Source organism: Streptomyces sp. MI02-7b (genome assembly GCF_033793585.1).
In the GTDB taxonomy this organism is placed as follows: domain Bacteria; phylum Actinomycetota; class Actinomycetes; order Streptomycetales; family Streptomycetaceae; genus Actinacidiphila.
Window position 1 is genome coordinate 1 of sequence record NZ_JARAWX010000002.1, and the last position, 55472, is coordinate 55472.

General features: G+C 73.3%; 57 protein-coding genes and 5 tRNA genes (1 of these 62 running past the window's edge). 38 read left to right on the forward strand and 24 right to left on the reverse strand.

Annotated features, from left to right (window positions below; all coding sequences use genetic code 11):
* Positions 1-211 (reverse strand): hypothetical protein (locus PV364_RS02220; protein ID WP_415924519.1); only part of this gene is annotated, 211 nt, incomplete at its 3' end.
* Between the two features lie 415 nt (positions 212-626).
* On the opposite strand from PV364_RS02220, the gene lpdA reads away from it, so the two are divergent.
* Positions 627-2030, forward strand: coding sequence for a dihydrolipoyl dehydrogenase (lpdA, locus tag PV364_RS02225; protein WP_319657858.1), 1404 nt, complete (start codon positions 627-629; stop codon positions 2028-2030).
* Positions 2031-2040: 10 nt separating this feature from the next.
* Here lpdA and PV364_RS02230 read toward each other — a convergent pair whose 3' ends face one another.
* Positions 2041-3165 carry an XdhC/CoxI family protein gene (locus tag PV364_RS02230; protein WP_319657859.1) on the reverse strand — a complete coding sequence of 375 codons (1125 nt, stop codon included), beginning with the start codon at positions 3163-3165 and terminating at the stop codon, positions 2041-2043.
* A gap of 136 nt (positions 3166-3301) precedes the next feature.
* On the opposite strand from PV364_RS02230, the gene PV364_RS02235 reads away from it, so the two are divergent.
* The 3 genes from PV364_RS02235 (at position 3302) to PV364_RS02245 (ending at position 5782) form a co-directional block, all read left to right on the forward strand.
* On the forward strand, positions 3302-3823 hold the full coding sequence (locus PV364_RS02235; RefSeq protein ID WP_319657860.1) for a hypothetical protein: 522 nt from the start codon (positions 3302-3304) through the stop codon (positions 3821-3823).
* 703 nt (positions 3824-4526) lie between these two features.
* Positions 4527-5273 (forward strand): hypothetical protein, encoded by a 747-nt coding sequence (locus PV364_RS02240; RefSeq protein ID WP_319657861.1) that lies wholly within the window; start codon positions 4527-4529, stop codon positions 5271-5273.
* Positions 5270-5782 carry a histidine phosphatase family protein gene (locus tag PV364_RS02245; RefSeq protein ID WP_319657862.1) on the forward strand — a complete coding sequence of 171 codons (513 nt, stop codon included), beginning with the start codon at positions 5270-5272 and terminating at the stop codon, positions 5780-5782. Before PV364_RS02240 ends, PV364_RS02245 begins: the two co-directional genes overlap by 4 nt.
* 82 nt (positions 5783-5864) lie before the next feature.
* Here PV364_RS02245 and PV364_RS02250 read toward each other — a convergent pair whose 3' ends face one another.
* Positions 5865-6479 carry a TetR/AcrR family transcriptional regulator gene (locus tag PV364_RS02250; protein ID WP_319657863.1) on the reverse strand — a complete coding sequence of 205 codons (615 nt, stop codon included), beginning with the start codon at positions 6477-6479 and terminating at the stop codon, positions 5865-5867.
* Between the two features lie 214 nt (positions 6480-6693).
* Between PV364_RS02250 and PV364_RS02255 the strand changes: the two genes are divergently transcribed.
* The 4 genes from PV364_RS02255 (at position 6694) to PV364_RS02270 (ending at position 10124) form a co-directional block, all read left to right on the forward strand.
* On the forward strand, positions 6694-7560 hold the full coding sequence (locus tag PV364_RS02255) for an ABC transporter permease (protein ID WP_319658339.1): 867 nt from the start codon (positions 6694-6696) through the stop codon (positions 7558-7560).
* Complete coding sequence (locus PV364_RS02260; RefSeq protein ID WP_319657864.1) at positions 7553-8323, forward strand: ABC transporter ATP-binding protein; 771 nt, start codon at positions 7553-7555, stop codon at positions 8321-8323. Before PV364_RS02255 ends, PV364_RS02260 begins: the two co-directional genes overlap by 8 nt.
* Positions 8324-8418: 95 nt before the next feature.
* Positions 8419-9219, forward strand: a complete 801-nt coding sequence (locus tag PV364_RS02265) for a VOC family protein (protein WP_319657865.1) — start codon at positions 8419-8421, stop codon at positions 9217-9219.
* Between the two features lie 110 nt (positions 9220-9329).
* A complete protein-coding gene (locus PV364_RS02270) occupies positions 9330-10124 on the forward strand; it encodes a VOC family protein (protein WP_319657866.1) in 795 nt (264 codons plus the stop codon).
* A gap of 13 nt (positions 10125-10137) precedes the next feature.
* On the opposite strand, the gene PV364_RS02275 is transcribed toward PV364_RS02270, so the two are convergent.
* Entirely contained in the window at positions 10138-11052 is a 915-nt protein-coding gene (locus PV364_RS02275; protein ID WP_319657867.1) for a YceI family protein, read from the reverse strand.
* A gap of 65 nt (positions 11053-11117) precedes the next feature.
* Positions 11118-11774, reverse strand: coding sequence for a TetR family transcriptional regulator (locus PV364_RS02280; RefSeq protein WP_319657868.1), 657 nt, complete (start codon positions 11772-11774; stop codon positions 11118-11120).
* Positions 11775-11959: 185 nt separating this feature from the next.
* On the opposite strand from PV364_RS02280, the gene PV364_RS02285 reads away from it, so the two are divergent.
* Both PV364_RS02285 and PV364_RS02290 read left to right on the forward strand, forming a co-directional pair.
* Positions 11960-12115, forward strand: a complete 156-nt coding sequence (locus PV364_RS02285; protein ID WP_319657869.1) for a hypothetical protein — start codon at positions 11960-11962, stop codon at positions 12113-12115.
* Positions 12116-12144: 29 nt separating this feature from the next.
* Positions 12145-12432, forward strand: coding sequence for a DUF4190 domain-containing protein (locus PV364_RS02290; RefSeq protein WP_319657870.1), 288 nt, complete (start codon positions 12145-12147; stop codon positions 12430-12432).
* Between the two features lie 114 nt (positions 12433-12546).
* Here PV364_RS02290 and PV364_RS02295 read toward each other — a convergent pair whose 3' ends face one another.
* Positions 12547-13884, reverse strand: coding sequence for a helix-turn-helix transcriptional regulator (locus PV364_RS02295; protein WP_319657871.1), 1338 nt, complete (start codon positions 13882-13884; stop codon positions 12547-12549).
* Positions 13885-14104: 220 nt separating this feature from the next.
* On the opposite strand from PV364_RS02295, the gene PV364_RS02300 reads away from it, so the two are divergent.
* The 4 genes from PV364_RS02300 to PV364_RS02315 all read left to right on the forward strand — a co-directional run bounded on the left by PV364_RS02300 (position 14105) and on the right by PV364_RS02315 (position 16953).
* Entirely contained in the window at positions 14105-14725 is a 621-nt protein-coding gene (locus PV364_RS02300) for a hypothetical protein (RefSeq protein WP_319657872.1), read from the forward strand.
* Between the two features lie 309 nt (positions 14726-15034).
* Positions 15035-16399, forward strand: coding sequence for an FtsK/SpoIIIE domain-containing protein (locus PV364_RS02305; protein ID WP_319657873.1), 1365 nt, complete (start codon positions 15035-15037; stop codon positions 16397-16399).
* 55 nt (positions 16400-16454) lie between these two features.
* Positions 16455-16808 (forward strand): VOC family protein, encoded by a 354-nt coding sequence (locus tag PV364_RS02310; RefSeq protein WP_319657874.1) that lies wholly within the window; start codon positions 16455-16457, stop codon positions 16806-16808.
* A 71-nt stretch (positions 16809-16879) separates the two neighbouring features.
* Positions 16880-16953, forward strand: a tRNA-Met gene (locus tag PV364_RS02315).
* Positions 16954-17032: 79 nt separating this feature from the next.
* Here PV364_RS02315 and PV364_RS02320 read toward each other — a convergent pair.
* Positions 17033-17302 (reverse strand): DUF6343 family protein, encoded by a 270-nt coding sequence (locus PV364_RS02320; RefSeq protein ID WP_319657875.1) that lies wholly within the window; start codon positions 17300-17302, stop codon positions 17033-17035.
* A gap of 146 nt (positions 17303-17448) precedes the next feature.
* Between PV364_RS02320 and PV364_RS02325 the strand changes: the two genes are divergently transcribed.
* The 7 genes from PV364_RS02325 (at position 17449) to PV364_RS02355 (ending at position 22513) form a co-directional block, all read left to right on the forward strand.
* On the forward strand, positions 17449-18540 hold the full coding sequence (locus PV364_RS02325) for an MFS transporter (protein WP_319657876.1): 1092 nt from the start codon (positions 17449-17451) through the stop codon (positions 18538-18540).
* A 43-nt stretch (positions 18541-18583) separates the two neighbouring features.
* The gene (locus PV364_RS02330; RefSeq protein WP_319657877.1) at positions 18584-19105 is read left to right on the forward strand and encodes a SigE family RNA polymerase sigma factor; all 522 of its coding nucleotides are present in this window, start codon (positions 18584-18586) and stop codon (positions 19103-19105) included.
* A 55-nt stretch (positions 19106-19160) separates the two neighbouring features.
* Positions 19161-19976, forward strand: a complete 816-nt coding sequence (locus PV364_RS02335; RefSeq protein ID WP_319657878.1) for a hypothetical protein — start codon at positions 19161-19163, stop codon at positions 19974-19976.
* A gap of 654 nt (positions 19977-20630) precedes the next feature.
* Complete coding sequence (locus PV364_RS02340; RefSeq protein WP_319657879.1) at positions 20631-21107, forward strand: SRPBCC family protein; 477 nt, start codon at positions 20631-20633, stop codon at positions 21105-21107.
* A complete protein-coding gene (locus PV364_RS02345; RefSeq protein WP_319657880.1) occupies positions 21104-21484 on the forward strand; it encodes a metalloregulator ArsR/SmtB family transcription factor in 381 nt (126 codons plus the stop codon). Before PV364_RS02340 ends, PV364_RS02345 begins: the two co-directional genes overlap by 4 nt.
* Before the next feature lies 1 nt (position 21485).
* On the forward strand, positions 21486-21671 hold the full coding sequence (locus tag PV364_RS02350; RefSeq protein WP_319657881.1) for a hypothetical protein: 186 nt from the start codon (positions 21486-21488) through the stop codon (positions 21669-21671).
* A gap of 197 nt (positions 21672-21868) precedes the next feature.
* On the forward strand, positions 21869-22513 hold the full coding sequence (locus PV364_RS02355) for a DUF4291 domain-containing protein (protein WP_319657882.1): 645 nt from the start codon (positions 21869-21871) through the stop codon (positions 22511-22513).
* Here the strand turns inward: PV364_RS02355 and PV364_RS02360 are convergent.
* Positions 22488-22865 carry an MmcQ/YjbR family DNA-binding protein gene (locus PV364_RS02360; RefSeq protein WP_319657883.1) on the reverse strand — a complete coding sequence of 126 codons (378 nt, stop codon included), beginning with the start codon at positions 22863-22865 and terminating at the stop codon, positions 22488-22490. The genes PV364_RS02355 and PV364_RS02360 overlap by 26 nt on opposite strands.
* 88 nt (positions 22866-22953) lie before the next feature.
* On the opposite strand from PV364_RS02360, the gene PV364_RS02365 reads away from it, so the two are divergent.
* The 6 genes from PV364_RS02365 to PV364_RS02390 all read left to right on the forward strand — a co-directional run bounded on the left by PV364_RS02365 (position 22954) and on the right by PV364_RS02390 (position 25884).
* Positions 22954-23026: transfer RNA gene (locus tag PV364_RS02365), tRNA-Trp, on the forward strand.
* A 14-nt stretch (positions 23027-23040) separates the two neighbouring features.
* Positions 23041-23111 (forward strand) — tRNA-Val (locus PV364_RS02370).
* 22 nt (positions 23112-23133) lie between these two features.
* Positions 23134-23206: transfer RNA gene (locus PV364_RS02375), tRNA-Ser, on the forward strand.
* Positions 23207-23220: 14 nt separating this feature from the next.
* Positions 23221-23292, forward strand: a tRNA-Glu gene (locus tag PV364_RS02380).
* 29 nt (positions 23293-23321) lie between these two features.
* Positions 23322-24704, forward strand: coding sequence for an SDR family NAD(P)-dependent oxidoreductase (locus tag PV364_RS02385; RefSeq protein WP_319657884.1), 1383 nt, complete (start codon positions 23322-23324; stop codon positions 24702-24704).
* A 1-nt stretch (position 24705) separates the two neighbouring features.
* Positions 24706-25884 carry a ribonuclease inhibitor gene (locus PV364_RS02390; protein ID WP_319657885.1) on the forward strand — a complete coding sequence of 393 codons (1179 nt, stop codon included), beginning with the start codon at positions 24706-24708 and terminating at the stop codon, positions 25882-25884.
* Positions 25885-25899: 15 nt separating this feature from the next.
* Here the strand turns inward: PV364_RS02390 and PV364_RS02395 are convergent, their stop codons facing one another.
* The 12 genes from PV364_RS02395 to ddaH all read right to left on the reverse strand — a co-directional run bounded on the left by PV364_RS02395 (position 25900) and on the right by ddaH (position 40604).
* The gene (locus tag PV364_RS02395) at positions 25900-27756 is read right to left on the reverse strand and encodes an ATP-binding protein (protein WP_319657886.1); all 1857 of its coding nucleotides are present in this window, start codon (positions 27754-27756) and stop codon (positions 25900-25902) included.
* Positions 27753-29162, reverse strand: a complete 1410-nt coding sequence (locus tag PV364_RS02400) for a DUF2201 family putative metallopeptidase (RefSeq protein ID WP_319657887.1) — start codon at positions 29160-29162, stop codon at positions 27753-27755. Before PV364_RS02400 ends, PV364_RS02395 begins: the two co-directional genes overlap by 4 nt.
* Positions 29045-30106 carry a hypothetical protein gene (locus PV364_RS02405; protein WP_319657888.1) on the reverse strand — a complete coding sequence of 354 codons (1062 nt, stop codon included), beginning with the start codon at positions 30104-30106 and terminating at the stop codon, positions 29045-29047. The genes PV364_RS02400 and PV364_RS02405 overlap by 118 nt, the downstream gene beginning before the upstream one ends.
* Before the next feature lie 37 nt (positions 30107-30143).
* Positions 30144-30758 carry a TetR/AcrR family transcriptional regulator gene (locus PV364_RS02410; protein ID WP_319657889.1) on the reverse strand — a complete coding sequence of 205 codons (615 nt, stop codon included), beginning with the start codon at positions 30756-30758 and terminating at the stop codon, positions 30144-30146.
* On the reverse strand, positions 30746-31495 hold the full coding sequence (locus PV364_RS02415; protein ID WP_319657890.1) for an enoyl-CoA hydratase family protein: 750 nt from the start codon (positions 31493-31495) through the stop codon (positions 30746-30748). Before PV364_RS02415 ends, PV364_RS02410 begins: the two co-directional genes overlap by 13 nt.
* Complete coding sequence (locus tag PV364_RS02420; RefSeq protein WP_319657891.1) at positions 31492-33078, reverse strand: 4-coumarate--CoA ligase family protein; 1587 nt, start codon at positions 33076-33078, stop codon at positions 31492-31494. Before PV364_RS02420 ends, PV364_RS02415 begins: the two co-directional genes overlap by 4 nt.
* 30 nt (positions 33079-33108) lie before the next feature.
* Positions 33109-34311: an acyl-CoA dehydrogenase family protein gene (locus tag PV364_RS02425; protein ID WP_319657892.1), complete on the reverse strand. Its 1203-nt coding sequence runs from the start codon at positions 34309-34311 to the stop codon at positions 33109-33111.
* Positions 34308-36200: an acetyl/propionyl/methylcrotonyl-CoA carboxylase subunit alpha gene (locus PV364_RS02430; protein ID WP_319657893.1), complete on the reverse strand. Its 1893-nt coding sequence runs from the start codon at positions 36198-36200 to the stop codon at positions 34308-34310. The genes PV364_RS02425 and PV364_RS02430 overlap by 4 nt, the downstream gene beginning before the upstream one ends.
* A gap of 14 nt (positions 36201-36214) precedes the next feature.
* On the reverse strand, positions 36215-37777 hold the full coding sequence (locus tag PV364_RS02435) for an acyl-CoA carboxylase subunit beta (protein ID WP_319657894.1): 1563 nt from the start codon (positions 37775-37777) through the stop codon (positions 36215-36217).
* Positions 37774-38607: a TIGR03084 family metal-binding protein gene (locus tag PV364_RS02440; protein WP_319657895.1), complete on the reverse strand. Its 834-nt coding sequence runs from the start codon at positions 38605-38607 to the stop codon at positions 37774-37776. Before PV364_RS02440 ends, PV364_RS02435 begins: the two co-directional genes overlap by 4 nt.
* A gap of 166 nt (positions 38608-38773) precedes the next feature.
* The gene (locus tag PV364_RS02445) at positions 38774-39739 is read right to left on the reverse strand and encodes an acyl-ACP desaturase (RefSeq protein ID WP_319657897.1); all 966 of its coding nucleotides are present in this window, start codon (positions 39737-39739) and stop codon (positions 38774-38776) included.
* 88 nt (positions 39740-39827) lie between these two features.
* The gene (gene ddaH / locus PV364_RS02450; protein WP_319657898.1) at positions 39828-40604 is read right to left on the reverse strand and encodes a dimethylargininase; all 777 of its coding nucleotides are present in this window, start codon (positions 40602-40604) and stop codon (positions 39828-39830) included.
* Between the two features lie 160 nt (positions 40605-40764).
* On the opposite strand from ddaH, the gene PV364_RS02455 reads away from it, so the two are divergent.
* The 7 genes from PV364_RS02455 to PV364_RS02485 all read left to right on the forward strand — a co-directional run bounded on the left by PV364_RS02455 (position 40765) and on the right by PV364_RS02485 (position 48815).
* Positions 40765-42402, forward strand: a complete 1638-nt coding sequence (locus PV364_RS02455; protein WP_319657899.1) for an ABC-F family ATP-binding cassette domain-containing protein — start codon at positions 40765-40767, stop codon at positions 42400-42402.
* Between the two features lie 114 nt (positions 42403-42516).
* Positions 42517-43005, forward strand: coding sequence for a glutathione peroxidase (locus PV364_RS02460; RefSeq protein ID WP_319657900.1), 489 nt, complete (start codon positions 42517-42519; stop codon positions 43003-43005).
* Positions 43002-43760, forward strand: coding sequence for a L,D-transpeptidase family protein (locus PV364_RS02465; RefSeq protein WP_319657901.1), 759 nt, complete (start codon positions 43002-43004; stop codon positions 43758-43760). Before PV364_RS02460 ends, PV364_RS02465 begins: the two co-directional genes overlap by 4 nt.
* 101 nt (positions 43761-43861) lie before the next feature.
* Positions 43862-44434: a TetR-like C-terminal domain-containing protein gene (locus tag PV364_RS02470; protein WP_319657902.1), complete on the forward strand. Its 573-nt coding sequence runs from the start codon at positions 43862-43864 to the stop codon at positions 44432-44434.
* Between the two features lie 71 nt (positions 44435-44505).
* Positions 44506-45705, forward strand: coding sequence for a GDSL-type esterase/lipase family protein (locus PV364_RS02475; protein WP_319657903.1), 1200 nt, complete (start codon positions 44506-44508; stop codon positions 45703-45705).
* A 109-nt stretch (positions 45706-45814) separates the two neighbouring features.
* Positions 45815-47806: an FUSC family protein gene (locus PV364_RS02480; protein ID WP_415924520.1), complete on the forward strand. Its 1992-nt coding sequence runs from the start codon at positions 45815-45817 to the stop codon at positions 47804-47806.
* Between the two features lie 94 nt (positions 47807-47900).
* Positions 47901-48815 (forward strand): DMT family transporter, encoded by a 915-nt coding sequence (locus PV364_RS02485; RefSeq protein ID WP_319657905.1) that lies wholly within the window; start codon positions 47901-47903, stop codon positions 48813-48815.
* Positions 48816-48824: 9 nt separating this feature from the next.
* Here the strand turns inward: PV364_RS02485 and PV364_RS02490 are convergent, their stop codons facing one another.
* A complete protein-coding gene (locus PV364_RS02490; protein WP_319657906.1) occupies positions 48825-49745 on the reverse strand; it encodes a LysR family transcriptional regulator in 921 nt (306 codons plus the stop codon).
* Between the two features lie 72 nt (positions 49746-49817).
* Between PV364_RS02490 and PV364_RS02495 the strand changes: the two genes are divergently transcribed.
* Positions 49818-50783 (forward strand): EamA family transporter, encoded by a 966-nt coding sequence (locus PV364_RS02495; RefSeq protein WP_319657907.1) that lies wholly within the window; start codon positions 49818-49820, stop codon positions 50781-50783.
* Positions 50784-51288: 505 nt separating this feature from the next.
* Here the strand turns inward: PV364_RS02495 and PV364_RS02500 are convergent.
* The gene (locus PV364_RS02500; protein ID WP_319657908.1) at positions 51289-52158 is read right to left on the reverse strand and encodes an SCO6745 family protein; all 870 of its coding nucleotides are present in this window, start codon (positions 52156-52158) and stop codon (positions 51289-51291) included.
* A gap of 173 nt (positions 52159-52331) precedes the next feature.
* Here PV364_RS02500 and PV364_RS02505 point away from each other — a divergent pair, with 173 nt between their 5' ends.
* Positions 52332-52991 (forward strand): pyridoxamine 5'-phosphate oxidase family protein, encoded by a 660-nt coding sequence (locus PV364_RS02505; protein ID WP_319657909.1) that lies wholly within the window; start codon positions 52332-52334, stop codon positions 52989-52991.
* Positions 52992-52997: 6 nt separating this feature from the next.
* Here PV364_RS02505 and PV364_RS02510 read toward each other — a convergent pair whose 3' ends face one another.
* Complete coding sequence (locus PV364_RS02510; protein WP_319657910.1) at positions 52998-53774, reverse strand: enoyl-CoA hydratase/isomerase family protein; 777 nt, start codon at positions 53772-53774, stop codon at positions 52998-53000.
* A 136-nt stretch (positions 53775-53910) separates the two neighbouring features.
* On the opposite strand from PV364_RS02510, the gene PV364_RS02515 reads away from it, so the two are divergent.
* The gene (locus tag PV364_RS02515) at positions 53911-54516 is read left to right on the forward strand and encodes an HdeD family acid-resistance protein (protein ID WP_319657911.1); all 606 of its coding nucleotides are present in this window, start codon (positions 53911-53913) and stop codon (positions 54514-54516) included.
* 216 nt (positions 54517-54732) lie between these two features.
* On the forward strand, positions 54733-55224 hold the full coding sequence (locus PV364_RS02520; RefSeq protein WP_319657912.1) for an ATP-binding protein: 492 nt from the start codon (positions 54733-54735) through the stop codon (positions 55222-55224).
* 10 nt (positions 55225-55234) lie between these two features.
* Here the strand turns inward: PV364_RS02520 and idi are convergent, their stop codons facing one another.
* Positions 55235-55472, reverse strand: the 3' end of a protein-coding gene (idi, locus tag PV364_RS02525) for an isopentenyl-diphosphate Delta-isomerase (protein ID WP_319657913.1). The gene runs 374 nt beyond the window's last position; only the last 238 of its 612 coding nucleotides appear in the window; the start codon falls outside the window, past its right edge; the stop codon is at positions 55235-55237.

Here is a 55472-nt window from a genome sequence, read left to right on the forward strand (position 1 = left end):
GCGCCGTGCTGGCCGGGGTGCGCGCCGGCGAGGGCGCGGCGGGGGCGTGCGGGGCCGCCGGGGAGGTGGCTGCCGCGGTGGGCGCGGCCGTGCTGGGCGCGGCAGCCGCCGTCTGGGACATGTGCTGGGTGCCGCAGGCCATCACCGAGGCTCCGGCGATCGTCACCGCCAGGACGCCGAGCGTCCGGTTCGCGCGAGTCGTCAGTGCCACGGGGGTACCTCCTGGTGCCGTTCGGACGCATGCGCCGCATGCGTGGATCAGCACTCCACCGTAGGGGGCGCATCCCTCGCTGACCTCGGACTTTGGTCCGTCCTGAGGTCCTTTCCGGGCGGGACGTAGGTCCCCTTGGCATGGGCGTGGCGAGCCGCGAAAGCTTCCCGTCCAAAGCGATCCGGGGCGCGCACGATCGGTCACCCTTGCGCGCGCGGCATCACTGCGTGGACGACCTGCACCCTTGGCCATGGGTGGGGTCGGGCGTAGCGGCCCATCTCCCGTACCGGGCGGCCGATGTGACGGGCCGGACACCGCGCACGTGTTGCGCGGGCGGACCGGGCAGGTGATCGTTGCAGGCGGGGAAGTCCGGCCTGCACGAGCGTCCGTCAGTGGTCCAGACAGGGGTAACCGCATGACCAGTACACACTTCGACGTCGTCGTCCTGGGCGCGGGCCCCGGCGGGTACGTCGCGGCCATCAGGGCCGCCCAGCTGGGCCTGCGGACCGCGGTCGTCGAGGAGCGCTACTGGGGCGGCGTGTGCCTCAACGTCGGCTGCATCCCGTCCAAGGCGCTGCTGCGCAACGCCGAACTGGCCCACATCTTCACCAAGGAGGCCAAGACCTTCGGCATCCGGGTGAACGGCGAGGTCAGCTTCGACTACGGCGAGGCCTTCGCGCGCAGCCGCAAGGTGGCGGACGGCCGGGTCAAGGGCGTCCACTACCTGATGAAGAAGAACGACATCACCAAGTTCGACGGGCGCGGCACCTTCACCGACGACCACACCCTCCAGGTGGCCCTCAACGAGGGCGGCTCGCAGACCGTCACCTTCGACCACTGCATCATCGCCGCCGGGGCCACCACCCGGCTGCTGCCCGGTACGTCGCTCAGCGAGCGGGTCGTGACGTACGAGGAGCAGATCATGTCGGACACGCTCCCGCGGAGCGTCCTGATCGCGGGCGCGGGGGCCATCGGCGTCGAATTCGCCTACGTCCTGCACAACTTCGGGGTCAAGGTCACCCTCGTGGAGTTCCTCGACCGCGTGGTGCCGCTGGAGGACGAGGAGGTCTCGGCCGAACTGGCCCGCCGCTACAAGCGGATGGGCATCGACGTGCTGACCTCCACGCGGGTGGAGGCGATCAACGACTCCGGCGACCAGGTCAAGGTCATGGTCACCACGGGCGGCCAGCGGCAGACCCTCCAGGCCGACAAGGTGCTCCAGGCCATCGGCTTCCAGCCGCGCGTCTCGGGCTACGGCCTGGAGCAGACCGGGGTCCGGCTGACCGAGCGCGGCGCCATCGACATCGACGACCACTGCCGCACGAACGTGCCGCACATCTTCGCCATCGGCGACGTCACCGCCAAGCTGATGCTCGCCCACGCCGCCGAGGCCATGGGCATCGTCGCCGCCGAGACCATCGGCGACGCGGAGACCATGCCGCTGGACTACGTGATGATCCCGCGAGTCACCTTCTGCCAGCCGCAGATCGCCAGCTTCGGATGGACCGAGGCCCAGGCCCGCGAACGCGGCTTCGACGTCCGCGTCGCCAAGTTCCCCTTCTCCGCCAACGCCAAGGCCCACGGGCTCGGCGACTCCGGCGGCTTCGTCAAGCTCATCGCAGACGCCACCCACGGCGAACTCCTGGGCGGCCACCTCGTCGGCCCCGAAGTCACCGAGCTACTGCCGGAACTGACGCTCGCGCAGAAGTGGGACCTGACCGCCTACGAACTCGCCCGCAACGTCCACGGCCACCCCACCCTCGGCGAGGCGGTCCAGGAGGCGCTGCACGGCCTCGCGGGTCACATGATCAACATGTGACCCCGCGGCGTCAGCCGGACGCGGTCACGCGGCTGAGCACCGGCGGGTGGATGGCCCCCGCGGTGACGGAGAGCGGCATGCCGGTGCCGCCCCAGCGGAGGGCGACGATCTCGGCCGCGATGGACACCGCGACCTCCTCGGGCGTGCGCGCGCCGAGGTCGAGTCCGATGGGGGAGCGCAGGCGGGCCAGCGCCGCGGGGGAGACCGAGGTGTCGCGCAGGCGCTTGAGGCGGTCCTCGTGGGTGCGGCGGCTGCCCATGACCCCGATGTACGCGGCGGGGCGCGTCAGCGCCTCCTCCAGCAGCGGCACGTCGAACTTGGGGTCGTGGGTCAGGACGCAGACGACCGTGCGGTCGTCGGTGTCGGTGCCGCCCAGGTAACGGTGCGGCCAGTCGACCACGACCTCCACGCCCTCCGGGAACCGCCGGGGTGTCGCGAAGACCTTCCGCGCGTCGCACACCGTCACGCGGTAGCCGAGGAACAGCCCCATCCGCGCCACCGCGGCGGCGAAGTCGATCGCCCCGAAGACCAGCATGCGCGGCGGCGGGGCGAAGGCCTGCAGGAAGACGCTGACGGCGTCCTCGCGTCGCTCGCCGCGCGGGCCGTAGTGGCGCAGCCCGGTCACACCCTGGGCCAGTCCGCCGCGGGCGTCGTCGGTGACCGCCGCGTCCAGGCCCTCGGTGCCGAGGGTGCCGGCGACCGCGTCGGGCCACACGGCGAGCGCCGCGCCGCGCCGGGCGGGGCCGTCGAGCACGGTCGCGGTCACCACCGGCCGGTGGGCCGCCACGGAGGCGGCGACCGCGCCGAAGGCCGGATCGGTCGCGGGGGAGACCGGCCGGACGAGCAGGGTGAGCTCGCCGCCGCAGGTCAGCCCGACCTCGAAGGCGTCCGCGTCGCTGTAGCCGAAGGTCTGCACCCGGGCCTCGCCCGACTCCACGACCTCTTTGGCCAGTTCGAAGACCGCGCCCTCCACGCATCCGCCGGACACGCTGCCCACGACCTCGTCCCCCGGCCCGACCGCCATCGCCGCGCCCGGACCTCGCGGCGCGCTGCGGCTGACGTCGACGACCGTCGCCAGCCCGAAGGGGGTCCCCGTGGCGTACCAGCGCCCCAGCGCCGGGAGGATCTCGCGCACCGACGGCTCCTCTCACCCCATGTGTTCGCAATGTCTGATACGCGCAACTGTAGGTCGCCCCATGGGCGGGTGCACGGCGTCGGAATCATCGCGCGGGCCTCTTGCTCCGTGCCGGTTGTGGAGTAATGCTGATTACATGATTACGAGTGGGCAGATGGAGGCGCTGCGCGGCTGGCTCGCCGGACGGCTGCCCGAGGGACTGTTCGCCGAGCTCCTGGACGTGACCGTGGACCGCGAGGAGATCACGGTCGTCGGCCGCATCCCGGAGCCCGAGCTCGACGCGGAGGCGTCACAGGTGGAGCGCGAGGCGGCCCTGGACGGGCGCGTCGCGGAGTTCCGGGAGCGCACGCGCGACGACCGCGTCGGCGTCGCCCGCGAGGCCGAGCGGCGCTTCGGCCGCAAGGTCTCCTGGGGCGTGGAGTGCGGCGGCCGCCGCACGATGTACACCACGGTCTCCGCCCCCGTCATGACCCGGCTCCGCCAGCCGGAGCGGCAGGTGCTCGACACGCTCGTCGCGGCGGGCGTCGCGCGCAGCCGCAGCGATGCGCTGGCGTGGTGCGTGCGGCTGGTCGAGCGCAACGCGGACGCGTGGCTGGGGGAGTTGCGGGAGTCCCTGGAGCATGTGCGGCGCGTGCGGGCGCAAGGTCCTGACCAGTAGTTCGTCCGCGGCGCCGCTGTGGTTGCGGTGGGTTTTTTCCCCGCCCTCCCTCCCCCAGCCTTCGGCCGGGGGTGCCCCCAGCCCGGCGCGGTAAGTGCGGGCCCGCGCTCGGTTCGTGTGGGGGTCGGTGCCGCGCCGGGGTGCGCCCCCACCTCGGCGCTCGCGGGTTAGCCCCGCATCGTCCGGCATCGGACCCCGCGGTCTCCGCTCGTCGCTCCCCCAGCTACCGCTGGGGGAGGACCCCCCACACCCCCTCCCGGGTGGGTTGCGCGTCCTGACGGCCGGTGGGGGTGCTGTGGGCGGTGACGGCTGCGCCCCACGCCCCTGGATTGCGTTGTGCCAGCGGGCGGCCCCGGGCACGGTGCCGTCTCTACCCCCCTCCGGGGATCAGGCGCGAACACAGCGGAGGGGGCGGGGTCGTAGGGGTGGGTGTTCTGGACTGTGGAGCATATTTGGGTGCATGACCCGGGGTGATCAACAGATCGTGCCCGAGGCACCTAAATGTGCTGTCCAGAATGGCCGGCCCCGGAGGCCCCGCACCCGGCACCCCACGAAACGCGCGCCGGGGCGCCCAGACCTCGCCGGGCACACGGGCGGGAGGGCGGGGAAGAAACTGCGGCAACGGCCGTGCCACCCGCACGGACCGCTCCGCACACCACCGGCCGCAGCCCGCCCCGCCCCCGCGTCGCGTAGATTCGAAGGCGTGTTGCGCATCGAGGACGGCCGGACCGGCGGGACCGTGGAGCTGGAACCGGGCCGCCGGGCACCGCTGAGAGTCGTGGCCTGCCTGCCCCCCGGGGGCGGCCCGCAGGCCGCGCGGGTGATCGTGACGGCCGACGTGCTCGCGCGCACGGTCGAGTTCACAGGAGGCCAGGTGATGCTCGCCGTGGTCGAACCCTCCGGCGCGAACGGCGCCTCCGGCGCCAACGGAGCCACCGCCCTCGGTGCCGCCCCCGCGGCGATCCGCGCGGCGAGCGTCGCCGAGGCCCAGGAGGGCCTGGCCGGCCGGATCGCGGTGCGCGTCGTCGCCGTGGGCGACACGCTGGACCCCGGCGACGAGGGGGAAGGCGTGCGCATGGACGTCGGCCCGGTGACCGGGCAGCCGTCCCCAGGGCTGGACCTCCGGCTGGCGCTGCTCGGCCGGGGCCGCCGCGAGCCCCTGGAACTCGCGCCGCCGGAGCTCGACGCGGCCGCCGCGCGGCTGACCCGCTGGCGTCAGGCCGTCGCCCTGTGGGCGGAGGAGCCCTCGAAACCGATGTGCGCGCCGCACGTCGAGCGGATACGGACGGCGCTGTCGTCCGATCTCGACACCCCGGCCGTGCTCGACGTCCTCGAGGTCGTCGCGGCTCAGGCGGAACTGCCCCCCGGCTCACGGTTCGAGACCTTCGCGCACGTGGACCGGGTCCTGGGCCTGGAACTCACCCGCGAGGTCGGCGGGGTGCGGCCGTGAGCGGACGCCTCATCCTGCTGCGCCACGCCAAGTCCGCCTGGCCGCCGGACGTCCCCGACCACGACCGTCCGCTCGGCGCCCGCGGCCGCCGTGACGCACCGGCCGCCGGGCGCTGGCTGCGCGAGAACAAGCACATACCGGACCTCGTCGTCTGCTCCACCGCCGTGCGCACCCGGGAGACCTGGGAACTGGCCGCCGAGGCCCTCGCCCCCCGCGCGCAGTTCCCGGTCGCGTACGACGAACGGCTCTACGCCGCCACCGCCCGCGCCATGCTCGACGTGCTCCGCGAGACGCCCGACAGCGTCCGTACCGTCCTGCTCGTGGGCCACAACCCCGGCATTCAGGACCTCACCCTCCGCCTCGCGGGGGGCGCCGGCTCGGACGCCCTGCTCCGGGCCGCCGACAAGTTCCCGACCTCCGCGCTCGCGGTCCTCACCTCTGCCGCGCCCTGGTCCGCCCTCACTTCCGACGAGGCCCACCTCGACGACTTCGCCATCCCGCGCGGCTGAGAGGACCCACCCCGAAAGGATGTGCGCATGATCACATCGCGCGAGTGACGCGGCCCGGTGTGGGGCATCTCACACGGCGGTGTCAGGCGGCCGTCGCCGCCAGGGCCGCCGCGGTGGCGGCGGAGAGGCGGTCGAGATAGCGGGGGGAGAGGGGGGCGCGCAGGACGGCGAGGCGCCAGTAGAGGGGACCCGCGATGAGGTCCAGGGCGAGGTCGGCGTCGGTGCCCTGCGGAAGGTCGCCGCGGGCGACCGCGCTGTCGATGATGCCGGAGGCGATGCCCCGCTGGGTGTCCCGGAGCGCGGCGTGGAGGGCCGCGGCGATCTCGGGGTTGCGGGAGGCCTCCGCGAGCAGGTCGGGGATGATCTGGGAGGCCACGGGGTGCCGCAGCGCCCGGGCGGTGACTTCCAGCAGTACACGGATGTCGCCCAGGAGGGAACCCGTCGCGGGGGCGGGGACGCCGAGCGCGGCGACGGCGGAGACGACGTCGAGGACGAGCGGCAGCTTGGAGCGCCAGCGGCGGTAGACGGCCGCCTTCCCCACTCCGGCGCGGCGGGCGATGCCCTCGATGGACATGCGCCCGTAGCCGACCGCCGCCAGTTCCTCGAAGACCGCCGCACGGATGGCCTCCGTGACGTCGTCACGGAGCACGGCCGCCCCGGCGGGGGCGCGACGGGAGGGAGCGGTGTCCGATGCCATGTGCGGCAGCCTACGCGACGTCGCGACGGAACGGTTGCGTTCCAGCGCTCGTGTGGTCTAACGTCTCGATCACGACGGTACGGTGTCGTTCCGGTTCCGCTTCAGCGTAAACCCCCGCCCAGCACCCCCTCCCTCGAACCCCTCGAAAGAAAGCGCCGCCCCCGTGAGCCTTGACATCGAGTCCTCCTCCGCAGCCACCGCGCCGCCAGGCACTATGACGCTTCCCCCCGGTGAGCTGGCGGCCAAGTACGGCCTCACGGTCAGCGGAGCCAGGCCCGGCCTGGGCCAGTACGTCAAGCAGCTGTGGGGGCGCCGTCACTTCATCAGCTCGTTCGCCACGGCCCGTGTGTCGGCGCAGTACACCCAGGCCCGGCTGGGCCAGCTGTGGCAGGTGCTGACGCCGCTGCTCAACGCGGCCGTGTACTACCTGATCTTCGGCCTGCTGCTGGGCACCGACCGCGGTGTGGACAACTACATCGCGTTCCTCGTCACCGGCATCTTCGTCTACACCTTCACCCAGTCCTCGGTGATGGCCGGTGTCCGCGCGATCGCCGGCAACCTCGGCCTTGTGCGCGCCCTGCACTTCCCGCGCGCCAGTCTGCCGATCGCCCAGACGCTCATGCAGCTGCAGCAGCTCCTGATGTCGATGTTCGTGCTGCTCGCCATCGTGCTGATGACCGGCGAGGTGCCGAGGCCGTCGTGGCTGCTGGTGCTGCCGGCGCTGCTGCTGCAGTCGGTGTTCAACGCGGGGCTCGCGCTGGTCGTGGCGCGGATCGGCAGCAAGATGACCGACCTGGCGCAGCTGATGCCGTTCATCCTCCGCACGTGGATGTACACCTCCGGCGTGATGTACAGCATCGCCCACGTCGCGGCGCACGCCCCCTACGCGGTGAAGATACTGCTGGGTCTCAACCCGGCCGCCGTCTACATCGACCTGATGCGCTTCGCGCTGATCGACAGCTTCACCGCGGACCAGCTGCCGCCGCACGTGTGGCCGGTCGCGCTGGGCTGGGCCCTCGTGATGGGCGTGGGCGGTTTTGTGTACTTCTGGAAGGCAGAGGAGCGGTACGGCCGTGGCTGATGAGCGCATTCCCACCGTGATCGTGGACGACCTGCACATCGTCTACCGGGTGCACGGCGCCGGCGGCGGGCGGGGCAGTGCCGTCAACGCGCTGTCGCGCATCATCCGCCGCAAGGGCAACCCGAACGTACGTCAGGTGCACGCCGTGCGCGGTGTCAGCTTCACCGCGTACCGCGGCGAGTCGATCGGGCTGATCGGCTCGAACGGCTCGGGCAAGTCCACCCTCCTGAAGGCGGTGGCCGGCCTGCTTCCCGCGGAGAGCGGCAAGGTCTACACGCAGGGTCAGCCGTCGCTGCTCGGCGTCAACGCCGCGCTGATGAACGACCTGTCCGGCGAGCGCAACGTGATGCTCGGCGGCCTCGCGATGGGCATGACCCAGGACGAGGTGAAGCAGCGCTACGACGAGATCGTCGAGTTCTCCGGCATCAACGAGAAGGGCGACTTCATCTCCCTGCCGATGCGGACGTACTCCTCCGGCATGTCGGCCCGCCTCCGGTTCTCCATCGCGGCGGCCAAGTCGCACGACGTGCTGATGATCGACGAGGCGCTGGCCACCGGCGACAACAGCTTCCGCAAGCGCTCCGAGGCGCGGATCCGCGAGCTGCGCGAGGAAGCCGGAACGGTTTTCCTCGTCAGCCACAACAACAACGCGATCCGCGACACCTGCACCCGTGCCATCTGGCTGGAGCACGGCACCTTGCGCATGGACGGTCCGACCCCGGACGTGCTGAAGGCGTACGACGAGTTCACCAAGACCAAGTGACGCCGTCCGGCGAGAGCCGGACGGCGGTGCCAGACTGAGGGCGGAACCGGGAAGACGGCACGGGGGCAGCACGCCGTAGCGAAGGAGCGCTCGTCATGCTCACGACTCATTACGCCCACGGTGCCCCGAGCTGGCTCGACCTCGGGTGCCGTCATCCCGGCGCTTCCGCCGCGTTCTACTCCGGGCTCTTCGGCTGGGACATGCGGCCCCTGGGGCCGCAAGCGGGCGGCTACGGGTTCTTCCAGCTGGACGGGAGGACCGTGGCCGCCCTCGGTCCATCGGCCGGGGAGGGCACGTCCCCGTCCTGGACGCTGTACTTCCAGGCGGACGACGCCGACGCCACCGCCAAGGCCGTGGAGCAGGCGGGCGGTACGGTCCGCTTCGGGCCCTTCGACGTGTTCGCCAACGGGCGGACGGCGGGCTTCACCGATCCCGGCGGGGCGGAGTTCTCCGTCTGGCAGCCGCGCGAGACCCGGGGACTGGACGTGGTCACGGAACCCGGCAGCCTGTGCTGGGCGGAGCTGTTCGTGCCCGATCCCGCCGCGGCGATCGCCTTCTACGGTTCCGTCCTCGACTGGCAGGCGCAGGACGTCCCCTACGGCGACACCGGCTACACGCTGCTGTCCACCTCCGACCGGGGGCCCTCCGGCGGGGGCTCCACCCTCGGCGCCGTCGTGCGGATCACCGACGAGATGGCGGGGGCGGGCGTCGTCCCGCGCTGGCTGCCGTACTTCGAGGTCACCGACTGCGACGCGGTGGTCCGCGCGGCGGACCGGCTCGGCGGGACCGTGGTCATGGCCCCGCAGCACACCGAGGGCGTCGGGCGCTTCGCGCACCTGGCGGATCCGGGGGGTGCGGTGTTCGCCGTCATCACCAGCCAGCCGCCGCGGTCCTGACCGTCCCCGGGGCGGTACGCGAGGCGGAAACCGCAGGCCGGAGATGTTGTCAGACCCCCCTGCAAGACTCTGTGCGACCAGGGAAGCACCCTCCGTAGAAGGAGCACCCCATGCTCAGCACAGACTTCCTCCCCGGCGCGCCCAACTGGCTCGACCTGGGAGCGCCGGACAGCAAGGCCGCGGCCGCGTACTACGGCGAGGTGTTCGGCTGGCAGTACGTCTCGGCCGGACCGGACGCGGGCGGCTACGGCATGTTCAGGATCGGCGACAAGACCGTCGCCGGGATCGGCCCCGGCGACCCCGGCGCCGGCTCCGCCGCCTGGGAGCCGTACTTCTCGACCCAGGACGCCGAGGCCACCGCCAAGCTGGTGGAGCAGGCCGGCGGCACGGTCCGGCACCCGGCCATGGACGTCTTCGACAAGGGCCGCATGGCGGTCCTCGCCGACCCGGCCGGCGCGAACTTCTGCGTCTGGCAGCCCGGCGCCACCAAGGGCCTCGACCTCGTCAACGAGCCCGGCAGCCTGTACTGGACGGAGCTGTACACCACGGACGTGCCCGCGGCGCTCGGCTTCTACCGCACCGTCCTCGGCTGGAAGACCGACGACATGAGCAACCCGGGCTTCACCTACGTGGTGGTTTCCCCGGGCGCCGGCGACGACAACGCGGGCCACGGCGGCGTCGCGCTCCTGGAGGAGGCGCAGCTCGCCGCGGGCACCACCGCGCACTGGCTGCCGTACTTCACGGCGGCCGACGTCGACGCGACCGTGGCCAAGGCCGTGGCGGCCGGCGGCAGCCTGCGGGTGCCCGCGACGGACATGCCGGGTGTCGGCCGCTTCGCCCAGGTCGTCGACCCGCAGGGCGCGGTGTTCGCGGTCATCACGCCCGCGGCCGGCAGCGCGTTCTGAGGCCCGGGCCCGGCTACTCGGGCGGCGTCGGGGTGTCGTGCGCGGAGAACATGGCCTGGATGTCGAGCTCCAGCTTGATGGTCGGGCCGACCACCGCGATGCCCCGCGCCAGCATGTTCTGCCAGTTGAGGGTGTAGTCCTCGCGGTGCAGTTCGGCGGTGGCGAGGGCCGCGCAGCGCAGTTCCTCGCCGTAGCCACCGGTCGCCAGGCCCAGGTAGTTGGTGTCCAGGGAGACCGAGCGGCTGGTGCCGTGCATCGTCAGATGGCCCTGCACGGTCCACTTGTTGCCCGTGCGGTGCAGGAAGCGGTCACTGGCGAAGTGGATGGAGGGGTAGGCGGCGACGTCCAGGAAGTCCGCGGAGCGGAGGTGGTTGTCCCGGGTCCGGTTGCCGGTGTTGATGCTCGCGGCGTCGATGCTGATCTCGACCTGCGAGTCCTCCATGCGCTCGGCGACCCGGATGCCACCCTCGAAGCGGTCGAAGCGGCCGTGCACGTGGGCCATGCCGACGTGCTTGGCGATGAAGCGGATCGCCGTGTGCGGCGGGTCGAAGAGCCAGGTACCGGGAGGCGGCAGCTCCAGTCCGGGAGAGGGGACCAACTGGATTCTGCCGATGGGGGATTGCAGCCCCTCGGCTATCTCCACCGTCCCGCGGTAGGGCTGCAGGCTGTCCGCGGAGACGACAACGGTGTACTGCCCGGGCGGCAGCGTCGCGAGGAACGTCCCGTAGGGATCACTGGTCGCCTTCACCCGGACGCGTCCGCTGCCGAGTTCGGACACCGAGATGTCGGCCCCGTTCATGGGCTGGCCGAGAGGGTCGAGCACCTGACAGCTGATCAGTCCCGCGCCTCTGGCGATCGGCGGTGCGAGTACCGCCGCTTCCGTACCGTTGCGTGCCGAACGATGACGCCGAAAGAGTGCGATGGCCATGACTTCACCTTAGATGGCCGATCTCCGCAAGTGCGAATCGGCATTCCGGATTGCGCAACCCCCTGTCATTCGCGGGGTGCGGGGCCGTCCTGCTGGGCGGCGAGCCAGTGCCGGCGGCCCAGGTGGATGAGGAAGAGCTCCTTGCGGGCGGTGCGTTCGATGCGCTCCTCGTCCGCGGGATCGTCCGCGGGCGCCTCCATGAAGGCGATCGCGGTCATCAGCATGCGGTCCACGTAGAGTTCGGCCAGCATGCGCACGTCCTCGGTGCGCCAGCCCGCCGAAATGGGCTGTGCGGCAAGGGCGGTGGCCACTTCCGCGGCGAACTGATCCATCTCGGCCGCGATGGCCTCGCGGACCGCGGTGACGCCACCGTGGCGCTCGCGCGCCAGGAACCGGATGTGCGGCCGGTGCTCGCGCACATGGAGCGCGATCAGGCGCACGGTGCGGGCGATGACCTCCTCGGCGTCGTCCTGTTCGGCCATGATCGCCTGGATCATCGCGTGCAGGCTGCTCAGCGACTCGCCGACCAGGGCCACCCCGAGATCGCCCATGTCCCTGAAGTGGCGGTAGAAACCCGCGGGTGCGACGCCGACTTCGCGCGTGACGGCGCGCAGCCCCAGGCTGCTCAGGCTCTGGTTCTCCAGCAGGCGCAGGCCCGCGTCGAGAAGGGCCTGCCGGGTCTGCCGCTTCTGGGCCTCGCGGACCCCGAGGGTGTGACTCATGTCATCCAGTAAACAGCTGTTCGCCGAGTTTGGCGACACTAGACTACGGACTCAGTGAACAACTGTTATTCCAACTGTTCACTGAAGTGCCACCGCGCCACTGCGGCACGGCGCCGCTGTATCGCTCCGCCCGCCCGCGACAGGCGTCGCCACGGCATCGCAGTCATCGAGAAAGGCAGCGCCTCGTGACGTTCCTCGTCGCCCTGGTCGCCTTGGGGATCCTCCTGGGCACCGTCTCCTGCACCTCGTTCCCCGTCTTCCTCGCGGCCGCCGGCGCGATCACCGCCTGGCTGCTCGTCTTCTCGGTCCGCGAGCGCCTCGCACACCACCGCCACCGCTGACTCCACGTCTCCCAGGGGGGATTCGACCCATGGACTCCTACGCACCCGTACGTGAGCGCGACGCACGTTCCAAGGACGGCTCGGACGGCGCCGACGGCATGGCCGTCGCCTCGTTCGTCCTCGGACTGGTCGGCCTGCTCGCCTTCAACATCGTGCTCGGCCCGTTCGCCCTCGTACTCGGGGGCGTTGCCCTGGTGCGCGGCACCAAGCGCCCCGTACGGGCCCTGCTCGGCCTCGTCCTCGGCGCGGCGGACCTGATGGTGCTGGTCGTGCTGCTCACCATGAACAAGGGCCTGCTCCTGCCCTTCGGCTCCTGACGCCCGTAAGAGGCCCAGGCCCGGTCGTCGCATTCCCTCCCCCAGCGGTAGCTGGGGGACCCACGGCCCGCCCTCCGGGCGGCCGGCGCCCGTGTGACGACAGGGCCTCGTCTTCTAGCCGCGGGTCCAGCCGGTGGACGGCCAGTAGCCGTACTCCGGGCGGCCCTTGACGCCGCTGGTGCGGAACGGCCGCCCGCCGTCGTCGATGCGGACGGTGCCGGTGCGCCCGCCGGAGGTCCAGTCGGCCTCCAGGTACCAGTCGCAGTCGCAGCCCTGTGTCCGGGCGCCGACCCGAAGCACCAGCGGATCCTGGTCGGAGACCTGGTACGGCAGGCGGACCGCCGGGACGGCCTTCTCGCCGTCGAAACCGTCCTGGGGACGGGCGAGAGGGCGCGGGGCGTCGAGGTCGACGCTGTACACGGCGGGTGTGAGGGCACCCCCGCAGCCGTTGTCCATGGCGTACGAGGACCAGCGCAGCGGGCCGCGCCGCTCCACCACCCGCACGTGCAGGGCCTGCACCACCACCGGCGCCGGCGTACGGCCGCGCAGGGTGGCCTCGACGACGGTGGTGCCGCCGTGCACGGCGTCGAGGGCGCTCGCCCAGGCGCGGGCGTCCTGTTCGACGGGCGGCGGGGGGACGTCGGAGGGCGGACGGTCGATCAGATAGCGGTGGTCGCAACCGTTCTCCCACACGTGCGACCGGACGCTCCAGTTCAGCGGCCTGGCCGGGGCCGCCGGGGCGGAGCCGGTCGGCGTTCGCGTGAGGGAGGGCGAGTGTGACGGCCCGCCTGAGGGCGGTAAGTGAGAAGGAGCCGCCGCGGTGCCCGACGCGGAGGGCGACAACGACGGGCTGCCGCCGCGTTCCCCCTCCGGAGCCGGAGAAGAGGCGTGGGCACCGCCCGTCCCGCCCGTCGCCGGAGGCGCGGTGCGGGCCGCCGCGGGACGGCCGTCGCCGGTGGCGTCGGTCATCGCCAGCGCGGCGCCCGTCAGCACGAGTGCTGCCGCGGACACCACGACCGCCGGACGGGACAACCGCCGGCGCCAGGAACCGTGTCGCGCCGTTCCCCCGGCGGAGGGCGGCGGAGCGTCCACCGCCGGCTCCGGGACGGCCTCCGCCGGCACTTCGGGCACTTCCGGCACTTCGGGGGCTCCGAGCGCCTCGCCCGCGGGCTCCGCGCCGCCGCCCCGGTTGCCGGCCCGCCGCGCCGCGTCCGCCCGCACCCACCGGCGGTGCAGCTCGACCAGTTCCTCCGGCCCCGCGCCGCACAGCCGGGCCAGGCGCTCCACGACCGCGTAGTCCGCCGGAACGGCGTCGCCGTGGCAGTAGCGGTGCAGGGTGGACGTGCTGACGTGCAGCCGGTTCGCCAGCTGCCCGTAGCTCAGTCCCGACCGTTCCTTGAGGGCGCGCAGACACTCCGCGAACTGCCCGCTGCCCGCCGCCGTACCGGCCATCCCCGTGCCCCCGCCGTCGTCCCGCGTTCCCGGCGCCCGTTCCAGGGCGCTCCCGTCTGCCCAGGCCAGGGTACGCGGAACCGTTCCGGCGTCCCGGATGACGCGGTATCCGTTGCCCGGTCGCGACCGTTCCGCACAGGCTGGTGCACGTCAACCGCCGTCGCTCCGGCGCCGGCGGCACCCGACCGGAGACCACCATCACAGACAACGGGGACGCACCTTGTACCAGCGCACACTGACCCGCCGCGCCGTCGTGACGGCCGCAGTCGCCACCACCGCCCTGCTCGGCCTCGGGGCCGGGGCGGAGGCCGCCGCGCCCGCGCCCGCACCGAAGTTCCTGGCGGCCAAGGAACTGCCGCCGCACCCCTCTTCCCCCTGGTTCGCCAACCGGGTCACCCAGGGCCTGCCCGACTACCCGGTCTTCTGCCTGGAGCGCGTCCTGCCGTCCCGCGGCGCCGCGTACCGGGAGTTCGGCACCGAGTTCGACACCGGCGCCGTCCAGCTCACCTTCAAGGCGAAGAACACCCGGGCCGCCCGCGACCTGGCCACCCGGCTCCGCGCGTCCGTCCGCGGCTGCGCCACCCGGTTCGAGCGCCAGAACCCGACGGGCGAGGCCGACTGGAAGGACTACGGCTCGATCGGCGTCGAGAACGGCGCGCACGTCTACGGTGTGCACACCGCGCACCCCGACTCCGAGCACGGCGTCGCGCTGTACGGCATCGGGCGCGACGGCCGGACCGTGACCGTCGTGAAGTGGAGCCAGATCGGCACGCTCAAGCAGGCCCCGGTCACGGCCTTCAAGAAGACCACCAAGAGGGCCGTCGCCAAGCTCTACGGCTGACCCGGCCGGGGAGCGGCACGACGGCACACGGTACGCGGCGGCGGGGCCCCGGGGGGAGCCCCGCCGTCGGCGCGCCCACGGGGCCTCGCCCCGGTGCCCGTCGGCCCGGCAGCCGTCAGCGGCCATCCGCAGTAGCCGCGTCACCGATCCGGGCTGCGTCCGGCGCCCACCTGTGTCGGTTCCCGGGCCCACGGCCCCGGAGCTGCGACCATGCGTTCAACGGCCCTACCCGGCACGAGATCCCGATCTGCGCCGTGGCGGTCACGCACCGGTTCGGGCCGCCGCGTCGAATGGCAGGGGCTGATCACCATGAGGGTCGTCGTGCTCCTGGGCCTGGTGCTGACACTGGCCGGTGGCCTGGACTGGACCCGGCGCCGGTACCCGGTGGCCTTCTGGCTGCTGGTCGGCCTGCCGCTGACGTGGGGCCGGTTCCTGGCCACCTACGACTCCACGATGACCGCCTGCGGGCTGGCGCTGCCCCCGTCCCGGCTGCGGGCGTTCGCGGTGTGGGTCACGGGCCGCCGGCAGGCCCAGCCGGTCCCGCCGAAGATCCGCGGGGTCAGCGGTTCCCTCATCGGCATGCGGGTACGGCTGCGGCTCCCACCGGGACTGGAACCGGCCGACGTGGCGGCCGCCTCCAGCCGGCTGCGGCACGCCTGGGGCGTGCACGCGCTCAGCGTGGTCCCCGTCAAGCCCGGCGTGGTGGAACTGCGGATGACCGGCTACGACGTGCTGCGCGAGGTGCGCATGCCGCGCCGTCTCCCGTCCGGCCCGATGGTGGTCCCGGTCGCGCTGCGCGAGGACGGGACGACCTTCGTACGCGACTACCGGCGGATCCCGCACACGCTGACCCTGGGCGCGAACCAGTCGGGCAAGACGATGTACCAGCGCAACCTGATCATGAACCTGGCCAGGCTCCCGGTGGCCCTGGTCGGCATCGACTGCAAGCGCGGGGTGGAACAGGCCCCGTACGCGTGCCGCCTGTCGGCCCTGGCCACCGACCGCGAGCAGGCGGCCAAGCTGCTGGACGCGCTGGTGGCGGAGATGGAGGACCGCTTCGACCTGCTCAAGAACCAGCAGGGCGCGGCGCTCGACGAGCCCGAGGAGGAGGTCGCGTCGGACATCTGGGGGCTTCCCGCGTACCTGCGGCCCTTCCCGGTCGTGGTGCTGGTCGACGACGTCGCCGAACTGTTCCCCAACGCCACGACGATCGACGAGGAGACCCGCGACCGCATGGTCGCGAACCTGATCCGGCTGGCCCAGAGGGCGCGTCCGGTCGGCATCTACCTGGAGATCTGCGGGCAGCGCTTCGGGCCCGAGCTCGGCAAGGGCGCCGGCCTGCTCCGCGCCCAGCTCACCGGCCGGGTGGTGCACCGGGTCAGCAGGCAGACCGCCGAGATCGGCCTGGCCGACTTCGCGCCCGAGGCCATGGCGGCCGCGACGTCGATCGCCCCGGACCGGGCCGGCGTGGCGGTGGCCGGCGACGCCTCCGGCGGCTGGTCCCACATCCGTACCCCGCTGGTGTCGATCGCCGAGACCGCCGCGGTCTGCCGTGCGCACGCGCACCTGGTCCCCGACATCCCGGCCCTGGACCCCTTCCGGCCCTACGCCCCGGACGCGCAGGACCCGCCCGATCTCCCGACCCTGCCCCGGCCCCGCCCGGGTCCGCAGTAGCGGCCGATGGTGTGGTGCCGGGCCGTCCCCTTTGCGGTCCTGGCAGGATGACGGCATGGAACGTGTGCTGGGAATCGGCGGATACTTCCTGCGGGCCACCGACCCGGAGGCGCTGAGCGCGTGGTACCGCGACTGCCTGGGCCTGGACACCGACGAGCACGGCCTGTGGAGCCAGGAAGCCGGGGGGACGGTGTTCGCGACCTTCGAGTCCGGGACCGACTACTTCGGGTCCCCCGCCCAGCAGACCATGCTCAACTTCCGGGTCCGCGACCTGGAGGCGATGCTCGCGCAGTTGCGCGCCAAGGGAGCGGACGTGGCCCAGGAGACCGAGGACATGGAGGGGGTCGGCCGGTTCGGCTGGGTCACCGACCCCGAGGGCAACCGGATCGAGCTCTGGGAGCCCGCCTGACCGCGCCCGGCCGCGCCGCGGGAAATGGATTTGGTCCTGGGGCCGGCACCCCGTAGGGTGGTGTTCATCGACGCGGGGTGGAGCAGCTCGGTAGCTCGCTGGGCTCATAACCCAGAGGTCGCAGGTTCAAATCCTGTCCCCGCTACGGAAACGGAAGGCCCGGTGCGCAAGCACCGGGCCTTCCGCCATTCCCGATCTCCGTCTCTCGCGAGGTGCGCGCGGCGTCACCGCCTGCGCACGGGGTGGTACGGCGGTACGTCGGGCCCCGGCTGGTAGTGCGGGCCCTGCCGGATGTGGCGGACGACCACCACCAGGTCGGTCGCGGCGGCCAGCGCCAGCACGCCGAAGAAGATCGCCCAGCCCATCTGCCCGAGGACCGAGAAGATCACCGTGCCGGCGATCGCCCAGACCAGGCCGAAGGCGGCCAGCCCCAGTCTCAGCCGCAGCGCGCTGCGGGCCTGCAGGGGTTCGCTTCCGGTACGTCCCAGGTGCATGGAAACCACTCCTCACGGGAGACGTACCCCGCTACGCTCGTGTCATGACATGGCGACATTGATCCGCACGGAAGTCCCCGGAGTCCTTCCTCGCGCGCAGGCTGTACGCCTACGCGTTCCTCGAGGACCTCATCCCGCTCTACCCGGTGTACGCGGTGCTCTTCGCCGACTCCGGGCTGTCCGAGGCCGGGATCTCCTCGCTCTTCGCCCTCTGGTCGTTCACGGCGTTCGCGCTGGAAGTGCCGTCCGGGGTGTGGGCCGACCGCTTCTCGCGGCGTGCCCTGCTGTGTGTCGCGCCGTTGTTGACCGGAGCGGGCTTCGCCCTGTGGACCTTCCTGCCCGGCTACGCCTCCTTCGCGGCCGGATTCGTGCTGTGGGGCGCCGGTAGCGCGCTGCGGTCAGGGGCACTGCAGGCACTGGTCCACGAGGGGCTGACCGGGGCAGGCGCGTCCGATGCGTACGCACGTCTCATCGGCCGCTCCCAGGCCCTGGGCACCACGGCCGCGCTGGCGGCGACCGCCGCGGCCGGACCGCTGCTGGGGGCGGGCGGCTACCGGGCGGTGGGGCTGGCCAGCATCGCCGTGACGGTGCTCACCGCGCTCGCCGCACTCCGTCTGCCCGAGCGGCGCCGGGGAGCCGCGGAGGACGAACCGGGCTACGGCGCCCTGCTGCGCGACGCGCTGACCGAGGCCCGGCACGAGCCGGGGGTGGCGCGGATGCTCGCGGTGGTCTCGCTGCTGGCGGGCGCGGCCGCGCTGGACGAGTACGTGCCGCTGCTGGCGCGGGCCACCGGCGTCAGCGCGCCCCTCGTACCGGTGCTTGTGCTCCTGGTCACCGCGGGTGCCACCGCCGGCGGCTGGCTCGCCGGACGCGGCATGCGCTGGGCCCCGGCGGCCCCGGCGGCGGCCGGGCTGTGCCTTGCCGCGGGCGCGGGAACGGCGAGCGGTCACCCGGCCGGTCTGCTGGCCGTCGCGGTGGCGTTCGGGGTCTTCGACTGGGCGGGCTCCGCCGCCGACGCCCGCCTGCAGGAACTGCTCGGGGACCGCACCCGGGCCACCGTGACCTCCTTGGCGGGGCTGGGTTCGGAGGCCGCCGCGCTGCTGCTGTTCGGCCTCTGGGCGCTCGGCTCCGGCTGGGCCGGTCCCGCGCCGCTGTTCGCCGTGGCGGGGCTGCCGTTCCTGGCCGGGGCCCTGCTGCTGTGGCGGTGCAACATTTCCCGGCGTCCACGGCGTCAGTGAGGTGAAGGCGCGCCGGAAGACGATCACGAGCAGAGGGCGGCAGATGCACGAGGAACGCACGGAGGACTACCTGGAGTTCGCCGCGACCAGAGCGGCGCACCTCTTCCGTTCGGCCTGCCTGCTCACCGGGGGCGACACGCATCTCGCCGAGGACCTCGTCCAGGAGACCCTCGGCAAGATGTACCTCACCTGGCGGCGCATCAGCCGCATCGGCAACCCGGCCGGTTACGCCCAGACCGTGCTCGTCCGTACCTTCCTCACCCATCAGCGGCGGCGCAGCAGCGGCGAGTCGCCCGTCGGGGAGCTCCCCGACATCCCGTCGGGGACCTCCTCGGACGGCGACACGACGCTGCTGCGGCTGACCCTCCTCGACGCCCTGGCCCGGCTTTCCCCCAAGGACCGCGCGGTGCTGGTGCTGCGCTACTGGGAGGACCGGAGCATCGAGGAGACCGCGGACGCCCTGCGGCTCACCCCCGGCACCGTGCGCACGCGGTCGTTCCGCGCGCTCTCCCGGCTCCGCGAGCTGCTCGGCGACAGCCTCGTGGACCTGGTGTCCCCCCGCTGACCCCCGCATGCTCCGGTTCACGGCTTCCCGCGCTTCCACGGACGGTGGTACTCCCATGCCTTTCGAAGACGACCTCGGCGCCGCGCTGCGCCGCACGGCTGACGCGCTCAGCACCGACACCGCCTCCCTCGCGGCCGCCGGACTCGCGCGCGGCCGGGCCCTCCGCCGCCGCCGGCGCGCGGCCGCCGTGACGGGTGCCTTCGTCGCCGTCACCGCGGCCTGCGTCGCCGCGGTGCTGGTCGTACCGGCCGGTACGGCCCGGCAGGCGGTCCCGGCCGTGACGGCGCCGGCGAAAGAACCGGCGAAAGTGCCGCCGGCCACCCCGGCCGGCCGCCCGCAGATCTCCGACCAGGAGATGCTCACCCTGTTCAAGGCCCTGCTGCCCAAGGGAAGCGTGACCGGCGGACGGGCAAGGGGCACGCAGACCATCGGCAGCGGGAACCCCGTTCCGTATGCGGAGTTCGTCTTCGACGACGGCGAGGGCGCCGCCACCGTGTCCGTCGACCTGAGCCGGGACCCGGACGACCAGCGGCAGGACAACCAGTGCCCGGATCCCGCCTTCATGAAGAAGGGCACCAAGTGCGCCCGCACGCAGCTGCCCGACGGGTCGGTGCTGACGGTCGTGCAGGGCTGGGAGTACCAGGACGCCCGCACGGGGCCCAAGAACTGGCGCGCCGTGCTGACCACGCCGGAGGGCGGCCGGATCGGCGCGAGCGAATGGAACGCGGCGGGTGAGAAGGGCGTACCGCAGACGCGGCCGGAGCCGCCCCTGACCCCTGCGCAGCTCGGCGCCATCGTGCGCTCCTCCAGCTGGGACAAGGTCTTCGAGGCCTTCCCCGAGAGCGACGCCGACACCGCACCGGCCTCCTGACCGCTGCCGCACCGGACGTGGGCCGCATCGGCGGGGTGAACGTCGAGCACTGGTGCCCGAAGGGCGTGCGGGACGCCCTCCTCGCGGGAGCCGTGGTCCATTACGGCGGGACGAGAAGGATCGTTCGGCGGGCGAAGGCGGAGAGGGGCGGCGCCGGTACCGTGCAGTGGACCGCCATGGTCGTCGGGGGCGTCGCGGTTTCGGGCGAGGCCCTGCCGTGCGGAGCGGACCGCCCTGAACTCCCGCACTGTTCCTCGGCGCGCCGACGCCGTCCGGCCTCGGTCCCGGTGCGGCTCCACCCCTGCTGCGTGAGCGGCCGCACCGGCTGCTGCCGCGTGTCCCGGACGACCCGGTCCCGTACCCGCCGGCGGTGCTGCGCACCGCGCCGCCTTCGAGGCCGCGCGTGCCACGGGCGGCCCCCCGTGCCCCATCGGTTCCGTCATCTTCGGCCGCGCCGACCGGCGGGCGCACTTCGGCCCGGCGTGGCCCGCCCCGGCGGAGGCGAGGCGGCGCTTCGCCACGGGGTCTTCCGACGGGGCGGCCGGGACCCCGTGACCTCGGGTGGCCGGATGTGCAACCACTAGGTTGCGGGCCGGGCGGATGTCGTGCAACCATGAGGTTGCACGTAAAGTTGTCGTCGATGGAGGTAAGGCCATGAGCACCGGGACCCAGGACCGGATCGAACGCGAGATCAGCATCGGAGCGCCCGTCGAGCGGGTGTGGGAGGTGCTGACCCGCCCCGAGCACATCGGCCGCTGGTTCGGCCGGGACGTGGGCGGCAGCGGCGAGCCCAGGTCCATGGAGCTGCGCCCGGGCGGCATCATGCGCCTGGACCACGGCGCGGGCGTGTATCCCACGCGGATCGTGAGCGTCGAGCCGCCGCGCTACTTCGCCTACCGCTGGGCCAGCGCCTTCCCGGGTGTGGAGGCGGCGGAGGGCAACTCCACCCTGGTCGAGTTCACCCTCACCCCCGAGGGCGAGGGGACGCTGCTGCGGGTGGTCGAGAGCGGCTTCGCGACCCTCGACATCCCCGAGGAGCGCGTCCCGCAGGCCGGGTACGAGAGCCACTCGGAGGGGTGGCCGCAGGTCCTGGCCGGATTCGCCGCGTACACGGAGAAGCTGCCCGTATGACAGACCGTCAGGCGGGTGGCGAGGAGGACGTCTTCGCCGCGCTGGCCGATCCGATGCGACGCCGCATCCTGGACGCCATCGCCGGGCACGGTGACGCGACCGCCACCGTGCTCGCCGCCGAACTCCCCGTCACGCGCCAGGCGATCGTGAAGCACCTGGCCGTCCTGGACCAGGCGGGACTGGTCGCCGGACGGCGCGCGGGACGCGAAATGCGCTACGCCGTACGGCCGGAGCGGCTGATCGCGGCGGCGCGGTGGATGGACCGCGTCGCCGCACAGTGGGACGCCCGGCTGGACGCGATCAAACGCCTCGCCGAGGAAACCGGCGCCGCGCCCCCGGTGCAGCCTGTGCGCCGTGAACCAGGAGAGACCGCCTGACATGTTCTCCGGCCGCATCGGCGACGGCCGGATCAACCGGCGCGTGGGCTCGCTGCTCGTCGTCGTGAACGTGGCTCTGCTCGCGCCGGGCGTGGGCTCCACCTTCTGGTTCTTCGGCCAGGACATCGGCATCGCCGGGCTGTCCGTGGCGGGTAGGCCACGGGGAGGAGGGTCCCGACCGTCCTGACGCGCGGGCCCGCGCGCACCTCGGCGTGAACTCGACGGGCCGACGACGGTGCCCGCGCAGTCGTCCCGGTCGAGCACGAACGGCGCCGACGCGCTGCCGCGGCCGAACGGGTGCCGGCCACCGAGCCGAGGCGGAGCGGCGGTTGCGCGAAAAACCGATGGCGTCCGCCGGAGCCACGCGGGCACGATGCCCGCATCATGAACAGCACCCCGACGACCACGACCCCGCACCGCCAGATCAGAGCCGCGCACACCACCGACACCGTGACGGTGTACCAGGCGTACCGTCCGGAGATCGGTGACCACGCCGCACGGCACGGCCGCTTCCCCGCGAGCTGGAGCCGGTCGCGCATGACGTGGATCAAGCCGTCGTTCCTGTGGATGATGTACCGCAGCGGATGGGGCGGCAAAGAGGGCCAGGAACGTGTGCTCGCCCTCGACATCAGCCGCGAGGGGTTCGAGTCCGCGCTGCGAGGGGCCTGCCTGTCCCACTACGACCGCAGGGCATACCCCGACCGCGAGGCCTGGGCCGAGCGTCTGCGGGCCACCTCGGTGCGCGTCCAATGGGATCCCGAACGCGACCTCGGCCTTCGCCCGCTGCCGTACCGGTCCCTCCAACTGGGCCTCACCGGGCGGGCGACCAAGGACTACGCCGACCACTGGCTCCGCGCCGTCCGCGACGTCACCGGCTTGGCGCACGCCGTCCGCGACCTGGTGCGCTCGGGCGACGCGGCCGGCGCGACCGCCCTGCTGCCGGCCGAATCGCCGTACCCGCTCGGCGCGGCGACCGCCGCGGTGATCGGCGCGACGACGGAACTCAGCGGGCGTCCAGCTCCGCGATGAGCCGCTTGGGCGCGATGACGCGGTAGCTCTCCTCCACCCACTCGCACAGCACGTCCGCGGCCGGGGTGCCCTCGGCGAGCGGGACGGAGACCCAGCCCGCCCTGCCGAGACCGTACCCGCTGGGTTCGGCGCCGGGCACGGTCAGCGCGTGCTCGTGGACTTCGGGGTGCTTGAGCTTCACGCCGATGCGGGGCGGGTGGCTGCCGTCGCCGACACCCAGGAAGACGAACACCTTCTTGTCTGCCTTCACGACGCTCTCGCCCCAGGGGAACTCCTCCCCGGCCCCGGGCAGGGCCAGGGCGAACGCGCGGACCTTCTCCCGGACGTCGAACGGATCGCGGGGGACGGGCACGGGGGCCTCCTCGGGGGCGGTCGGGCGGCGTCAGCCCGATCGTAGGCGCAGGGACGGGGTGGGGCGCCGATAGGATCACCGGCAATGCCCGGACGTAGCGCAGAGGCAGGCGCCCCCTTCTCCAAAAAGGGATCACGCCGGTTCGAATCCGGCCGTCCGGGCAGTGCGGGTGCTCGGGTCCGTGGCGCACACGCGGGCGGGCCACCCGCGCACGGCGGGTACGCCGGTTCGAATCCGGCCGGACCCCCGATAGGATCACCGGCAATGCCCGGACGTAGCGCAGAGGCAGGCGCACGGTCTTGCTCAGACCAAGGACGCCGGTTCGAATCCGGCCGTCCGGGCAGTGCGGGTACTCGGGTCCGTAGCGCAGAGGCAGGCGCGCCGCCCTCTCAAGGCGGGTACGTCGGTTCGAATCCGGCCGGACCCACGTCACGGTGGTACGAGCGGGCAGGGGCAGTGGGGGAGACCGGCGGGGAGACGGGCGTCATCGGCGAGGCCGAACTCGCCGTATTCGACGCGGTGGTCGGCAAGCTGCGCGCGTTGCCGGTCGACGACCCGGTGCGGCTGCGCGCCGAGCAGGTCGCCGCGTCGTTCGCGCGGGACGGGCGGCTGCGCCGCCGCAAGACCCGGCGCGAGGAGCGCAGCGCGGCCGATGCCGAGGTCGTCGCGGCCACCGCGACCGGCGCCTTGGCGCGGCGTGAGGACGCTCCCCTGGACCCGGCCGGTGAGGGCGCTGCCGGCGACCCCGCGGGGGAGTTCTCCCGGCCGCGCCGCTGCTACGTGTGCAAGACGCACTACCGACAGGTCGACGCCTTCTACCACTTGCTCTGTCCGGACTGCGCGGCCGACAACACCGCCCACCGGGGTGCCCGCGCGGATCTGAGCGGCCGCCGGGCGCTGCTCACCGGCGGACGGGTCAAGATCGGCTTCCAGCTCGCCCTGATGATGCTGCGCGACGGCGCCGAACTCCTGGTCACCAGCCGCTTCCCCCGGGACACCGCCCGCAGGTTCCGTGCCGCGCCCGGCAGCGAGGACTGGCTGCACCGCCTGACCGTCGTCGCCGTCGACCTGCGCGACCCGCGCCAGGTCGTCGGTCTGTGCGAGCGGCTGCGGGAGACGGGCGAGCCGCTGGACATCCTCGTCAACAACGCGGCGCAGACGGTGCGCAGGCCGCCCGCGGCGTACGCCGCACTCACGGCGGGGGAGCGGCTGCCGCTGCCGGCCGGCCCGCGGCCCAGGGCGATGCTGACCGCGCCCGGATTCGGGGCGGCCCCCGCCCTGCCCGCCGCGAGCGGCCCGGTGGCGGAACTGGTCCTGGCCGAGACCGACGAGGCCGGGCTGCTGCCGGACACGGCACCCCGGAACTCCTGGTCGGCGGAGCTCGGCGGGCTCGACCCGGCCGAGGTCCTGGAGACCCAGCTCGTCAACTCCCTGGCTCCCGCGCTGCTCTGCGACCGGCTGCTTCCCCTGCTGCTCGCCTCGCCGCGGCCGCGCCGCTACATCGTCAACGTCACGGCCGTCGAGGGCCGCTTCGCGGTGCGCAACAAGACGGCCGGCCACCCGCACACCAACATGGCGAAAGCCGCCCTCAACATGCTCACCCGCACGAGCGGGCCCGCCCTGGCCGGTCACGGCGTCCACATGTGCAGCGTCGACACCGGGTGGATCACCGACGAGAACCCGCACCCGAAGAAGCACCGGCTCGCCGGCGCCGGCTTCCGGACCCCGCTGGACATCGTGGACGGCGCGGCGCGCGTGTACGACCCGATCGTGCGCGGCGAGGCGGGGCACCCGGTGTCCGGTGTGTTCCTCAAGGACTACCGGGAAGCCGAGTGGTGACATGACGGACGAGCAGCGGCCCTTCGCGAGCGTCCCGGAGGTCGTGCCGCGCCCGCGCACCGACCTGGAACCGCTCCTGGAGTGGCTGCGCGGCGGCGAAGGCGTCGTACGGCGCACGGACTTCCCCGCCGGCACCGCCCTGCCCGACGGCCGCCTCGACCTGTGCAAGCAGGCGCTCGGCGCCGAGGGCGCCGCGGCCGTCGCAGAGGCGCTGCGGCAGGCCCCGGCCACCGGCACCGTACGCCATCTGCTGCTCGGCACCGACGGACTCGGCGACGCGGGCGCCGCCACCGTCGCCGAACGGACCGCGGGCACCGGTGTGGAGACGCTCTACCTCGGCTGCAACGGCATCACCGCCGGCGGCGCCTGCACGATCGCCGACAGTCTGCGGGCCTCGCCGCAGGCCGTCACGGGAGTGTGGCTCAAGCGCAATCCACTCGGACCGGGCGGCGGCGAGGCCGCCGCCGGACTGGTGGAGGCGGCGCGCTCGCTGCGCACCCTGGACCTGGTGCAGACCGGGCTGGACGTGGCCGGACTGGCCGTCCTGGTGGACGCGTTGCTGATCGCGGCCCGTGAGGGGCGCGGCGTCGAGCGGCTCTTCGCCGGCGGCAACGCGCTGGGGGCGGCAGGGGCGGCCGTGCTCGCCGCGCTGGTCACCGAGGGCGCGGTCGGCGAGCTCTACGTCTCCGCCGCCCGCCTGGGCGACGAGGGCGGGCTGATCCTCGCCGAGGCGCTGCGCCGGGCCCCGTACGGCAGCCTCACCCGGCTCTCCGTGGCGAGCAACGGCATCGGCCCACGGGCCTGTGCGGCACTGGTCGCCGCCGCGGCCGCGGCCGGCGTCGAACTGCTCGACCTCGGCCGGGTGCGTGCCGCCGCCGTCCTCGGCGCCACGGACAACCGGGTCGACACCGATGCGGCCGAGGCCATGGCCGCTGCCCTGGCCGCCGCCCCGCACCGGCTGGGTCACCTGGTGCTGTCGCACACCGGTATGCGCAGCCGCGAGGCGCACCGCCTCCTCGACACGGCGCCCGGCGCGACCGCGCCGACCCGCTTCGTGCTGGGCAAGGGCGTCGCGACCAGCGTCCGGCGGCGTCTCGACGCGCTCAGCGCGCACCTGCCGTACCCCACCGTCCCCGACGCCGTGGCCGCCGTCCGCAGCGTCCACCGCACGCCCCGCTGACCGGGCGCCGCCCCGTCAGCGCGGTATGCGCGCGAAGGTCTCGATCCAGAAGCGCTGCGCCTCCTCCGAAGCGCCGACGAGATACGTCGAGCGCAACTTCGGCGGCAGCAGGGCGACCAGCCGGGTCACCACCTTGCGGTACCGCCTGAGCTGCGACAACTCGGCGTTGGAGATGACCTGGTGGACGATGTCGCTGTCGTTGTTGCCCTCGTCGGACTCCTCGCGGGCACCGCGCAGCCGGGCCTCCCACCCCACGACGTCCGCCGCCAGTTCACGCAGCCCGGTCACCGACCGCCGGGCCAGCCGGTCCATCAGGGCGGTGAGGGGCACCGGGGCGTACTCCCCGTCGCCGAGGTAGACGGTCGCCATCTCCAGCGGCAGGCCACGCTGGTGGAGCTTGATCAGCCGCTCGATGGTGCGCTTGGTGATCCACGCGCGCCCGTCCTCGTCGATGTCGTGCTTCCACCACTCCAGCACGGTCTCCGCGACCGCGCCGTAGCGGGCGATCAGCCACTCGTTGGCCGGGATGTCGCCGGGCTCGACCGTCAGGGACGCGGTGAAACGGGTGGCCTGGGCGATGTTGTTCCGTGAGACCAGCAGCTTGCGGCCCAGGTGGTAGGGCGGGTTCTGCACGGCGATCTGGGCCCGCAGGTTCTCGATCGGGCGCCCCGCCAGCGACCACTCCTGCGTGATCTCCATGAGTTTGGCGAAGGCGGCCTTGTCCTTGGGCCGGTTGTACTCGTCCCAGACGACGGCCTTCGGCTCGGCACCGGTGAAGACCGCCGCCAGCAGGTTCTCCAGCGAGCCGTCGGGGCCGGGCACGGGGGCGCAGAGGTCCTCGACATTGGTGACCGGCAGCGAGAAGTACAACGGGTCGCGGCCCAGCCCCTCGCGCAGCGTCGCCCGCACCAGCTCGGTCTTGCCGCAGCCGGGCGGACCCTGCAGCAGCACCGTCCACCGATTGCGAAGCGCCGCACGCACCACGGAGCGCACCGGGTCCGGGACCGTCGCCGGGTTGGGCACGCCCAGCGCCTTGGCGATCCGGTCCAGGATCTCGGCCGTACGGTCCGGACCGGGTGCGCCGTCGCTCCGCGGCTCGGCCAGCCGCAGCCGCTCGCCGTTGAGCAGCGGCAGTCCCCACCGCAGGGGGAAGCCTTCGCGGGCGTTGGCCAGGATGTGGTCGAGGGTGCGGGGCGACAGCAGCTCGCGGACGGCCGGGCCGAGCGACGCCCACACCCCGAAGACCCCGGACAGGTCCCGGTCCCGGTACTTCGCGGCCAGTCTCAACCGCCAGGCCGTGTCGTTGGCGGTGACGCGGACGGTGACCATGCGGTCCAGCAGGGCCAGGTCGCCGCGCCGGCCCGCCGTCTCCGCCAGTGACTCGTTGTCGCTGAGGAACACCCCGATGCAGCCGAGCTCACGCAGGTCGTACTCGCCGAGGGTCCAGTTGCAGGCGATCTGCATCAGCTGCGACTGGATGGTCTCGCCCGCCTGCAGGGAGTCGTCGATGAGCAGCACGAACGGCCGCCCCGGCTTCAGCTGGCTCATCACCAGCTGACGCAGCACCAGGGCACCGGTCTCCGGGTCGCGGACGGGGGCGTTCGCCAGCAGGTCGTCCGGGGTGAGGTTGGCGGCGGGCACGAAGACCAGCTCGGTGTCCGGGTGGGCCTCGGCGATGTGCGAGAAGAACGTCGAGGTCTTTCCGATGCCGTGCTCACCGAAGACCTGCCCGGTCTGCCGCATGTCGATCATCGCATCGATGAAGGACTCGAGCCGGGACCGGCCGGTCCAGCCCTCGGGCGGCTCCGGGTACGTGGCGCTGGCCCGCCAGGGCCGGGGGCCGGCCGTGGGGGTCGCCGCGGTGGTGGTCATCTCGCTCCTGTCGTGACGCGGTGGCAGGCCATGGGCGGGGTGTGGCTGTCCGGCCAGTCGTCACCGCCCTGGGTGATCAGCCATATCCACTTGTCGGGTTCGGCCGGCGTGATGTGCGGGGCCCAGCCGTCGGTCAGCACGATCACGGCGTCCGGGCGCTCCTCGAAGCGGCGGCCGCGGACCTCGGAACGCCCCTCTACGTAGTCGGCGACGACCTGGAAGCTCGTGCCCCCGCCGCCGTAGACCCGCTCGCCCGGGGCGAAGGGCATCACGACGCCGTCGAAGGACAGCCAGTGCGCCTCCACGCCGTCGATCCGGCCGACGAGTTCGGTCAGCCAGTCGACGACGGAGGACGGCATGGAGCCCGAGGTGTCATAGGCCACGACGAGCACCTTGTCGCGCACCGGGCCGCGCCGCGACAGCATCGGGTCGTGGCCGAGCGCGGCCAGCAGGGCGCCGCGCTTCTTCGGGTACACCAGCCGCTCGCCCTCGCGCAGCTTCGAGGCGACCACGTCGACCAGCCACCGCTGCCACCAGTCCACCTGCCGGGTCCGCACGGTCTCGCCGCGCAGCGCGCCGGCCCCCAACTGCCCCCACATCCGCGAGGCGCGCTCGGAGGCGTCCTGGGTGCGGTCCATGAGGTCGAGCAGCTCCCGCTCGGCGCCGGCGTGGCCCCGGCGCGCCGCCAGCAGGGAGTTGAGCAGTGCCGAGGACACCAGCCGGTCCACCGTCTCCTGGTCCGCCGGCACCCCGCCACCGTCCACGTGCACGCACCGCACCGCGCTCGCCGGCACCGGCGGGCGCGTCATTCGCTTGAGCTCGGTGTAGACGCTCATGTCGGTCGCGGTGAAGTCCTCGTAGGACAGCGGCGCCAGCCCCTGCTCCCGCAGGTCGTTGGCGTAGTCGCGGTGGACCGTGCGCGGGTCGACACCGGTGGGCTCGCCGTCCAGCAGCGGCAGGGCGTCACGCTCCAGCCGGACCATCGCCACGTGGTTGATCGCCACCTCGGCGGCCAGCGTGAAGACCGGGTCCTCGCGCAGCTCGGGCTCGGTGAACAGATGCCGGTGCACCACGTGCCGCGACTCGTGGAAGAGGACGAACTTGACGCCCTCCAGGCCGAGACCGACGAAGAACTCCGGGTTGAACAGCAGCAGGATCGTGCCGTCCCCGGAAGGGACCACCGCCGCGGTGTCCACCGCCGTCGTCGGGATCTGGTGCCGGCACTTGGCGTACAGCCAGGACGCGACGGCGGACTGCGTCAGACCGAAGTCCAGCAGCGCGGCCTCTTTCAGCCGCCGGGCCTCTGCCACGACGCCCGGATCCGCCGGACGCCAGCGCTCAAGCGCCCGCCGGTCGCCGAGCCCCACGGTGAGCCGTCGTCCCCCAGTGTCTGCCCCGTATCCCATGACGGCCCCCCGTACACGACCTCCGCATCCCCCTGATGCCCCGGTGGATCAGTGGTACCAGAGCCCACCGACAACGGGCCATCGACTTCCTCGCCGCCGTCGCCCGCGATCGCCCGCGCCGTCGTCACCAGCTCGGGCAGCGTCCCGGTGAACGTCGGCAGCAACTGCGTGAGGACCGCCCAGGCCTCGGTGTTGCCGCCCAACTCCGCGCGCACGAGCGGACCCAGCGCCGCGGCGGCCTCGGTGAGGCGGTCCGGGAACGCCCAGCGCCCCATCGCGAGCACGGACAGGGCCTGCCTGGCCGGCCGCGTCGTCGTCGCGTACACCGCCGGGCCGTCCACGACTCCCGCGGTGCTGAGCCGGTGCGTGAACTTGCGGTGCGTGCCGAACTGCGTCCGCACCTCAGGCGGGCAGTCCGGCCGGACGGACAGCGCCCAGCGGGCGTAGCCGGGGAGCGGCCGCTCGCGGTCGGCCCCGGCCACCACACCCCAGTCCTCGCGCCGCACCATCAGGGCGGCGGCACGTCCCTGCGCCATGGACGCCACCTCGCGCAGTGCCGCGGTCAGTTCCGCGGGACCGGCGGCCCGGGGTATCTCCGGCGGGGGGTACCGCGACAGACCCTTGGCGACCGGGACCCTCCGGCTGCGGCCCGGCCCGTGCGGGACGCCGTTCAGGATGTCGTGCCGTACGCGGTCGTCGATGGCGCAGTGGCCGTACACCAGCTCATTGATCCGCGGATCGTCCTGCTGCAGCATCCACCACACCACCGACGAGGGCAGGTCACGCAGGCCCAGGTCCCATGCCGGGCCGCGCGGCGGCTTCGTGACCGCCGCGGTGTTCTCCTGCGGCATACCGGTCCTGCGGCGCACCCGGGCGGCCGGCCCGGGGTCCACCAGGGCCAGCAGGAAGCCCAGTCCGCCGGCCTGCTCCACCTCGTTCGCCATGCCGCGATCTTCCCACCGGCCACCGACAGCGGGCGAGTCAAAAACCGCCGCGCAGAGCCCCGTCGAGGACCGCCGACCATTGACGGACGATGCCCGCGCGCCGGGCGCTGTCGTCGCTGAGCAGATTGGCCAGCCCCAGCCCGCGCGCCATGTCCAAGGTGGCCTGGACGGTCTCGCGCACCCCGGGCACGGACTCGTCGGCGCCCAGCATCTCCACCGCCAGGCGGTGTGCCTCGCGGCCGATGCGGGCCTCCAGGGCGGTGACGCGGGGCCGCAACTGCTCCTCGTTGGCCGCCGCGATCCACAGGTGCAGCGCGGCGCGGAAGATCGGGCCGGTGTACAGGTCGACGACCAGCTCGACGACACCGCGGGTGCGGGGCACGCCCGCGTCCGGCAGGCCGAGGGTCCGCTCGCGCAGCGCGACCAGCCACTGCTCCGAGACGAACTCGATCGCCCCGGTGAACAGGTCCTCCCGGGTGGGGAAGTGGTGCTGTGCCGCGCCGCGTGAGACCCCCGCGTGCTCGGCGACGACGGCGACCGTGCTGCCCGCCCAGCCGCGGTCGGCCAGGCAGGCGACGGCCGCCTCCAGCAGTCGCTGCCGGGTGGCCCGGCTGCGGTCCTGCTTGGGCTCGCGGGCGCTCACAACGCCCATGGCGCCGCCCGCCGTTCGAGGAAGGCCCGCATCCCCTCCGCGGCCTCCGGCGAGCCGAACAGCCGCGCCGACCGTTCCGTCAGCGCGTCCGCGTCCTGGTCGAAGGCCCGCAGCACCCCCGCCGTGGTCAGTGCCTTGGACTCGGCGAGCCCCTGGGGCGAACCGGCGCGCAGGCCCGCGAGGATGCCGTCCAGCGCCTCCTCGGGAGCGGTGACCAGGCCGGTGCGGACGGCCTCCGAGGCGTCGAAGACCTCCCCGGTGAGGTAGTAGCGGGCCGCGGCCCTCCCGTCGAGCCGCGGCAGCACCGTCAGCGAGATCACGGCGGGGGCGAGGCCGAGCCGCGCCTCGGTGAAGGCGAAGCTCGCCCCGGGCCCCGCGACCGAGATGTCGCAGGCCGCCAGCAGCCCGAGCCCGCCCGCGCGCACGTGACCGTTCACCGTGGCCACCACCGGCTTGGGCAGCTCCACGATCGACCGCAACAGGGCGACCAGCCGGCCCGGGCCCCGCGGGGATGTCGCCTCCTTCAGGTCCGCCCCGGCGCAGAAGGTGCCGCCGGTGTGCGTCAGCAGCACCGCACGGGTCGCCGGGTCCTTTCCCGCCCGCGCGAGTGCGTCGGACAGCTCGTCCACCATGCGCGCGGACAGCGCGTTGCGGTTGGCGGGGGAGTCCAGGGTGAGCGTGGTGATCCCCCGCTCGGACGCGGAGCGCACCACGGGCGCGTTCTCGTCGGCCGTCAACTGCCGCCCCTTTCGCGGGCGCGGAGTTCACGCCGCAGGATCTTTCCGCTCGCGGCACGCGGTATCGCGTCGGTGAACTCCACCCGCCGCACCTTCTTGTACGGGGCGACCTGCGCCGCCACGTGCGCCATGACGTCGTCCTCGGTCAGGGAGCCGCCCCGCTGCGGGACGACGTACGCCTTGGGGATCTCGTTGCCGTCCTCGTCCAGGACGCCGATGACGGCCGCGTCGGCGACCCGCGGATCGGTGAGGAGCACCGCCTCCAGCTCGGCGGGCGGCACCTGGTAGCCCTTGTACTTGATCAGCTCCTTGACCCGGTCGACCACGTGCAGCCAGCCGCCCTCGTCGACCCGTCCGACGTCACCGGTGTGCAGCCAGCCGTCCTCGTCGACGATGGCGGCCGTCTCGTCGGGCCGTCCCAGGTAGCCCTTCATGACCTGCGGACCGCGGATGTGGATCTCCCCGGTGCCGTCCGCGCCGGCGCCGGTCTCGCCGTCCAGCGGCACGATGCGCATCTCGGTACTGGGGACGAGCTTGCCGACCGTCCCCGCGGGTGCGTCCCGCGCGTCCAGCGGCACCACATGGGTGCCCGGCGACAGTTCCGTCATCCCGTACGCCTGCAGGAGGGGCGGCAGGCCGAGCCGCTCCGAGCAGGCCCGCGCCAGATCCGCGTCCAGGGGAGCGGCCGAGCACATCACGTACTCGAGGGAGCTGAGGTCGTGTCCGGCCACGGCCGGGTGCTTGGCGAGCGCCAGCACAATGGGCGGGGCCACGTACAGGCCCTGCACCTTGTGCGTCTCGATGGCGGTGAGGAACTGCTCCAGGTCGAAGCGCGGCAGCACCACCACGGTGGCGCCCTTGCGCAGGGGGAGGTTCATGAGCGCGGTCAGGCCGTAGATGTGGAAGAACGGCAGCACGGCCAGGATGCGGTGCCCTGGCTCGGTGGACAGCATCGGGTCGAGCTGGGCGAGGTTGGTCGCGATGTTGCGGTGGGTCAGCATCACGCCCTTGGGGATGCCGGTGGTGCCCGAGGAGTACGGCAGCGCGGCCAGGTCCGCGGCCGGGTCGAGGGCGATCTGCGGCTCGGGCGCGGTGGAGGCGAGGAAGTCCAGGACGGAGCGGTGCCCGTCGGCGGTGTCGCAGACGAAGACCTCCCGGACCCCGCCCGCCTGTTCCGCCGCCTTGCGGGCGGTCTCCAGCAGCGGCGAGACGGTGACGATCCAGGAGGCCCCGCTGTCGCGCAGCTGCCGCGCGAACTCCTCCGCGGTGGCCAGCGGATGCACCGTGGTGACGGCCGCCCCGGCACGCGTGGCCCCGTAGAACACCGGGGGATAGGCCACGGTATTGGGGCTGTGCAGCGCCAGGACGTCTCCCTTGCGCAGCCCGGCCTCCGCCAGGGCGGCGGCGATACGCCGCGTGAAGGCGTCGAGCTGCGTGTAGGTGAGGGTCGTGCCGTCCACGCCGTCGATCAGCGCGGGCCGTTCGCCGAACTCGGCGGCCCGGCCGAGCACGGCCTCGTGGATCGGCAGGTCGACGGCGGGAACCGCGGGGTACTCGCTGTGGAACACGGCCGGCTGTGCCATGACCGCTCCCCCTCCTCGATCGGGACGTGCTCAGTAGGACTTGGGCAGGCCCAGCGTGTGGTGCGAGACGTAGTTGAGGATCATCTCCCGGCTGACCGGCGCGATGCGGCCCACGCGCGACGCCGTGAGCATCGAGGCCAGACCGTACCCGGTGGTGAGGCCGTTGCCCCCCAGCGTGTGCACGGCCTGGTCCACCGCCCTGGCGCCCGCCTCCGCCGCGGCGTACTTCGCCATGTTGGCGGCCTCGCCGGCGCCCGCGTCGTCGCCGCTGTCGTAGAGGAAGGCGGCCTTCTGCATCATCAGGCGGGCCAGTTCGAGTTCGATGTGCGCCTGCGCCAGAGGATGGGCGATGGCCTGATGCGCGCCGATGGGCGACTGCCACACCTGCCGCGTACGGGCGTAGCCGACCGCCTTCTCCAACGCGTGGCGGCCCATGCCGATCGAGAAGGCCGCGGTCATCACCCGCTCGGGGTTCAGCCCCGCGAACAGCTGCAGCAGGCCCGCGTCCTCGTCGCCCACCAGGGCCTCGGCCGGCAGTCGCACATCGTCCAGGAAGAGCTGGAACTGCTTCTCCGGTGCGGTCAGTTCCATCTCGATCTGCCGGAACTCGAAGCCCGGAGCCTCGCGCGGCACGATGAACAGGCAGGGCTTCAGCCGGCCCGTACGGGCGTCCTCGGTGCGGCCCACGACGAGCGTGGCGTCGGCGATGTCCACGCCGGACACGAAGACCTTGCGGCCGGTGAGCAGCCAGTCCGATCCGTCGCGGCGCGCGGTGGTGGTCAGCCGGTGCGAGTTGGAGCCCGCGTCCGGCTCCGTGATGCCGAAGGCCATGCGGACGGACCCGTCGGCCAGCCCCGGCAGCCACTGCCGCTTCTGCTCCTCGGTGCCGAAGCGCGCGATCACCGTGCCGCAGATCGCGGGGGAGACGATGAGCAGCAGCAGCGGGCAGCCCGCCGCGCCCAGTTCCTCCAGGACGATGGCCAGTTCGGCCAGTCCCCCGCCCCCGCCGCCGTACTCCTCGGGCAGGTTGACGCCCAGGTAGCCGAGGGCGCCCGCCTCCTGCCACAGCTCGTCGGTGTGCTTGCCCTCCCGGGCCGCCGCGGCGAAGTAGCCGCGCCCATAGCGGCGGCCGAGGTCGGAGACGGCCTTGCGCAGGGCGCGCCGTTCCTCGCTCTCCACAAGGGCGTTGTCAAAGGTGCCTGTCGGTCCGTTCGCAGCGGCGATCCCGCTCATGCCGAGCCCTCCTCCTGAACGACGGCGAGTACGGTCCCGACGTCGACCTGGCGGCCGACCTCGGCGTGCAGTGCGGTGAGCACGCCGTCCGCCGGGGCGGCGACACGGTGCTCCATCTTCATGGCCTCCAGCCACAGCAGCGGCCGGCCGGCCTCCACCTTGTCGCCGACGGCCACGTCCGCGATCCGGACCACGGTGCCCGGCATCGGCGCCAGCAGGGAGCCGGGCGCGATCCTGTCCACCGGATCGGGGAAGCGCGGCAGCGCGGTGAAACGGTGCGCGCCCAGCGGGCCGTCGACGTCGACCTCGTCCCCGTACACGGCGACCTCGAAGGTGCGGCGGATGCCGGAGACCTCCAGCACGACCTCACCCGCGGCCGCGGACAGCAGCCGCACGTCCGGGTGCCCCTCGGCGGTCAGACCGCCGCGTCCGAGCCGGTAGCGGACCTCGTGCTCCGTCCCGTCGGGCTCGGCGCGGTACGTCTTGCGCTGCGGCGCCGAGGGCACGTTGCGCCAGCCGCCCAGGGCGTGCCGCCCGGAGGCGTCGGCCAGGGCGGCGGCCAGCGCGGCCAGCCGTACGGTGCCGGGGTCCCCGGGGGCGGCCGGCCCGAGCCGGCCGAGGAAGGCCGTGGACAGCCGCCCGGCCACGAAGTCCGGGTCGCGCAGCACGCGCACCAGCAGGTCGCGGTTGGTCACCAGACCGTGCACGCGGGCCCGTTCCAGGGCGCCCGCGAGCTGCCGCAGGGCCCGTTCGCGGGTCGGGGCGTGCACGATCACCTTGGCGAGCATCGCGTCGTAGTGCACGCCGACCCGGTCCCCGTCGGTGAAGCCCGCGTCCACGCGCAGACCGGGCATCGCGGGCAGCCGGAAACGGCGCAGGACGCCCGTCTGCGGCTGCCAGTCGCGCGCCGGGTCCTCCGCGTACAGGCGGGCCTCCACGGCGTGCCCGGAGGGCCGCGGGGGAGCGGCCGGCAGCCGGCCGCCCTCGGCGACGTCCAGTTGCAGGGCGACCAGGTCGATGCCGAAGACGGCCTCGGTCACCGGATGCTCCACCTGGAGGCGGGTGTTCATCTCCAGGAAGTACGGGCGGCCGTCCGCCGACACCAGGAACTCCACGGTCCCCGCGCCGGTGTAGCCGATGGCCCGGGCCGCCGCCTGCGCGGCCTCGTGCAGGGTGCGGCGCAGGTCGTCGCCGACACCGGGGGCCGGGGTCTCCTCGATCACCTTCTGGTGGCGGCGCTGCACCGAGCAGTCGCGCTCGCCCAGCGTCCACACCGTGCCGTGCCCGTCCGCCAGCACCTGGACCTCGATGTGGCGGCCGTCCTCGACGTACGGCTCCAGAAAGACCTCGTCGTCGCCGAAGGCGGACAGTGCCTCCGCCCGGGCGGCGGCCATCTCCTCCTCCAGGGCGGCCGCTTCGCGCACCACGCGCATGCCGCGTCCGCCGCCCCCGGCGGCCGCCTTGACCAGGACCGGCAGGTCGTCGGGACCGGCCTCCAGCACCGGGACACCGGCCGCGGCCATCAGGCGCTTGGCGCGGGTCTTCGAGCCCATCGCCTCGATGGCCTCCGGCGGCGGGCCGATCCAGGTGAGGCCCGCGGCGATCACGGCCCGTGCGAACTCGGCGTTCTCCGACAGGAATCCGTAGCCGGGGTGCACGGCGTCCGCGCCGGCCGCCAGGGCGGCCTTCACGATCAGGTCGCCGCGCAGATAGGTGTCGGCCGGGGCGTCGCCCGGCAGGCGCACCGCGGCGTCGGCCTCCCGGACGTGCGCCGCCCCCGAGTCCGCGTCCGAGTGCACGGCGACCGTGGCGATGCCCAGGTCGCGGCAGGTGCGGAAGACGCGGCGGGCGATCTCGCCGCGATTGGCCACCAGCACTGATGCGATCACGGTCACGCTGCCCCTCACATCCGGAAGACGCCGAAGCCGCCGCGCGCGCCCTCGACCGGTGCGCTGTGGATCGCCGACAGGCACACGCCGAGCACCGTGCGCGTGTCGCGCGGGTCGATCACCCCGTCGTCGTACAGCCGCCCCGACAGGAACATCGGCAGGGACTCGGACTCGATCTGCTGCTCCACCATGGCGCGCAGGCCCGCGTCGGCCTCCTCGTCGAAGGGCAGGCCCCTGGCCGCCGCCGACTGCCGCGCCACGATCGACAGCACGCCGGCGAGCTGCTGCGGGCCCATGACGGCGGACTTGGCGCTGGGCCAGGCGAACAGGAAGCGCGGGTCGTAGGCGCGGCCGCACATCCCGTAGTGCCCCGCGCCGTAACTGGCGCCCATCAGCACCGAGATGTGGGGGACACGGGAGTTGGACACCGCGTTGATCATCATGGCGCCGTGCTTGATGATGCCGCCCTGCTCGTACTCGCGGCCCACCATGTAGCCGGTCGTGTTGTGCAGGAACAGCAGCGGAATGTCGCGCTGGTTGGCCAGCTGGATGAACTGCGCGGCCTTCTGCGACTCAGCGCTGAACAGCACCCCTTGTGCGTTGGCGAGGATGCCGACGGGATAGCCGTGCACCTGGGCCCAGCCGGTGACCAGGCTCGTCCCGTACAGCGGCTTGAACTCGTCGAACCGCGAGCCGTCGACGACACGGGCGACGACCTCGCGCGGGTCGAAGGGGGTCTTCAGGTCGCCGGGGACGATGTCCAGCAGTTCGTCCTCGTCGTGGAGCGGCGGGTCGTAGACGGCGGCCGGGGCGGGGCCTTGCTTGCGCCATCCCAGCCGGGCCACCACGCGGCGGGCGGTGCGCAGCGCGTCCGGCTCGTCCTGGGCGAAGTAGTCGGCCAGGCCGGAGACACGGGCGTGCATGTCGGCGCCGCCCAGCGACTCGTCGTCGCTCTCCTCGCCGGTCGCCATCCTCACCAGCGGCGGCCCGCCGAGGAACACCTTGGAGCGCTCCTTGACCATGACGACGTGGTCGGACATGCCGGGCACATAGGCGCCGCCCGCGGTCGAGTTGCCGAAGACGACCGCCACGGTGGGGATGCCCGCCGCCGACAGCCGGGTCAGGTCGCGGAAGAGCGCGCCGCCCGGGATGAAGATCTCCTTCTGGCTGGGCAGGTCCGCGCCGCCCGACTCCACCAGGTTGACCAGCGGCAGGCGGTTGGCGAGCGCGATCTCATTGGCCCGCAGCGCCTTCTTCAGCGTCCACGGATTGCTGGCGCCGCCGCGCACGGTCGGGTCGTTGGCCGTGATCACGCACTCGGTGCCCTCGACGACCCCGATGCCGGTGACCAGGGAGGCGCCGACCGGGTAGTCGCTGCCCCAGGCCGCCAGCGGTGACAGCTCCAGGAACGGCGTGTCCGGGTCGAGCAGGAGTTCCACCCGCTCGCGGGCGGTCAGCTTGCCCCGGCCGCGGTGCCGTTCCACGTACTTCGGGCCGCCGCCGGCGAGCGCCTTGTCGTGTTCGGCCTCGATCCCGGCGAGCCGCTCCAGCATGACCGCGCGGTTGTCCCCGCTCATGCGGTGGCCCCCTGTCCCGGCTTGTCCCGCTCTCCCGGCAATCCCTGCTCTCCCGGCTTGCGCCCCTCTCCGGGCGGCCCCGCGAAGGCCTGCGCGATGTCCAGCCAGCGGCCGGCGTCGGCACCCTCTGCGCGCAGCGCCAGGTCGTCGCGGTGCCGGCGCCGCGTGGCCAGCAGGCACAGGTCGAGGGCGGGGCCCGTCACGCGCTGGGCGGCGTCCTGCGGCCCGTACGTCCACAAGGTGCCGTCCGGGGCGGTCAGCTCCACCCGGAACTCCTCGGCGGGCGGGGTGAGCCCGTTGACGGCGTAGGCGTAGTCCCGGGCCCGTACGGCAATCCGGGCGACGTGCCGCAGCCGCGCTGTCGGCTCCCGCCGCACCCCGAGGGCGTCCGCCACGTCCTCGCCGTGCGCCCAGCTCTCCATGAGCCGGGCCGAGCCCATCGAGGCGACTCCCATGGGCGGCCCGAACCAGGGCAGGCGCGCGCCTTCCGGCTGTGCCCGCAGGGCCTCCTGGAGGGCGCTCCGGCCGGCGCGCCAGCGCTCCAGGAGCTCGGCGGGCGGCAGGGCCGCGCCCTGCTCCGCGCCCTCGTCGACGAAGGTGGCGATCGCGGCCACGGCCTTCTCGACCTCGGTCCGGAAGCCGGCCGGGTCCGTCGCGGCGAGCAGCGCCTGCCGGTCCGTCCAGGCCAGGTGCGCGATCTGATGGGCGATCGTCCAGCCGGGGGCGGGCGTGGGCAAGGCCCAGGCGGGCGCCTCCAGCGGGGCCACGAGGGCGTCCAGACCCTCGCTCTCGTCCCGCAGATCGTCCAGTACGGGCGTGGGGTCGGACACGTGTCCCCCTGGTTGACGCAGCGTCAGCGGTGCCGTGCGCGTCACAGGCTGGCACCGCCCGGGGAAACAATCAAGCGTGCTTGCATGATTTTCGGACCGGGGCGGCCGAAAAGCCCCGGGGCCGCCCCGCGCGACGCGGAGCGGCCCCGGAAAGCGCGGACGCCGGCTACCCGCGGGCGGCCCGCCGCGCCAGCAGCGCGTCCCTGCGCTCCTCGAACTTGCGGGCCTGGCAGTCCAGCTCGCCCATGAAGAAGCCCAGTTCCTCCTGCGCCTTCAGGCCCTCCGGACCCAGCCCCGCGACCTCCAGCACCTTCAGGTGCCGCAGCACCGGCTGCAGGACGTCGTCGTGGTGGATGCGCAGGTTGTAGACGCCGCCGATCGCTATCCGCGCCGCCGACCGCTCGAAGCCGGGCATGCCGTGGCCCGGCATCCGGAAGCCGACCACCACGTCGCGGATCGCCCCCATCGCCTGGTCCGGCGCCAACTGCAGCGAGGCCGCGAGCAGGTTGCGGTAGAAGACCATGTGCAGGTTCTCGTCCGTCGCGATGCGCGCCAGCATGCGTTCGCACATCGGGTCACCGGACTCCCGGCCGGTGTTGCGGTGCGAGATGCGCGTGGCCAGCTCCTGGAAGGCGACGTACGCGACCGAGTGCAGCATGCTGTGGGAGTTGTCGGACTCGAAGCCCTCCGACATGTGCTGCATGCGCAGCCGCTCCAGCTGAACCGGGTCCACGGCGCGGGTCGTCAGCAGGTAGTCGCGCATGACGATCGCGTGCCGGCCCTCCTCGGCGGTCCACCGGTGCACCCAGGTGCCCCAGGCGCCCTCACGGCCGAAGAGCGTGGCGATCTCGTGGTGGTAGCTCGGCAGGTTGTCCTCGGTCAGCAGATTGACCACCAGCGATATCCGGCCGATCTCGGTGACCTTCGACTGTTCCGGCTCCCAGGCCTCGCCGCCCATGATCCCGTCGAAGTCCCGGCCCTGACTCCACGGCACGTACTCGTGGGGCATCCATTCCTTGGCCGCCTTCAGATGCCGGTTCAGCTCGGTCTCGACGACCTCTTCCAGGGCGTAGAGCAGCCGGGTGTCACTCCACACGTCCGATCCGGTGTTCTGGGACGGGGCAATGGTCACGCTGTGCTCCTGGCGGTTGGCTGAGGGTACCTACGGAATCGTAAGTTACGAAACCGTAGGTTACGTTCAGCCCGCATGGCAACCCGTCCTACGTGTCCAACCCCCGAACCCGCACTGAGAGGCAGGTCACGCAGCCCTCGAGCTTTTCGAACTCGCCGATGTCGACGAGTACGGGCGTATAGCCCATTGCGGCGAAAATCTCCGCGCTGCGCGGCGCGCTAGCCGCCATCAGCAGCTTCCCGTCTCCCAGAAGCACCACGTGGGAGCCCGATTCCTCCGGCACCGGAAGGAATCGGGGGAACGACCCGGGCGTGTCGACCAGCGGCGGGTGGCCGACGACCGTGCCGTCCGGGAGCGCGGTGACGGCCGATTTCAGATGCAGCACCTTGGTGACGGGCACGGCCACCACCCGCGCCCCCAGCGGCTCGAACGCCGCGCGCAGTTGGCGCACGCCTTCGGCGTTCGTGCGGCCTCCGGTGCCCACGTAGACCGTGTCGCCCGTCTTGAGTACGTCGCCGCCCTCCAAGGTGCCCGGCGCCCGCACCGTGCGGACGGACATCCCGAGCCCGGCCACGACCGCCTCGGCCGCCGGCGTCTCGGGGCGGCGCGGCAGCGCGCCCGGCCGTGCGATGAGCGCCGCGCCGCGGAACACCACCATGGTGTCCTCGACGAACACCCCGTCCGGGCACGCGTCCGCCGGCGGGACCTCGACCGTCTCCCACCCATGCGCGCGCAGCGCCGCCACGTACCCCTCCCACTGGCGCAGGGCCAGCGCGACGTCCACCGGCGACCTCTCCAGGTGCGTCACGATCCCCTCCGCCAGACGCGGACCCGGACGCCGGACAAGTGCCTTGCGGCTCGGCATGACGTGCTCTCCCCTCACGGCGGCAACGGCTTGCGGAAGGTGATGCTCCCTCACCCCGCCCCGTTCGCCCAGGGCGCGCGGGACGGCCGTGCCGGGCTGCCGCCGCCCCTGGCGCGGGCCGGCCGGGGCGGACGGGCGGGGCGATACCATCGGCGGTCTGATGAGTGCCACTCTTGTCGTCAAAGATCTCGCCGCAGGCCATGGGGACCGCGTCCTCTTCTCGGGCCTGGACCTCGTCGTCGCGCCCGGCGACGTGATCGGACTGGTCGGTGCCAATGGCGCCGGCAAGTCGACCTTGCTGCGTCTGCTGGCGGGGCTGAGCGCGCCCGAGGAGGGGCAGTTGCGGCTCAGCCCGCCGAACGCCTCCGTGGGCCACCTGCCACAGGAGCCCGAACGGCGGGCGGACGAGTCCGTGCGGGCGTTCCTCGCGCGCCGTACCGGTGTCGCCGCCGCGCAGGAGGCGCTGGACGCCGCGACGCAGGCGCTGATGGACGAGGCGCCCGGTTCGGACGACGCCTACGCGGACGGTCTGGAGCGCTGGCTGGCGCTCGGCGGCGCGGATCTGGACGAGCGGGCCGAGGAGGTGGCCGCCTCACTGGGCCTGACCGTCGGCCTCGACCTGCCGATGACGGCGCTCTCCGGCGGCCAGGCCGCCCGCGCGGGTCTCGCCTCGCTCCTGCTGAGCCGCTACGACGTCTTCCTGCTCGACGAGCCCACCAACGACCTCGACCTGGACGGCCTGGAGCGCCTGGAGGCGTTCGTCACCGGCCTCAAGGCCGGCACGGTCGTGGTCAGCCACGACCGTGAGTTCCTGGCCCGCACCGTCAACCGCGTGGTCGAACTCGACCTCGCCCAGCAGCAGGTCAACACCTATGGCGGCGGATACGCCGCCTACCTGGAGGAGCGCGAGACCGCCCGTCGGCACGCCCGTGAGGAGTACGAGGAGTACGCCGACACCAAGGCGAGCCTGGAGGCCCGCGGGCGCATGCAGCGCAACTGGATGGAGCACGGCGTCCGCAACGCCCGGCGCAAGGCGACGGACAACGACAAGATCAGCCGCAAGCTGCGCACGGAGTCCACGGAGAAGCAGGCCGCCAAGGCGCGGCAGACCCAGCGCATGATCGAGCGCCTGGAGGTGGTCGACGAGCCCCGCAAGGAGTGGGAGCTGCGCATGGAGATCGCCGCCGCCCCTCGCGCCGGGGCGGTCGTGGCCACGCTGCGCGGCGCCGAGGTGCGGCGCGGCGACTTCACCCTCGGCCCGGTCGACCTCCAGATCGACTGGGCGGATCGCGTCGCCATCACCGGTGCCAACGGCTCCGGCAAGTCGACGCTGCTGGCCGCGCTCCTCGGCCGGCTGCCGCTGGACGCCGGAGCGGCCTCCCTCGGCCCCGGCGTCGTCGTCGGCGAGGTCGACCAGGCGCGCAAGCTCTTCCACGGCGGCGAGGCCCTGCTGGACGCGTTCGGCTCCGAGGTGCCCGACATGGCGCCGGCCGATGTGCGCACGCTGCTCGCCAAGTTCGGTCTGAAGGCCGCCCACGTCATGCGCCCGGCCGCCACGCTCTCCCCGGGCGAGCGCACCCGGGCCGCCCTCGCGCTCCTCCAGGGCCGCGGCGTCAACCTCCTCGTCCTGGACGAGCCCACCAACCACCTGGACCTGCCCGCCATCGAGCAGCTGGAGTCGGCGCTCGCCACGTACAACGGCACCCTGCTGCTGGTCACCCACGACCGCCGGATGCTGGAGGCCGTGCACACCACGCGCCGCGTCCAGGTCGAGGCCGGACGGATCACGGAGCACTGACCCCGCGTCGCTGCCGCGTTCCGAGCACCCTCCCGTGGGAAGATCACGGAATCGGGCGAGGTTGAATGGACACTCTGTGTTCCCTGACCCGTCCCCCGACGAGGAGTTCGAAACGTGAGCATCTACGACATTCCGCTGCGCACGCTCTCCGGTGAGCCCGCGTCCCTCGCCGACCACGAGGGCAAGGCGCTGCTGATCGTCAACGTCGCCTCCAAGTGCGGGCTGACCCCGCAGTACGAGGGTCTGGAGCGTCTGCAGAAGCGTTACGCCGACCGCGGCTTCAGCGTGCTGGGCTTCCCCAGCAACCAGTTCGCCGGTCAGGAGCCGGGCACCGCCGAGGAGATCGCGACCTTCTGCTCCGCGACCTACGGCGTGAGCTTCCCGCTCTTCGAGAAGACGGACGTCAACGGCGAGGACCGGCACCCGCTCTACACGGCGCTGACGGAGACCGCCGACGCCGAGGGCGCGGCCGGCGACGTCCAGTGGAACTTCGAGAAGTTCCTGATCAGCGCGGACGGCCAGGTCGTCGGCCGGTTCCGTCCGCGCACCGAGCCCGAGGCCGACGAGGTCGTGGGCGCGATCGAGGCGCACCTCCCGCGTTGACCACGGACCGCGTCGTACGACTCGTGGTGGCGAGTTCCGCCGTGCTGGCCGCCGTGGCCGGCACGGCGGGCGCGGGTACGACCGCGCCCGGGAGCTCGCCCGTGGCCGCGGCGCCGGCACCGCCCGTGCCGCCGCTCCCGGCCGACATGGTGGACACCGGCGGCGGCAGCCAGCTCATCACCGCCGTCGCGCCGGACACCGGGTCCACCACGGGCACGGTCACCTGGTGGGACCTGCGCGACGGCGTCTGGAGGGCCGCGGGCTCCGCGCCCGCCCGCTTCGGCGCGGCCGGTCTCGTCGAGGGCGAGGAGCGCGCCCAGAGCACCTGGACCACCCCCACCGGTCTGTACGACCTGCCCTACGCGTTCGGCATCAAGGCCGCGCCCAAGGGCACCCGCATGCCCTACCGCCCCGTCACCCCGGAGTCGTACTGGTGCCAGGACAACGCCTCCTGGTCCTACAACCGCTGGGTCGAGCCGCTGCCGCCCGACTGCGCCGCCTCCGAGTCCGAGCACCTGATCAGGTACCGCAAGCCCTACGTCCACGCCTTCGTCATCGGCTTCAACTACGACGAGCCGGAGCAGGAGCGCGGCGCCGGCATCTTCCTGCACGCCAACGGCCCGGGCCCCACCGCGGGTTGCGTCTCCGTCCCCGTCGGGGCCATGCGCCGCCTGCTCGTCTGGGCCGATCCGGACCGCGACCCGCACATCGCGATCGGCACGAAGTCCGGCGAGACCGCGGTCACCGGCTACTAGCCGGGACATCCCAGAAGTCGTTCCGCCGGCGTCCTCTGCCGACATTTGCCTAAAGGATTTAGGTAAATGCATACTCGTTTCAGGCAAACGAGGAGATGGTCATGGCGCCACGCGCAGGACTCACCACCACCCGCCTGGTCCGGGCAGGGGCGGAACTGGCCGACGAGGCCGGCTTTGAGCACGTGACGCTCTCGGCACTCGCCAGGCGGTTCGACGTCAAGGTCGCGAGCCTGTACGCGCATCTGAAGAACTCCCACGACCTCAAGACGGGGATCGCCCTGCTCGCGCTGGAGGAACTCGCCGACCGGGCCGCCGACGCCCTGGCCGGACGGTCCGGCAAGGACGCGCTCGCCGCCTTCGCGAACGTCTACCGCGACTACGCCCGGGAGCATCCCGGGCGCTACGCGGCGGCTCAGTTCCGGCTCGACCCGCAGACGGCGGCGGCCAGCGCGGGGGTCCGGCACGCACAGATGACGCGGGCGATCCTGCGCGGCTACGACCTGGCCGAGCCGGACCGGACGCACGCGGTCCGGCTGCTCGGCAGCGTCTTCCACGGCTACGTCAGCCTCGAAATGGGCGGGGGGTTCAGCCACAGCGCCCCCGACACGCAGGAGACCTGGACACGCGTCGTGGACGCCCTCGACGCCCTGCTGCGGAACTGGCCCGCGCCGTGACGGCGGGCGGACCCGAACCGTCCCGACCGTCCGCACCCCACCGACAAACAGGCCGAACAACAGGCGAGGACATGTACACCGAACAACAGTGGATCACCACCCCCGTCACCGCGGACCTCGTGCGCGGCGCCTTGGAACTGGAGCGCACCGAACGCGGCATACTCCCGCACCGGCTGCCCGCCAGGGCCCGCGCCCAGAACACCGACGGGCAACTGGCCATGGCGGAGGCGCAGCCCGCCGGGGTCCGGCTGGCCTTCCGCAGCCGGGCCACCGCCATCGAACTGGACACGGTGCCCACCAAGCGGGTCTACGCGGGTGCTCCGCCGCGCCCGGACGGCGTTTACGACCTGGTCGTCGACGGCCGTCTCGCCGGCCGGGAGAGCGTCACCGGCGGCAACACCCTGACCATCGACATGACCACCGGGACGTTCGAGCACCGGCCCGGCCCGCCCGGCACCCTCCGCTTCACCGGTCTGCCCGGCGGGGACAAGGACGTCGAGATCTGGCTGCCGCACAACGAGACCACCGAACTGCTCGCGCTGCGCACCGACGCCCCCGTCGAGCCCGCGCCGGACCGGGGCCGCAGGGTGTGGCTGCACCACGGCAGTTCGATCAGCCACGGCTCCGACGCCGCGGGCCCGACCGCCACCTGGCCCGCGCACGCCGCCGCCCTCGGCGGCGTGGACCTGGTCAACCTCGGCTTCGGCGGCAGCGCCCTGCTCGACCCGTTCACCGCCCGCGCCCTGCGCGACACTCCCGCGGACCTGATCAGCGTCAAGATCGGCATCAACCTGGTCAACACCGACCTGATGCGCCTGCGCGCCTTCACCCCGGCCGTCCACGGCTTCCTCGACACCGTCCGCGAGGGCCACCCGACCGCACCGCTCCTGGTGGTCTCGCCCGTCCTGTGCCCCATCCACGAGGACACCCCCGGCCCCACCGCCCTGGACCCCGCCTCCCTCGCCACCGGGCAGCCGCGCTTCCTGGCCACCGGGGACCCGGCGGAGCGCGCGAGCGGCAAGCTGACGCTCACCGTCATCCGCGAGGAGCTGGCCCGGATCGTCCGGCAGCGGTCGGCCGACGACCCGAACCTCCACCACCTCGACGGCCGCGAGCTCTACGGCGCCGACGACTACGCCGAGCTGCCGCTCCCCGACGAGCTGCACCCGGACGCCGCCGCGCACCTGCGCATCGGTGAACGCTTCGCCGGCCGCGCCTTCGCCGCCGACGGCCCCTTCGCCCTCCCCGCCGGCGCTCTGAACAGGACATGACGCGGAAATGACCGGGCGGCGGGGCGAGCGTCACGGACAGCTACGCTGAAGAAGGAAGCATCGGCCGGAACATCCCGGTTCGTACCGTGCCGCCTGCCCGTCAGTGAGGATGCCCGTGCTTGTGAGTGGCCCCGGCCGCGTCGTCCTGCCCTCGTGGCTGGCCCACCCGCTGCGCTGGCAGCGCGGGCCCGTGCCGTGGCCGGCGGTGCTGCGGGGGCTGCTGTCGGCGGGGCCGGTGATGGCCGCCGGGCTGGCGCTGGGATCGGTCGAGTTCGCGGTGCTGGCCGGGTTCGGGACGCTGTTCGCGGGCTTCAACGACCTGCCGGGGACGCGCAGGACCGGCGTCGTGCACATCGGGCTGCCCGTGCTCGTCGGGGCGGTCGGACTGCTCGTCGGGACGGCGACGGCCGACGCGGTCTCGAGCGGGTGGTGGGTGCTGCCCCTGCTGTTCGCCGTCGGCCTGGGGTCGGGTGCCGTGAGCACGGTGGGCCCGGTGTGGTCACGGACCGGGATGCAGACGCTGTGCCTGATGGTGATCGGGACCGGGGTGCCGCTGCCCGGCACGCCCTGGCTCAAGGCGCTGTACTTCCTCGCGGGCGCGGTCTGGCTCCTCCTGCTGCGGCTCGTGCTGCGGCCGCCGCGACCGGTCGGCGGCGCCCTGGCCGGCGAACAGGCGGCCCTGGCCCGCGTCTTCGACGCGCTCGCGGGCGCTTTGGACGTCGTCGGCGGGCCCGGCGCCGAGGCCGCGCGACGGCGGCTCACCGCGGCCCTGGACCGGGGGGACGAGGCCCTGCGGCTGCGCCGCCTCTTCCGGCGGCTGGCCCACCGGCCCGCGCGCCCCGACGAACTGCTCCTCGCCGAGCGCTTCGCGGCGGCCACAGCACTGTGCGAGGCGAGTGCCGCCCTGCTGTGGGAGGCGCGCCCCCTGCCGCCGCAGGTCTCGCAGGGCCCGCGCCGCCTCGCCGCCGCGCTGCGCGGCGGCGAGCCGCCCGGACCGCTCCCCGCGCCCGAGGCGAGCACGCCGGCCCGTTCCGCGTTCGACCGGGCGCTGCTGCACGCCGCCGTGGTCTTCGCCCGCACGGTGCCCGGCGCGACCAGTGCCGAGGAGGTGGCGCCGCTTCCCGCCCCCGGAACCGTCCCCACGGTGCGTCGCCGGGTGCTGGGGCCGGCCGGGCGCGAGTACGGGCTGCGCGTCGCGGTGTGCGTCACGGCGAGTGCCGCAGTGGCCCTGGCCCTGCGGGCGGACCACTGGTACTGGCTGCCGCTCACCGCCGTCTTCCTGGTGAAGCCGGACATCGGGCCGCTGTTCTCCCGCGTCGTCAACCGCTTCGTCGGGACGGCGCTCGGGGTGGTCGTCTTCGCGGGCCTGGCCGCGGTCCTGAGCGGCGGCGTGTGGTGGACGGTGGTCTGCGCCTCGGTCGCGGGCGCGCTGCTGCCCGTCTCCTTCCGGCACTTCGGCCTGCAGACCTCGGTGGTCACCTTGATGGTGCTGGCGTTCGTCTGGGTGGGCGGCGACACCCAGGCGGCCGTCGACCGGCTGCTGGATACCATGACGGCCTGCGCGATCGTGCTCGTCGTCGGCCACCTGCCGGGCTTCACCGACCCCACCGCGCGGGTGGCCCACCTGATGGCCGAGTCGCTGCGGCGCACCCGCGAGTACCTGGCCCATGTCCTCACCGCTCCCGCGGGCGGGCGGCCGGGGGACCGCATGGTGCTGCGCCGGGCCGCCTACAGCACGCTGGCCGAGGCCCGGTCCGCGGCCGAGACCGTCGCGGCGGAACTGCCCTGGGGCCGCGGTCACCGCACCGACTGGTTCCCCGTCGCCGCCGCTTCCGAACGGATCATGGACGCCGCCACCGCCTGCGCGGTCCGCATCGAACAGGGCGCGGAACACCCCTCGCGCGAGGAAGGCGGCGAGGTCGTCCGCGCCCTGGACGCGCTCGCGGACTCCCTGGACGGCCGAACGCCGGCCACCGGATGGCCGGAGCTCACCGGCACCCCCTCCTGCGCCTCCCTCGCCGACGTGGTGACCGAGCTGCGCCATATCCGCGTCGCCGTCGGCGGCCTCACCTTGCGCTCCCGTCCCGCCCGTACCACGTAGCCGCCCGGGCCGAACAGAGCGCCCGCATTCGTCGCGATCAAGCCGGGGGAGAGGCTATGGTCAGGCCAGTCGGCGACACCGGGAGGTTGACGAGGTGGCCGTTTTCCTGCTTGGGGTGGGTGCAGCGTGCTGCCTGGGCTTCGGCTTCGTCCTCCAGCAGCTCGCCGCCCAGCGTGCCCCGCTGTCCAACTTCCTGTCCTTCCGGCTGCTGCTCGATCTCATGCGGATGCCGCAATGGCTGCTCGGCATCTTCCTGATGATCTTCGGTATGGTGCTGAGCGCGCTCGCCCTCACCAAGGGGGAGCTCTCCCTCGTCGAACCCCTCACCACGACGAACCTGCTCTTCGCGATGGCCCTCTCGCGCCATCTGACCGGCCAGAGACTCGGCCGGCACGGCTGGTCGGGCGTGGGCCTGCTCGCGCTCGGCGTCACCGCCTTCATCGCCGCCGGACGGCCCACGGGCGGCGGCCACGTCGGCGGGCCCCTGCGGCACTGGCTGGTCATCGGCATCGTCATGGGCATCGCACTGCTGCTCGTCGCCTGCGCCAGGCGGCTGCGCCCGTCGCCCGAGGCCACCGTCATCGCGCTCGCCGCCGGCCTGCTCTACGGGCTCCAGGACTCCCTCACCCGCACCTCAGGCCAGATCGCCGAGATGGAGGGCATCACGGCCCTCCTGGTGCACTGGCAGCCCTACGCCATCCTCGGCATCGGGCTCACCGGCCTCGTGCTCGTCCAGAGCGCCTTCGAGACCGCTCCCCTGCGCATGTCCCTCCCCGCGCTGACCGCCGCACAGCCCCTCGCGGGCATCGCCTGCGGCGTCGGCTTCCTCGGCGACCGCCTCCGTGTCACCCCGGGCGCCCTCGCCTGGGAAGCGGCGGGCCTGGTCGCCGTCACCCTGGGCGTCGTGCTCCTCGGCCGTCACCCCGCGCTGCCCTGCGCCCAGAGCGTGCGCACGGGCGACCGCCCCGACGCGACGGGCGAGGAGGAGTCGGTCCGCGCGGCCCGGTGACCGCTCCGCTCACGGGGTGAGGAGGCGGGCGACCTCCGCGAGCGGCGGCCAGGACCATTGACCCGCGCGGGCGGCGAGGAAGTGGCGCCGGGTGCCCACCACGGGGTCGACGGGACGGCACACGACGTCGGCGCGCCGCCGCTCGATGCCCGACTCGGCCAGGAGGGCGACACCGAGGCCCGCACCCGCGAGCAGATTGACCAGGTGGAGGCTGTCGACGCGGTGGACGATGCGCGGGGCGAAACCGGCCAGGGCGCACACGCGCTGGACCAGCTCGTCGTCGTCGCTGCCCCGGGAGTTGGTGATCCACCCGGCCTCCGCGAGCCGGCGCAGCCCCGCCGGCGGGACCGGGCCGCCCGGTCCCGGGTCCGAGGGATGGCCCGCGGGGAGCAGCAGGAACATCGGCTGCGTGGCGAGCGGCCGTACCGACAGCCCCCTGGGCACGGTGCGCGGCACGAGGCTGTAGTCGTACACGATGCCGAGGTCGACGTCCCCGGCGAGCAGCAGCTCCAGCGTCTGCTCCGGCTCGTGCTCGTTCAGCTGCACCTCGACGCGCGGGTGCCGCTCGCGCAGCCGCACCAGGGCGGGCATCACGACCGGCTCGACCGCGCTGGCGAAGGTGGCCACCCGCACGCGCCCCACCGGCCCGGGCTCGCCGCGCAGTTCCGCGCGCGCCTCCTCCACCGCGGCCAGGATCCCGATCGCGTGCTCGACCAGGCGTTCACCGGCGGGAGTCAGCCGGACACGGCGGCCGACCGGCGCCAGCAGCCGGGCGCCGACCTCCTGCTCCAGGACCGCGAGGTGCTTGGAGACCGCCGACGTGCCGTACCCCGTGCGCTCGGCGACGGCCGCCATCGTGCCGAGGCGGCTGAGCTCGACCAGCAGGCGCAGCCTGCCGAGGTCGGGGAGCTGGTCCGCGGGCTCGATCATCCACTGATGGTAAACAATCCGTCCACCTATGACGCGTGGACAGAAACAGACGCCGAACGGTGCAATGGGCGGGTGACCGAGCCGCATACCTTTGCAAGCCGCCGCATGCCTGGTGCGGTGCTGATCCTGGCCGCGATGACGGTGCTGCACACCGGCAGCGCCCTGACGACCGAGCTCTTCGACGACGTGGGCCCGGCCGGCACCACCTGGCTTCGCGTCGGCTTCGCGGCGGTGCTGCTGCTGGCGTTCACCGGCCGCTCCCTGTGGCCCGCGCTGCGTGCGGCGCCGCGCCGCGACCTCGTCGCGGTCGTGCTGCTCGGCACCGTCAGCGGCGCGATGATGCTGCTCTTCTCCGAGGCCGCCGACCGCATCCCGCTCGGCACGGCGACCGCTCTGGAGTTCCTGGGCCCACTGGCTGTCGCGGTCGCCTCCCTGCGGCGCCGCCGCGAACTGGCCTGGCTGCTGCTGGCCGCGGCGGGCGTGCTCTGCCTCACCTCGCCCTGGCAGGACGGCGCCGACCTCGCCGGTGTCCTCTTCGGCGTCGCCTCCGGAGCCTGCTGGGCGCTGTACGTGATCGGCACGCAACACGTCGGCAGCCGTTTCTCCGCGGCGCACGGCCTGGCCGTCTCGCTCACCGTCGCCGCCGTCTTCACCGCGCCCTTCGGCGCCCCCGGCGTCGTGTCGGGCGGCACCTGGCAGGTCGTCCTGGCCGTGGCGGGCATCGCCGTGCTGATGCCGCTCGTCCCGTTCCTGCTGGAGATGAAGGCGCTGCAACGGGTCGGCAGGACGGCCTACGGAACACTCGCCGGCATGGAGCCGGCCGTCAGTCTGCTCGCGGCGCTGGTGCTGGTCTCGCAGGTCCCCACGGCCTTGCAGGCCGTGGGGACCGCGCTGGTCGTCGTGGCCGGCGTCGGGGCGGCTCGCGCGGAGCGCGACGTCCTCCCGGTGCCCCCCGCGCGCCCCGAACCTTCGCTGGCGGTTCCCCCGCCCGCCCTCCCGATTGCGAGCGCGGTCAGTGACCGCCAGACAGCACCGTGAGCCTTTGCTGGCGGTCCCCCGGCCCTCCCCCAGCCTTCGGCCGGGAGTACCCCCAGCCCGGCGCGGTAAGTGCGGGCCCTGCGCTGCGTGCGTTGGGGGGGTGCCGCGCCGGGGTCCTCCCCCAGCGGGGGCACCCCGCTCCACCCCCTCCCGGCCGGTTGCGCGACTGACGGCCGGTGGGGGTTCTGTCGGCGGTGACGGTTGCGCCCTTGGACGGCGCTGCGCCAACGGTTGCCCGAGCACGGTGCCGCTTCTACCCCCACCGGGGATCAGGCGCATGACGAAACGGAGGGGGCGGGGTCGTAGGGGTGGGTGTTCTGGACTGTGGAGCATATTTGGGTGCATGACCCGGGGTGATCAGTTGAGGGTGCGTGAGGCACCGAAATGTGCTGTCCAGAATGGCCAGCCCCGGAGGCCCCGCACCCGGCCCCCACGACACGCGCGTCGGGGTGACTGACCGCGCCGGGCACACGGGAGGGCGGGCGGGAAAAGACCCCGCCCAGGGTCAGGCCTTGCCGAAATACCTCTGGGGAAAGCCCCCACCCGCAAGCACGCGCCCCACCACCGCCCCCGCCACCGCGGTAAGCCGCTCGACCCCCTCCGCCCCGAGGCGTTCGTACGGCGCCCGGTCGAGCCGATCGGTCATCACCTCCACCTCGCGGCGCAGTTCCACGCCGCGCCCCGTGAGTTCGCCCTCCGCGTCGAGCAGCCCCCGGTCCCGGAGCCGATCCTGCGCGGCGGCCCAGTCCTCGGGGGACCAGCCCCGGCTGCGCTGGACGAAGCGCGGGTTGAAGCCCTTGCCCGTCGCGGTGTGCGTGACGAGCGCTTCGATCCCGTCGAGCCCGGCGATGGCGAGCGCGGCGAGGTGCCCGTCGCCGCGGTGCTCGCGCAGCAGCGTCGCGGCGTGCCACAGAGCGAGGTGCGGCCGCTCGGGCACCGGGAGTTCCGCGTTGGCGGCGTAGAGGGGGCGGGCCTCGCGGGTGCAGGCCCCGGCGGCGCGCAGGGCGAGGCGGGCGGCTTCCGCGAGGTCGTCCGAGGCGAGCACGTCCGGTCCGAGCAGCCGGGTCAGGACGGCGTCGGCGATGCGCAGCCGCGCGTCGATGACCGCCGCCGGCGAGGCGAGGTCCCAGGCGCGTGGGACGACCGGCGCGATGATCGCGTGGTTGAAGTTGTAGAACGTGGCGGCGACCGTGCCCGCCGTGACCCCGCCGAGCGGCGCGGCACGCCCGGCGAAATAGGCCATGGCGCCGCGCTCCAGCCCGAGCGCCGCGAGCATGTCGTCGTATTCCGGGGCGAAATAGACGACCGAGTGCAGGGGGTTCAGCGCGTTGTGGCAGCGCCGTCCGGCGCGCGGTTCCAGGGCGGTCGCGGTCATGGGCATCAGGTTACCGACCGGTCGGCATGTAATGGCGGACGCCTCCCCGAACCGCTGATTCCGTTGCCGGAGCGAGCAAGGGACGCTGATTCAGTGGTAACGGCACACATCATGTGCCGATATGGCTAGCCTGAACGTTCCCCGACGTCGCGTGTTCCTCTGGAGGACCGCCCATGCCCGCCGCCGACCGCACGCTCCCGGTGACCGAGCGCACCCGCCACCGACGCCTCCGCGAGCAGGGCAGCGTCTCCCGCGACGACCTGGACGCCGTGCTGGGCGCGGGCTTCGTGTGCCATCTGGCCGTCGTCGTCGACGGCACCCCGCTGGCCGTACCGACGGTCTACGGTCACGACGCGCAGGCCGGAACGCTGTACCTGCACGGCTCGGTCGCCAGCCGCAGCCTCGTCCAGGCGCCCGGCGCCGCGGTCTGCGTCACCGTCACCCACGTCGACGGCCTGGTCCTGGCCCGGTCGGTCTTCGAGCACGGCGTCAACTACCGCAGCGCCATGGTCATCGGCGTCCCGCGCCGGGTCACCGACCCGGGGGAGCGGCTGCACGGGCTGCGCGTGCTCACCGAGCAGTGCGCCCCCGGGCAGTGGGACTACGCCCGCCGCCCGGACCGCCGGGAACTCGCGGCCACCGACCTGCTCGCCCTCGCCACCGACGAGGCCTCCGTCAAGATCCGCACCGGCCACCCCGGCGACGGCGACGGCCCCGACGCCGCTCTGCCCGTGTGGGCCGGGGTGGTCCCGCTCGGCGCGACCCGGGGTGCCCCGGTCGCCGACCCCGCGTTGCGCGACGGCATCCCCCTGCCGCCGCACCTGGGCGGCTAGCCGCGGCTAGCCGCCCACCGACCAGGTGAAACGCGGCTCGCGCCGCTCCAGGAACGCCGCCACGCCCTCCGCGGTGTCGCTGCTCCGAGCCGCCTGCCCGGCCCAGTGCGCCACACGGGAGGGGTCCGGATCCGGGGCCGTGAAGTCCTTGGCCGCGGCCTGGGTGAGCTGGGAACGGGTGGCCAGCAGGCCCGCGTACTCCTCGACGCGCTTGTCCAGGGCGCCGTCCGGCAGTACCTCGTCCACCAGCCCGGTGCGCAGGGCGCGTTCGTGGTCGATCAGCTCGGCGGAGAAGAGCAGGTGCTTCGCGGTGGACGGGCCGACCAGGCCGGTCAGCCGACGCGTCGACGAGGCCGGGTAGACGATCCCGAGCCGTGCCGGGGTGACCCCGAAGCGCGCGCCCTCGGCGGCGAAGCGCAGGTCGCAGGCGGCCGCGAGCTGGCAGCCGCCGCCGACGCAGAAGCCCCGGACGGCCGCCAGGGACGGCTTGGGGAAGGCGGCCAGCGCCTCCTCGGCCTCGACGGCCGCGCCCTGCGCCGCCCCGGGGCCGCTGGCCGCGTCGCGCAGGTCGGAGATGTCGGCGCCCGCGCAGAAGGTCCCGTCGGCGCCGGTGAGCACCAGCACCCGTACGGCGGGGTCGTCGGCCAGCCGGGCCAGCAGGCGCGGCAGTTCCCGCCACATCCGCAGCGTCATGGCGTTGCGCTTGGCCGGGTTGCTGATGGTCACGGTGGCGGTGGCGCCCGCCGTCTCCAGCAGCAGACCGGGCCCGGACGGGTCGGACATGCCCGCGTCCCCCACTCGTCGTGTCGTCGTGCCGCGGTGCGGCCCGGGCGATCCTACCGGGGGCCCACCCGGGGAATCGGGGTATACGTCCCCTAGCCGGTTCCGACTGGCTCCCGACGCGTTCAAGGAGGCGGCCATGGCCCCGTTCAAGGGACGCAAGAAGTACCCGGATCCCCCGGAGGCCGGGATCAAGCGGAGTTTCGGCTGGGTCGCCGTTCTCGGCGCGGTCCTCGTCGTCTGCGGCCTGATCGGGCTCTTCTACGTGGCGTTCGCGACCATCACCTCGATGGTGCTGTTCGGCTGGCTGCTCCTCATCGGCGGCATCGTGGGGCTGGCGCAGGCCGTCCAGAACCGCGAGATCAACTACTTCTGGCTGGCCCTGGTGGTCGCGGCCCTCTACATCGCGGCGGGCGTGGTCGTCATCCGCAACCCGGCGGAGACGGCCGCGGCCCTCACGATGTTCGCCGCACTGCTCTTCCTGACCGGCGGGATCTTCCGGTTGTTCGGCGGACTGGTGGTACGCGGGCCGCAGATGGTGTGGACGCTGATCCAGGGGGCGATCGGCATCCTGCTGGCCGTCCTGGTGCTGGCGAACTGGCCGCACAGCAGTGTCTACGTGATCGGCGCCTTCTTCTCGCTGGCGCTGCTCTTCGACGGTCTGGGCCTGCTCGGGGCGGGCCTGGGAGGCCGGCGGATCGTCGGCATGGTGGCCGATGCCCGGCAGACGCCACTGGAGCATTGAAACCGGTTACCGGCGCGTCATCAGGGCTCATCGAGCCCACCAACTCCGGTCACCCCGTGTCGCAGGCGGTCGAAAGATACGGATTTACGGTCAGCGACTCGGGGTGGAGTGCTGAGCTGCCGACACTCGGAACGTGAGGCGGACCCCGTCGCCGCCCAGCGGGCCGGGAAGGGGGGACCGCGGGGAGCATCGCTGAATGCGAGGGTGAACGCCGCCATGGACGTACGCGGGAGCGTCCCGCCCGAACCGGTGCCGCCGGTGGCACCGGACTTTCCGCGCCCCTACGAGGGTGTGTGGCGCTTCACCGCCTCCGCGCTGGACTCCTCGGTGCCGCAGGCCCGGCACGCCGTACGGGACCTGCTGGTACGGCAGCGCGTCCCGGTCGACGACGATCTGCTGCAGGGCCTGCTGCTGATCGTCTCCGAACTGGTGACGAACGCGGTGCGGCACGCCGCCCTGCTCTCCCCGGAGATCGCGGTGGAGGTCGCCGTCGGCCTCGACTGGGTCCGCGTCGCGGTGGAGGACAACCATCCCTACCGCCCCAAGGCGCTCCAGGTGGACGACGCGGACACCGGTGGGCGCGGCCTGCTGCTGGTCAAGTCGGTCACCGCCGAGGCGGGCGGGATGTGCGACGTGCAGCAGACCGCCACCGGGGGAAAGGTCATCTGGGCGGCGCTTCCGCTGCAGCCCGGCGCTCCTTTGCTCTGAGGGGCGAGGGCTACCAGCCGGCGCCCTCGCCCGTGAGCTCCCGCACGGCGGGCAGCGCCGCCCCCAGTACGGTCGGGAACCAGGCGGAGAACGGCCCGGACTCCTGCAGTGCGGCCAGCTCCCGCGGCGTCACGAAGGCGGTCTCGCCGATCTCCTCGGGGTCCGGGTGCAGCGGCGCCGTCATCAGCCCCACGAAGAGGTGGTTGTACTCCTGCTCCACCAGGCCCGACGCCGGGTCCGGGTGGTTG

Excerpts from the sequence above, each read along its gene's own strand:
- PV364_RS02355 (WP_319657882.1), top strand. The coding sequence starts at position 21,869 with ATGAACAGCACCCCGACGACCACGACCCCGCACCGCCAGATCAGAGCC.
- PV364_RS02420 (WP_319657891.1), bottom strand. The coding sequence starts at position 33,078 with ATGGCACAGCCGGCCGTGTTCCACAGCGAGTACCCCGCGGTTCCCGCC.
- PV364_RS02500 (WP_319657908.1), bottom strand. The coding sequence starts at position 52,158 with ATGACCGCGACCGCCCTGGAACCGCGCGCCGGACGGCGCTGCCACAAC.
- PV364_RS02515 (WP_319657911.1), top strand. The coding sequence starts at position 53,911 with ATGGCCCCGTTCAAGGGACGCAAGAAGTACCCGGATCCCCCGGAGGCC.
- PV364_RS02280 (WP_319657868.1), bottom strand. The coding sequence starts at position 11,774 with ATGAGTCACACCCTCGGGGTCCGCGAGGCCCAGAAGCGGCAGACCCGG.
- PV364_RS02255 (WP_319658339.1), top strand. The coding sequence starts at position 6,694 with ATGACGCTTCCCCCCGGTGAGCTGGCGGCCAAGTACGGCCTCACGGTC.
- PV364_RS02490 (WP_319657906.1), bottom strand. The coding sequence starts at position 49,745 with ATGATCGAGCCCGCGGACCAGCTCCCCGACCTCGGCAGGCTGCGCCTG.
- PV364_RS02320 (WP_319657875.1), bottom strand. The coding sequence starts at position 17,302 with ATGCACCTGGGACGTACCGGAAGCGAACCCCTGCAGGCCCGCAGCGCG.
- PV364_RS02290 (WP_319657870.1), top strand. The coding sequence starts at position 12,145 with ATGGACTCCTACGCACCCGTACGTGAGCGCGACGCACGTTCCAAGGAC.
- PV364_RS02395 (WP_319657886.1), bottom strand. The coding sequence starts at position 27,756 with ATGACCACCACCGCGGCGACCCCCACGGCCGGCCCCCGGCCCTGGCGG.
- PV364_RS02310 (WP_319657874.1), top strand. The coding sequence starts at position 16,455 with ATGGAACGTGTGCTGGGAATCGGCGGATACTTCCTGCGGGCCACCGAC.
- PV364_RS02335 (WP_319657878.1), top strand. The coding sequence starts at position 19,161 with ATGCCTTTCGAAGACGACCTCGGCGCCGCGCTGCGCCGCACGGCTGAC.
- PV364_RS02400 (WP_319657887.1), bottom strand. The coding sequence starts at position 29,162 with ATGGGATACGGGGCAGACACTGGGGGACGACGGCTCACCGTGGGGCTC.
- PV364_RS02475 (WP_319657903.1), top strand. The coding sequence starts at position 44,506 with ATGTACACCGAACAACAGTGGATCACCACCCCCGTCACCGCGGACCTC.
- PV364_RS02435 (WP_319657894.1), bottom strand. The coding sequence starts at position 37,777 with ATGAGCGGGGACAACCGCGCGGTCATGCTGGAGCGGCTCGCCGGGATC.
- PV364_RS02425 (WP_319657892.1), bottom strand. The coding sequence starts at position 34,311 with ATGAGCGGGATCGCCGCTGCGAACGGACCGACAGGCACCTTTGACAAC.
- PV364_RS02410 (WP_319657889.1), bottom strand. The coding sequence starts at position 30,758 with ATGGGCGTTGTGAGCGCCCGCGAGCCCAAGCAGGACCGCAGCCGGGCC.
- lpdA (WP_319657858.1), top strand. The coding sequence starts at position 627 with ATGACCAGTACACACTTCGACGTCGTCGTCCTGGGCGCGGGCCCCGGC.
- PV364_RS02250 (WP_319657863.1), bottom strand. The coding sequence starts at position 6,479 with ATGGCATCGGACACCGCTCCCTCCCGTCGCGCCCCCGCCGGGGCGGCC.
- PV364_RS02480 (WP_415924520.1), top strand. The coding sequence starts at position 45,815 with ATGCCCGTGCTTGTGAGTGGCCCCGGCCGCGTCGTCCTGCCCTCGTGG.
- PV364_RS02345 (WP_319657880.1), top strand. The coding sequence starts at position 21,104 with ATGACAGACCGTCAGGCGGGTGGCGAGGAGGACGTCTTCGCCGCGCTG.
- PV364_RS02275 (WP_319657867.1), bottom strand. The coding sequence starts at position 11,052 with ATGGCCATCGCACTCTTTCGGCGTCATCGTTCGGCACGCAACGGTACG.
- PV364_RS02505 (WP_319657909.1), top strand. The coding sequence starts at position 52,332 with ATGCCCGCCGCCGACCGCACGCTCCCGGTGACCGAGCGCACCCGCCAC.
- PV364_RS02510 (WP_319657910.1), bottom strand. The coding sequence starts at position 53,774 with ATGTCCGACCCGTCCGGGCCCGGTCTGCTGCTGGAGACGGCGGGCGCC.
- PV364_RS02305 (WP_319657873.1), top strand. The coding sequence starts at position 15,035 with ATGAGGGTCGTCGTGCTCCTGGGCCTGGTGCTGACACTGGCCGGTGGC.
- PV364_RS02390 (WP_319657885.1), top strand. The coding sequence starts at position 24,706 with ATGACGGACGAGCAGCGGCCCTTCGCGAGCGTCCCGGAGGTCGTGCCG.
- PV364_RS02455 (WP_319657899.1), top strand. The coding sequence starts at position 40,765 with ATGAGTGCCACTCTTGTCGTCAAAGATCTCGCCGCAGGCCATGGGGAC.
- PV364_RS02520 (WP_319657912.1), top strand. The coding sequence starts at position 54,733 with ATGGACGTACGCGGGAGCGTCCCGCCCGAACCGGTGCCGCCGGTGGCA.
- PV364_RS02270 (WP_319657866.1), top strand. The coding sequence starts at position 9,330 with ATGCTCAGCACAGACTTCCTCCCCGGCGCGCCCAACTGGCTCGACCTG.
- PV364_RS02235 (WP_319657860.1), top strand. The coding sequence starts at position 3,302 with ATGATTACGAGTGGGCAGATGGAGGCGCTGCGCGGCTGGCTCGCCGGA.
- PV364_RS02295 (WP_319657871.1), bottom strand. The coding sequence starts at position 13,884 with ATGGCCGGTACGGCGGCGGGCAGCGGGCAGTTCGCGGAGTGTCTGCGC.
- PV364_RS02470 (WP_319657902.1), top strand. The coding sequence starts at position 43,862 with ATGGCGCCACGCGCAGGACTCACCACCACCCGCCTGGTCCGGGCAGGG.
- PV364_RS02405 (WP_319657888.1), bottom strand. The coding sequence starts at position 30,106 with ATGGCGAACGAGGTGGAGCAGGCCGGCGGACTGGGCTTCCTGCTGGCC.
- PV364_RS02340 (WP_319657879.1), top strand. The coding sequence starts at position 20,631 with ATGAGCACCGGGACCCAGGACCGGATCGAACGCGAGATCAGCATCGGA.
- PV364_RS02350 (WP_319657881.1), top strand. The coding sequence starts at position 21,486 with ATGTTCTCCGGCCGCATCGGCGACGGCCGGATCAACCGGCGCGTGGGC.
- PV364_RS02330 (WP_319657877.1), top strand. The coding sequence starts at position 18,584 with ATGCACGAGGAACGCACGGAGGACTACCTGGAGTTCGCCGCGACCAGA.
- ddaH (WP_319657898.1), bottom strand. The coding sequence starts at position 40,604 with ATGCCGAGCCGCAAGGCACTTGTCCGGCGTCCGGGTCCGCGTCTGGCG.
- PV364_RS02265 (WP_319657865.1), top strand. The coding sequence starts at position 8,419 with ATGCTCACGACTCATTACGCCCACGGTGCCCCGAGCTGGCTCGACCTC.